This is a genomic window from Clostridium sp. (genome assembly GCF_051650885.1).
GTDB lineage: Bacteria > Bacillota > Clostridia > Clostridiales > Clostridiaceae > Clostridium.
This window is the reverse complement of record NZ_JBOFRG010000341.1, coordinates 1-57,198: the sequence shown is the minus strand read 5'-3', so window position 1 is coordinate 57,198 and position 57,198 is coordinate 1. Positions and strand designations below refer to the sequence as shown.

Here is a 57,198-nt window from a genome sequence, read left to right as displayed (position 1 = left end):
CTAAAGTACTAATTGCAACTGAGCTTCCTGATGCCATTTTTGCTATTTCAACTGATTGTCTAGCAGTATTTGCTGCATTTCTCATAATAAGTTCATTTGTCTTATCATCAAGTTGCTTTATTGATTTTGCTTGAATTTCCTGTCTCTTTAAGATTACTGCTTGTGCTAAACATTGCTTAAATATTGGAAGTGTTACTATAAATGATGAGTTTATTTTTCTCATTAAGTTAAAGTTAGACATTTGTATAGTTTGTATCATTGGTGCTGCTTGTATTGCAACATTCTCCGCTATTTGTAAGTCGTAAACTCTTTGAGATAACATTTCTTTACTTATTTCAAGCTTTTGAATCATCATATGCTTTTGCTCTTCATTCATAGTCATATCATTTCCAATTTGACCTATATACATATCAATTTCTTCTAATGCAATTTCTCCTGCAACTATATACTTTTCTAATAATTGATAGTAATGTATATTCCCATCATATAGCTTCTTTAGATGTGCATTAGATTGTCTTATATCAGTTTCATACTTCTTTAAAAGAACATATATCTTTTCAACTTCCATTCCCATTCTGTCATACTTTTGGAATAGCTTAGCTACACTATTTCCTACATTTTTCATAAACTTTGAAAGCATAGATGGTTTTTCTGGATTTTCAATTTCTTTTATATCAAACTTGTCCATTATTTTAGTTAAATTAACAAGCATTTCTCCTGCTTCTTCTGCTTTTACAGACTTCATAGAATTTAATAATTCATCTGAAATTTTTGAGATATTTTCACTAGCTCCTTGACCAAACATTATTATAGAGTTTGGATTTTGAACCTCAACTTCACCTGTAAGTCTTTGAACTTCAACTGAACTTCTAAGAGCTTTTTTGTACTCTGTAATTTCTCCCATATCCATTCCTTGCATTTGACCATTGTTTGCATTCATATCAGTTCCCATGCTAAAGTCATTATTCATCATCTGAGTTTGTCCATAGCTTTGTTGCATACCATTCATATTAGAATACATAGTGTTATTCCCTTGCATTCCACCATTTTGCATTTGATTTCCCATTCCATAATTATTATTCATTTGCATTCCGTTATTCGGAGCATTGTTATACATTCCATTGTTCATCTGCATACCATTGTTTTGACCATTATTCATCTGCATTCCATTATTTCCACCATTGTTATACATGCCATTGTTCATCTGCATCCCATTATTCATTTGCATTCCATTGTTGTACATACCATTATCCATTTGCATTTCGCTATTTTCATTTAATTCCCCATTAAAATTCTCATTGAACATATCATTACCATTCATCACATTCTCCCCCTACATTACTTTAATAGCCTTGAAAAAAAGCCTTCTTTTACACTCATTATAGTTCTATACATGGTGTCATATTTCATAATTTCTAATCTTTCTGAAATTACAATTTTTTCTTGCAGTACATTATTTAAATTAAATAATCCTGATGGATTAAAAATGATTATATCAAAACCTATTATGTGAAGATATCCAAGTATTAATTGTATTTCTTCAGAAAGGTTTTTCTCTCTTTCTATAAATATTACAACCTTTGGCACATTTCCTGTAAAATCAAAATTATCTATAAGCCTTAAAACATTATTATTTAATTCTAATACCAAAACTAATAGCCTTAAAATTTGCTTTTCCTTAAACTCTTTTACATAAACATCTTTTCTAGTTATCGCTTCATTAAACTTCTTTAATAAAAAGTTCTGTGTTTCTGTACTGTATTTAGAAAATCTGTATCTTTTAAGCTTCTTTATCCCTTCAATATCAAACTCACCATTACTTAACTGATGGAACATAACACCATACATATCCTCAGATATAGCATTATTATTTGATAATTGTCTTCCATTTAAAAATAAAACATTCTCTCCTGTAGTACAGAATTTAATTAACTTTTGATATTTAAATATGTCATCATACTGACCATCTATCTTAAAGAACATACATGGAACCTTTACTGTATCTTTCTCTACTTCAAATCCTACACGAAGCTTTGCAGGCTCATTGAAGTATGTATATATGTCCTCTAATATTGAATCTATAACTACTGCTTTTGTATATCCACCTCTAAACTGCCAAGGCTTATACATTCCAGTCTTTACATTAAAAAGCTCTCCCTCAATTTCTCTTTGAAGAACCTTAGTATTGGTTTCAATCGCCTCTATAACCTTTCCATTCTTTGCTCTATCCTTAAAGGTTTCTATACTCAGAATCCCCATATTTTCTATAAGTTCACTTTCAGTATTAACCTCTTTAAACAAAGTTTCCTTCAATGGATTTATATATACTATATCAAATCCCATTTTATTCATTAACATCAAAAAGTATATCTCGTGCTTTCCAATCTCCCCATAGTAAATCCCCTTAGGAATTATATCTCCCTCAAAATCAATTTCTCTCAAATGAACATAAACCCAAACTATAAGCTTAGTAATAAAATTATTTCTAACACTATCATTAAAGAAATTTTCCTTTTGAATTGCTAAGGGTATAACATAATCTAATCCTTCTAAAAATTTTAAATTTATATCTCTATCATTAAAAATAGTAATATCTTGATACTTCATATTAAAAATATCCATTGTCCCAAGTTCATTATATATATACTGTATAAGCTCCATTTCTCCACTCATCTCAATACTTCCATCAAACAAAATACAAGACTTTTCATATTCCTTCATACGAGTTTCAATAGTCTTCAACAAATTATCATAATCATTACCATCTTCAACACCTATAAATCTATAGAAACAACTTTTAAAACTTGGATTATCATAATCTCTCTCATACTTTTTTCTAAATATTGAATTTATAATATTTATAAGTTTCATTCCCTTACCCCTTTAATACGTATTCATTTTATTTATATTATTTAATTACCATAAAATTACTTTGTATACTTTTAATTTTACTTTATTTTACCTTTTTTGTTAAGTTTTTTCTTTAATTAAAAAGGAGTTATCCACTAATTTTTAGTAGACAACTCCCTTTTTAATTATTTACTGATTTTTTTAGAATTTTGATAAAACTTTTTAGTTATATAAACAATTCTGATTTCTATTTCTTATCATTAAGATAAAACACTCTTTTTAAACCTCAAATAGCCACCCTCTATTAACTTTACATTCCTTATAGTTAAGATAAAACAACTATCATACATAGAATAATGACCTTGTGTATCTTGCTTTACATTCCTTATAGTTAAGATAAAACTCACACCATACAGTCCATTTACCTCTTTGCCTTCTAGCCTTTACATTCCTTATAGTTAAGATAAAACAGGAACATTTTAGAATGATAAATCCAATATCTTTTTACTTTACATTCCTTATAGTTAAGATAAAACGTATGTGGAGTGCTACAGATTTATCTTCTAATATGAGCTTTACATTCCTTATAGTTAAGATAAAACTCAATCTGCTCTTGTATATCAATACAAGTTATTCCGCTTTACATTCCTTATAGTTAAGATAAAACCTTTTTCATATACAAACGATGGTAATATTATTTTAAACTTTACATTCCTTATAGTTAAGATAAAACGGTACATTAAAAAGAAAAAAGGACGGTGTATAGAGTACTTTACATTCCTTATAGTTAAGATAAAACCTGGTATTCTTTCAGCGGGATGCAATGTTATAGATGCCTTTACATTCCTTATAGTTAAGATAAAACTTATTATATGGAGGGTTTTTATGAATATATTAGTTATCTTTACATTCCTTATAGTTAAGATAAAACTCGCTGCCGATTATGATTGTGACGGAATTTGTTCGGCTTTACATTCCTTATAGTTAAGATAAAACGTCTATAATTGTGATTTAAATGCAACTTATAATATCTTTACATTCCTTATAGTTAAGATAAAACCAGCAGTATTCGCAGGATTGGTATATGGAATTCAAAGCTTTACATTCCTTATAGTTAAGATAAAACGCAATTAAAAAATTTACCTGTATGTCTATTTTAGACCTTTACATTCCTTATAGTTAAGATAAAACATGTCTTTGATGAAATAAAAGGTAGTTGCAAACCACTCTTTACATTCCTTATAGTTAAGATAAAACCTCCAACACTCGGTACAATATCCCAGTAATCAAAAAACTTTACATTCCTTATAGTTAAGATAAAACTGAATATTATTTTTCAACTAAGGATGAACATAATCAACTTTACATTCCTTATAGTTAAGATAAAACATGCAATATTCCTCGTAAAGATATTTACAAGCTAGTCCTTTACATTCCTTATAGTTAAGATAAAACTAGTAACATTTGTGTTCTCCAATCCTCATAATATAGCTTTACATTCCTTATAGTTAAGATAAAACCAATTAGAGATATGATAAGTGAAAAGTTAAATAGTTACTTTACATTCCTTATAGTTAAGATAAAACGCTGCTCTTCTTCTGCCATCCCTTGAGCCTATCCAGCCTTTACATTCCTTATAGTTAAGATAAAACTGAAAGATTTAGATATAGCTCCAAATGTTATTTTTGTCTTTACATTCCTTATAGTTAAGATAAAACAGCTTTAATAGTATCATATAAATCAATCATTCCTACCTTTACATTCCTTATAGTTAAGATAAAACTACCTGTATATATGCTCTTAGATGAATTCGCAAATTGCTTTACATTCCTTATAGTTAAGATAAAACCTTCTTCTCATTTTGAAGAACTTTTCTTCTGAAATCTTTACATTCCTTATAGTTAAGATAAAACCTGATAATAGGAGCATACCTTCCGTAAAGCCTTCAAACTTTACATTCCTTATAGTTAAGATAAAACAAAACAAATAAATGATTTAAATGTAGAGATTAAAAACTTTACATTCCTTATAGTTAAGATAAAACTTCAACCACACCGATATGAGGGTCGGCATTTTATTTCTTTACATTCCTTATAGTTAAGATAAAACATAAAAAAGTTAAAGAGATTAGAAGTAAAAAGGAAACTTTACATTCCTTATAGTTAAGATAAAACAAAAATGTGTTGATTGCTTAAATCGTTATGTATCGCACTTTACATTCCTTATAGTTAAGATAAAACTTTGAATTTTTCCTTCCACATAATCATACTTTTTCCTCTTTACATTCCTTATAGTTAAGATAAAACCTCCAAATCTTTTAATCCTTAAGAACTCTTTGTTATACTTTACATTCCTTATAGTTAAGATAAAACGTGGTATCTGTGTCTAATAAATTCAATGTTTTATCTCTTTACATTCCTTATAGTTAAGATAAAACTGTATGTTTTATTTTACATAATTTCATAATTTTGTGTCTTTACATTCCTTATAGTTAAGATAAAACCAAACTTATACTTATGCCACCACCTATATTTATCTTTACTTTACATTCCTTATAGTTAAGATAAAACGGTATAACAATGGTTAAAGAATTATTAGTAGATATAATCTTTACATTCCTTATAGTTAAGATAAAACGATATAGAAAAATAAATTTTAGAGCGTATGTAACTTACTTTACATTCCTTATAGTTAAGATAAAACTTTAATTTTTTATAGTTATAAACAATTAGAACTCCTTCTTTACATTCCTTATAGTTAAGATAAAACTTGCATAAAAGATAGAAGAGTTGAAGATTTAACTTTCTTTACATTCCTTATAGTTAAGATAAAACTAGGAATTTAGATAAGTTACACAAGTCTGAAACACACTTTACATTCCTTATAGTTAAGATAAAACCACCAGTAGGTGAACAAAAAATACAGTCTGATTGCTCCTTTACATTCCTTATAGTTAAGATAAAACATATTCCCCATTACAACTTGTGTTGAATTATAATTTACTTTACATTCCTTATAGTTAAGATAAAACTTATAATTTAGAAGAGGTTCTTCGTTTACCTTTTATCTTTACATTCCTTATAGTTAAGATAAAACCAATTAACCAAGTTTGGTGATATGGGTTCTGCATTCTTTACATTCCTTATAGTTAAGATAAAACAAAGGCTTAAAAATAGAGGATATAGTCTTTCAGTAGACTTTACATTCCTTATAGTTAAGATAAAACAGGTATAGTCCGTACCATTAGAAATAATGGATTAATACTTTACATTCCTTATAGTTAAGATAAAACAAGATTTACACTAAACTTCTATACATTAACTGAATACTTTACATTCCTTATAGTTAAGATAAAACCCACGTACATTTACTAATTGATTGTAACCCAAGATTCTTTACATTCCTTATAGTTAAGATAAAACTTCCCTATATCTATAAGCTATTGTTGCACTTGTCATCTTTACATTCCTTATAGTTAAGATAAAACGAACCTTCTGCTATTCCAGTTCCTATTACTGCACCCCACTTTACATTCCTTATAGTTAAGATAAAACTGTTTATATATGATGTTATAGATATACAAGAATTTTTCTTTACATTCCTTATAGTTAAGATAAAACGAGATTCTGTCTTAACATCAGTAATGTTTTATAGACCTTTACATTCCTTATAGTTAAGATAAAACTTTTAGCGAATTTTGTATTACAATAAAAAAGAAGATTCTTTACATTCCTTATAGTTAAGATAAAACGCACCATTATTTTCCTGCGTAATATCAGCACTAATATCTTTACATTCCTTATAGTTAAGATAAAACTTTCGGGTAGAGTAATTGAAGTTTATCAATATCAAAACTTTACATTCCTTATAGTTAAGATAAAACCAAGAGCCTCAACCATTCCACCATCAGCAAGAGCAAACTTTACATTCCTTATAGTTAAGATAAAACAGATAATATAAAGTTTACACAACAAAATTCAGATGACTTTACATTCCTTATAGTTAAGATAAAACATGAACATTAAATATTAAAAAAAAGAGGTAGAAAAAACTTTACATTCCTTATAGTTAAGATAAAACCATAGAAGAAGGTAAAAAGCCGTATTTCTTGGAAATTCTTTACATTCCTTATAGTTAAGATAAAACTGATGTTTACTATGTAGGGGGGATAAAATGAAATATCTTTACATTCCTTATAGTTAAGATAAAACGAGACACGAACTGAAATTAGCATTAGTGAACACAGAACTTTACATTCCTTATAGTTAAGATAAAACAATATTTAGCTTATATCCTATTGTTTCTTTTGTATTACTTTACATTCCTTATAGTTAAGATAAAACCTTATAAGTTCTTTTTTTATAATGTTTTTTACTACACTTTACATTCCTTATAGTTAAGATAAAACAATTAGTTTCCTTTAAATTAATTGTTCCTTGTGTTACTTTACATTCCTTATAGTTAAGATAAAACTTTATGGTTGATAATATTTGGTATCTGGTTAGCTTGCTTTACATTCCTTATAGTTAAGATAAAACCTCAATAGATACGGATAGTACAGATGATAAAAATCTACTTTACATTCCTTATAGTTAAGATAAAACTTTAGACTATAAAAGAGTTTATTATCTTAATTTCATAACTTTACATTCCTTATAGTTAAGATAAAACTTTGCAAAAATAATATTTTAGAAATAATAGTAGTATCTTTACATTCCTTATAGTTAAGATAAAACAGTAAAATTTCATAGTAATTATAGGGCAATTCAAAGCTTTACATTCCTTATAGTTAAGATAAAACTTGAAAGAGTTAAAAAGGATGTATTGGAAGTGCCAACTTTACATTCCTTATAGTTAAGATAAAACAATGATTAATGGGGCTGGTTCTTGGCTTGGGTATTTCTTTACATTCCTTATAGTTAAGATAAAACCCCGTTTTTATTTAAAATTTGACGACTATTTTATGCCATTTCCAAAGAGTTTTTTAAATATTTTTTTATTTATTTGCAGTAGACCCTCAGTGATATTTTTATTTTTTCTTTTCAACCTACTCCAAAGGCTTATATTTAAAAGGTTTGAAGCTATTTCTTTCAATTTTCGATCTACTGCAAATTTAAATTTCGCTCTTTTTAGTACTATAAATTCTCTTCTCCTTTACAACTATAACAATAGCTATTTCTTATTTCATTTAATTTTTCTATCTATATGATAAATTATTATTAAAACTTTGTCTATTGACCTTTTCAATACCATACTACTTTAAATAATTTGATTTTCAGAAAATCCCCCATACTCCTTTTTGCATTCCAATCCCATGTTAAAGCTATATTTACATGGAATTATATATATTTTTTCATAATTATTTAATTCCTCTTCTCTAATAACTCCTCCTTTTCTCCTTATCATTTCTAAATTTTGAAGTGGAATTGCGATTGTTTTTTGCATTATTTTCTCTTTCAACTTTATTTTTTTTGTTTTGCTTATTTTTTGAGTAATCATTTTTATTATTTCATCGAAAGCTTCTTTCTCATTATTGTATATCTCTTCTGGAATAATATTCACTGATTCTATCTCCCTTAATCTTTCATCGTTTTTCCCCAATTCATATGGTAATATATTTTTAGCATCTCTTATAGCTCTAACAATTTCATTAAAATATTCTGAATCTCTTAAATTTTCAACGCTATATGTATCCTTTACCATATTCATTTTTTCTTCTTCATCTAATTTCTTATTTTTATACTTTAATATACATTTTCTTGATACATCAAATATAGTATAATCTATTATACCTTTCTTTTTTGATACTCCCGATGGTAACATATTCTCCATTCCCACAAAGACATTAATATTTGCTTCTTCTGTATCTAGCTCTCTATTTCTATATGCTCTTCCCATCCTTTGTAATAATCCTGATAAATCTGAAAGTTCTGTATATAACACGTCAAAATCTATATCTAAACTCGCTTCAACTACTTGTGTCGTAATCCAAATTCCTTCAAATATATTTTCTATCTGCCCATTTTCAAATATTTCCTTTTCTTTTTTTCCTCTATCTTCTTTTGTAAATCTTGCATGAAACATATGCACATTTTTTGCCTTATCTTTCAATTCATTATATATCTCTTGTGCTTTTTTCACCGTATTAACAATAATCAATTTTTTCTTTCTATTATCTTTTAATATCACATTAATATTTTTTTCAATTAAACTTTCATATACTTTAATTTTATGTCTCAACATTATCTTCCCATTTATTTCTTTTAAAAATGGTTTTTTTGCTTTTATATAGTCAGTATTTAAATTTAATCCTACTTCACTCATTAAATTTTCAAATATGGGAGGAAATGTTGCTGTAACTATTGCAAATTTCCCACCTACCATCGTTACCTCTTTTAATGCCCATATTAAATACCCTAATAGTCTTGGTGCATATGTTTGAATTTCATCTATTATTATTTTTGAATAACTTAATGTAGCTTGTTTTAATTCAAATCCCTCATATTTAAATATAAAATTTATTAATTGATCTACAGTACAAACTGTTATTGGCATGCATAATTGTTTTGTGGAATTTAAATACGGTTCATCTATTTCATTTTTAACATCTCTTTTCATATATTCTGATGTTGTATCTGAATGCAATAATGCTACTTTCTTTTTATTTGCACCTATTTTTTCTTTACTAATTATCCTATCATAAATTGAATTTATAGATACCTTCAATGGTAGTGTAAAAAAGCCTTTTTCTTTACCTATCCAAACTAATGCTCCTTCTGTTTTTCCAATTCCTGTTGATGCTATTATTACTAAACTCTTGTCTGAATTTTGTAGCATATAATTTTGTAATTTATTTAAATCATACTCTTTCAAAGAATTTTTCACAAGTCTTACCATATCTTCTGGTTCTTCTTCAATATTCGTTTCACTACTTGCTGCAAAATCTATTTTATTTAGTAACCCTTTAAAAATCACATATGTTCTCTTTATATTTTCACAAACTGCATCATCTCTTAAAATTCTATTACTTAATCCATAAATATAATCACTATTAAGCTTTTCATTAATTTTCACCTCGAAAAAATCAAGATTTCTATAATATTTTTCTATATCTTCATCAATAATAGTTGCTAGCTCTCGCATTCTTATCATATTTAACTTTTCTCTATTATGGTGATATGAAATGGCTTCAATTAGTACCCTTATTTCTTCTGCTTGAAATTCCTTCTCTAATTCTTCAATCGGCAAAAATGCTGGACTTATGTATCCATGTGGTATTTCTTCAATATTTTCTAATATATCTTCTAATGGCTCGTATTGATTTCCATCTTCATTTAATTTTTTCATAATTTTATTCTGGAATTTCGTATTCATCTTTCCTAAATCATGATACAAACATGCCAAATATAATAACTTCCAATTCACATTAACTAATGGATATATTTTTTTTAGCAAATATAAATTTTCTAATAGCTTTCTTGTATGTTCTATAATAGTTTCTTCTTTATAGGTTTTAGCTAAAAATTTATTCATTCTACCTCCTAAGAGGATGAACAATATACAATTTTATTCTCCATCCTCTTTTCCAATCAAAAACATAATATTATCTTCATTATCTACAGTAATATTCTTTAGTAAAACCTTATCTAATCTACTTCCACTTACATATGCAGCTTTTACTTTAGACCAATTTCTAATTATTACATCCTTTTTTACTTCCTTTTTTTCATATATATTATTTAACTCATAAATAGTAGCTCTTAAGTTATTTATTTTATATTTTTTAATTGGTATATAATAATTCATTTTTTCATCAAATTTTATATTCCAGTTAAAACTTTCTTCTTCTCTAATCTCTACAATTTTCACTTCATCTATTCTTACTATATCTTCTCTTCTTCCTAAAGATATATATTCAGATGGATTTTTGAATGCCTTATAAATTTTTTCTATATTCTCGTCATCTTCTGGCATTATATAAATACATAACTCTGTATCTACTAATAACTCTGATGTAGCAACACCTTTAGTAACTCCATACACTTTCTTATCATTACTACTTTCTAATCTTAATTGATGCCTCTCCTTCTCATAAGATGCTCCTGAAAATTCATATCTAGTATATAGATCATATATTTTAGATTCATACTTTCCCGAAATGGCTACTTTCATTTCATTATATTCTGTAAATCTACAAGCGTAATGGACCATTCCAGTCACCGTTGAAGGTGCAGGTATAGGATAACTTTCTTTAAGTTGAAAACTTGTAGGCTTCTTATAGTTTACTAAATTTTGATAAAGTCTTAATTTCACTGCCTTTTTCCCCATACCTACACCTACTTTTCACTATAATAACTCTCTATTTCTTTTTCTATTTTTTCAAAGAATTCTCCTATTTCAATTGAATTTAATTTCTCTTCTATTTCTTTATTATTTATAAATAAATTATCTATTTTTCCTATTATAGTATTTCCCCTTATTTCTTTATCTAATTTTAGAACTGATTCAATCACTTCAACATTTAATCGATTATTGAATACCTTTATTCTATTCTCAAAAAAAGGATTTTTAATACTATATACTCCACCAATTGCAAATACTGGAGATAAATTTTCTCTTCGTCCTTTTATATCTCTATATAAAAATTTTATTGCTTTTAGTAACCTTTTTATTCTATTTTCTTTTTCACTATTAGAAATTTCAATTTTATCATTAATATCAATTCCTACTTTATCTAAATCAATAGTTATTGTATAGGTATAATAGGACTTATGAATTTCGCTTTGTGCTATATTTCCACCCTCCTTCTTCTTACTAGACACTTCATTATATCTATCTAACAGTCCTTTATTTGTTAAAAAATCTAAATCTGAATTAAATGTCTCAAGAGCTACTGCATTTGATAATCTTACTACTGCTGCTCTAGTTTTTACTGGTTTCTTAGTCTTCATATATCCAAATAAATCAATTTCTGCATACTCATCAATTTTAGCATCTGGATGAAATTGTAAGACATCTCCATCTAAAGCTAATGTTGTTATATCTTCTTTCATTTGTTTTATTATGTTAAATCTAAGTGCCTGTCTAGACACATATGAATAGGACCTTCCTCCATCTCTACTTATTCTTTTTAATGTTGTTACATTTCCTATTCCTTCTCCATAGTTAAGACTCTCTCCTTCCACAATCATCGATATTGTTAATCCTTTATTTTCCATTTCCATTTCCCTCCACTTCTTTTACTTCCCCCTGAAGTCCAATTAAAAATGAATATCCAGCATTTTGAAATTCATCACTATATCCTAGTATTGCTATTAAATCTGTTGGTATTGCCTTTTTCACATACATATATGCATTTACTAAACTTTCCATAAATTTTGAACTATTATCAGTTTTTAATGCATTCAACATTCTATATGATATTCCTACCAACTTTGATTCTGAATTCTTTAATAAATAACTTCTTTTTAATTCATTCCCATAATCTCTAAATTTTTCTCTTTCACATTTTTTCACTACTTCCCCTCCTCGAATAGAATTATTTATTGCTAAAATTTTATCTATTATTGATATCTTTTTAATAATTCCACATAAATATAAAGTCATTAATTGCTCAAGTAAATCATACAATACACAATTATTTACCAACCGTCTTAAAACTTCCTGATATAAATTTAATGTATATTTTTCAGTAATTTTTATTCTTACTTTAATCAAACTATTTAAAATTCCTCTATTTTTATAGAGCACATACAGTACTCTTTTAGATAACATATTAAATGTATATTTTCTATTACCATAACCATCAAATTTTATAACTTGAATATTATCCAATTCATATTCTATTTTTTCTATCTTTTCTTGTTCGACTAAGTTTATTATATTTAAATATGCTTCATTTTCTATATTTTCAAAATTTTCTTTATCGATACTCCCCTGTATAATATTAGTCTGATTTAATGTTTTAATGGAAATGTTGTTATTTATAAATATCCCTCTTCCATTAATAAAATTAAATCCTGCTGGTATACATGAATAAACTAAATTACATACTGGACATATATATGCATCGCTGCATAAATTCCAAAAATGCGATGATTTTTTCTCCATATCAACCCCAATATTATTAATCCATGTCATATTAAATACATTTTGCTTATCTTTATTTAACTTTAAAATTTTATTACTACATGTAAAACAACTAAACTCATATTCCTCTTTATTAACACTTGTGTATTTAATTATCGGTTGTATGAACTCCTCTCTATATAAAGAAAACATATTTTCTTCACTTTTTTGGGAATGTAAAAAGCTAATCCCCCCCCAAAAATGCTGTATAACATCATATATTACATTTTTAGCAGCTATTACTTTAAAAAGTTGTTCTTCTTCTAATATATTTATAATTTTTGCTAGTTCCTTTAAATTGTTTTTTATTTCTAATATTGTTGCTAACTCTAACGGTTCTTTACCCTTTGATGATATTTTTACTTTTTTAAAGTTTTTTACTTCTTCTTCTAATTTTACATATTCATCAGATATTAAATATCTATTCAAATATTCCTTTGAACTTAATTTTTTCTTAACATCTTTAATAAATTCAATAATTATTTCTACATTCTCTTTAGTTATATCTTCCTTACAAACTAACTCCTCATCAAATTTCACTTTAGAGCTAATACTATTCTTTATTTCATCTCTTAATTCCAATTTAAATTTTTTCGTTTCTTCTAATTTTTTGATAACTTCATTTATTTTCTGCAAACTTAAATTTATATTTTCTATCTTCGTTACTGAAATTTCATCCTTTATTTCTTTTTTAGTAATTCTAATTTCCTTTATATTTTTTGCGTCATCTGTAATACTTAACTCCTTTCTTATTAAGAAATATGCACTTAAATAACTTTTAGATATAAGCTTTTCTTTTGTTAACTTAATCATTCTTTCCACTTCTTTTGCATCATCTTTAGTTAAATTTGTTTTATCTAATAAAGCTTTTACTCTTCGCTTATATCCAATTATTCTTACAATAGATATTTGATTTTTATACTTATATATCATATATTCAAAATATTTTTCTTCAAAATTTTCTAACAATTCTTCTTCAAATTCTATGTAATCGTTTTTTACAACTATAGAATTTAAATTATTTTGACTATGCTCTAATATTTTAATTAGCCCTATAATTCCAGTATTTTTTAACCAATCACCAATTTGAATTCTAATTTTCCCCAAATGCTCACCTCCTATTTTATTATGTCAAAAACTCCATATCCTTGTGATCTTCTAAATCCAATTCCTGATTTTAAAAGTAAATCTAAATCCTCTTTATTTCCTTCTAAATTAAATAAACCTGAATAAGCATTCACATAAAAATATTTTTTACCAGTTGTCTCTTTAAATCCTTCAATCGCTTCCTTTATTACTTGCTTTTTCATTTTGATATTTATGAACTTTATAGGCTGCTGTAATCCATACCCTCTATATGTCTTTAAATAAACATTACAAATATAATTTAACTTTTCCTGAAACATAAAATCATCCACTGCTATTGGTTTATTATTTTCGTCTTTAATACAAATTGGAGATAATGTCTTACACTTAATATATTCTTCTTCAACTTTTTCTTCTAAAACTAAGCTTATATCTTTTACTGCTATTTTATAAGTTTTATATTTGTATTCTTTAAATTCTAAAAATGCATTATATATTGCAACTCCTAAATTATAATCTGGAGTTGTTATTGTTATTTCAATTCCACTTTCTATCTCTATCTCATCCTCATTAAATTTATATCCATTTAAATATACTGCAAATCCCAATGATTTTATCATTTTATTTTTACTTTCACCATAATGATATAGTTTTTCATACAAACTTTTATTACTTTTACTTAATGCATATTTTATAAGACTTATCACCATATAATTTTTAGCTATAGGTATTTTTTTCGTTTCACACTTTATTTTTAATCTCATATTTTTATTTAGCACCTTCCTCTTGCTAAATTACACCTCCCTCTTCTTTAATTATATTTTATCATTTAATAGTGACATTTTAGCGTCCTATTTTTTATATTCTGAAAAATTTTTATAAATTTTTTTCATTTCTTCTTTTAATTCTTTAGGTTCTAATATTTCTACTTTATCAAGCATACTTCCAATCCACGATTTTAATTCAGGTCCATCCTTCATTTTTGCTGAAAAAATTATCTCTCCTTTCTTTAAATTTTCAATTGTATAATCTTCCACCCAAACTCTCTCTTTTACTATATTAGCCATGGGAGGCTTTATTTTTAACTTTAGTGAAAGTATTTCTCCTGAAAAAATTCCAATATTATTTTTTTTATAATCTTTTATAATTTTTTCAATATCTAAAACTTTATTAAATTTTTTAGTTTTTATAAAATGTCTTTTTATTCTTCTAACCTTAAAAAATCTAATGCCCTTTCTTTTTAAACAGTTCGCTGCTAAATAGCTTTCACCTTTATATATTAAAATTTTATATGGTTCAACATCTCTTTCTGTTATTTGCCCATAATTATCTTCATATTCTATTCTAACCTCATACGAATCTAAAATAGCCCTTAAAATTTCAATTCTTCTATTACTTAATTCTTCATTAAAAGGTTTAATTTGAGAATATGGTATTAAATCCACCTCAAAACTGGTGCTTCGCTTACTAATATAATTCTTCATATTATCTAAAATCTCAATTATCTTACTATCTTCTAAATTTCCTATTGCTCTTAAATTAAACTTCAAAAGTTCTATATCATCTTCTGATAATATTTCTTTTATAGGTATACTATTATCTATTAATCTATATCCTCCGTTTGCTCCTTGAACACTTTCTATAATGAAAATTTCTTCTAATATTTTTTTATACCTTGTAATTTGTCTTATATCACAATTCAATTTTTCTGCTAAATATTTTCTGCTAACTATCTCTTTATTATTCAATATTGCTAACATCTTTATACAATTTCCTAAACTACTCACTTTATAACTCCTTATTATATGCTTTTCATTAATTTTAATATCACTCTATCATCTATTTTATATTCATTAACTCATTTTGTAATTTTCATACAATTTTATCTAAACTTTATCAAGATAATACGTTCCATAATATACCTCTTTATAGAAAAAAGCAAACCAATTAAGGTTTGCTCTTTTAGAAAAATTTTGTTGTTTATTTTTAGATATTCTTTTTAAAATTATTTTTCTGCTGTTTTGAATATTGCTTTTCTTATCATATCAACTGGAATTACTGTTAATGCTAATAAGATTACTACTACCCAGTGTTTTGGTTCAATTGGTGTACAGCTAAATAAGCTTCCTCCAACTATTGTCATTATTACTTGAACAACAACTATTATTGCCATAACTTTTATAAAGCCTGGGTTTTCTTTTATGTTTTCAAATATATTCACGCTTGCACTTCTTACGTTGAATCCGTTAAATACTGCTGCAAGTACGAACATTGAGAAGTAAGCTGTTAAATGCTCTCCTTCTGTAGCGAACATATTTTTAAAGAATGGTGCCATTAAGAAAATAAAGCTTAGTATAGCAACCCATGCCCCAACTACTAGAACTTGTTCCATCATATTTTTTGAAACAATACTTTGAGTTCTTGATTTTGGTTTTTCTTGCATGTATTTTCTAAGTGCTGGCTCTGAACCAAGTGCTAATGCTCCAAGTCCATCCATTATAAGGTTTATCCAAAGGATTTGTGTTATTTGAAGTGGTTGTGGTAATCCTAAGAATGGTGCTATTGCACATACTGCAACGGCTGCAACGTTTATTGTTAATTGGAATTTTATAAACTTTAAGATGTTGTTATAAATTGTTCTACCATAAAGTAATGCACTTTCAATAGATTTAAAGTTATCATCTAAAATTACTATATCTCCAACTTCTTTTGCTAAGTCTGTTCCTGAACCCATTGCAAATCCTACGTCAGCTCTCTTAAGTGCCGGTGCATCATTTACTCCGTCTCCAGTCATTCCACAAACTAAGTTTAATTCTTGTGAAATCTTAACCATTCTTGATTTATCTGTTGGAAGAGCTCTTGCTATAACTCTAAGATTTGGTAAAATCTTTTTAATTTCATCATCAGTCATGTTATTTAACTCTTCTGATGTTAATGCAATATGCTCATCACTTGTTATAAGTCCACAATCTTTTGCTATTGCAAAGGCTGTTTCTTTTCTGTCTCCAGTTATCATAACAACTTGAACTCCAGCATTTTGAACCTCTTTTATAGCCTCTCTTGCCTCTGGTCTTACATCATCTCTAATTCCTACAAATCCTACAATTACTAAATCATCTGGAAGTGTATCTTCAACTAAAGCTTTTTCACTATAAGCAAATGATAATACTCTCATCTCTTTGCTTGCAAGTGCATCAATTTTAGCATTTATTATATCTTTATTTACTTCTTTTATATTTCCATTTTCATCAATATACTTTGTAGCTTTACCTAATAATCTTTCTGGTGCTCCCTTGTATACTGTTTTCCCTTCAATCTCTGCAGCTGAATATTTGTTAGCTGAGTTAAAGGCTTGTAATTTTTCAATTTTAATATCTGAAAGCTTTTCCATACCTTCTTTTGTTAAATAGTTTAATAATGCTTTATCAGTAGCATTACCACCAATAACATGTCCATCTCCATCAAACATAGCTCCTGTATTTTTACCAATACACATAGCCATAAGCTCTTTTATTTTAAAGCTATCATTATAAGAATTTTTTATTTCTCCATCAAAGAATTCTACAACTTCAAGCTGACCTTTTGTTATAGTTCCTGTTTTATCAGAGAATAAAATATTTAATGAACCTGCTGTTTCTATTCCAATTGGTTTTCTAACTAATACATTTTTTTGTAGCATTTTTGATGTATTTCTCATTAAAACTATTGCAATCATAAGAGGTAAACCTTCTGGTACTGCCATGATTATGATAACAACTGCAAGCATAAGTGCTGCTAATATTTCTTTGAAAATATCTATTCCACTTGTCATTGCTAAGTATTGTGAGAATCCACCAGCACTCATTACATTTTCAAGCATTAAAGCTATCCCAATAACAACTGCTCCAATATATCCAAATTTAGATATTTTCCCTGCAAGTTCTGTAAGCTTAACTTTTAATGGACTATCAACATCGTCATCAGCCATATCTTCAGCCATACTTCCCATAACAGTTTTCATACCAACTCTTTGAACCTTCATAACTCCAGTTCCACTAACTGTTACTGCACCTCTAAATAAAGAATGTTTATCAACAAAAACATCTCCTGTTAATCTAAACTCCCCATCAGCTGCTACCTCAAGCTCATGCTCTAACATAGCAATCTTTGAACATTCTTCTGATTCTCCATTTAATGATGAGTTATCTACTTTTATATCTCCATCTATTAAAATACCATCTGCAGGAATCTTATCCCCTGATTGAAGAATAATATAATCTCCTACAACTAAGTCATCTATTTCAATTTCAATAGCTTGACCATCTCTATAAACTTTACATCTTTCCTTAGATGCATTTTCCTTAAGCTTTCTATACTCATTATCAGAGGCAACCTCAGTTTTAGCAGAAATTATAGTTACTAATAATATTGAAATAACAATACCAATAATCTCTCCCCACTCTGCATAATGGAAAACAGCCATAATAGCCATAATTATTGCTATACCAAGCAATAGTTTAATCATAGGGTCCTCAAAAGCCCCCTTAAACTTATCCCAAAACGTTTCTGGCTTAGCTTCATGAATAACATTATCCCCATAAAGCCTTCTTTGTTCTTCTACCTGTTCCTTATTAAGACCCTTCATCAAAATCTCCTTCATCAATTCATATTTATGTAGTTAAGAGTTAAGAGTTAATAATTCTTAATTAATAATTATTAATTAAGAATTAAGGAAAAAACTCGCTTAGGCGAGTTTTAGAAATACTCTCTTTCCTGCGATAAAATTTATCGCTAGATAAATTTTGAGCCTTTCCAAAGAATCGCTTGCGATTCCCCCTAATTCTTAATTTTAAATTTTAAATTCTAAATTCCCTCAAAGTCTTACTTCTAACCTATTAACTCTTCACTCCAAAGAATCGCTTGCGATTCCCCCTAATTCTTAACTTTTAATTTTTAATTCTTAACTAAATAGCGCAAGCACTCCATTTAAATCAGCAATCTTTCCTTCTCCAGTAGCTTTAAACTGCCACTCTCCTCTATCACGGATTAGTTCTGCAAATATTACTGATGTTGCTGTTGAACCATCTTCTTTTAAATTAAATCTACATAATTCTTTATGACCATTTGCTGTGTCTAAAAGTCTTACATATGAATTATTAACCATTCCAAATGTTTGTCTTCTTTCCATTGCCATACTTATTGTAACTACGAATACAATTTTCATTATTTCAGGGCTTATTTGTGATAAGTTTATGTCTATTGTTTCATCATCACCATCTCCAGCTCCTGTTCTATTATCTCCACTCAATGTAATTCCTTGTCCCATTTTGTTGTTAAAGAATATTACATTTGATACATTATTAAATTTATTGTTTGCATCTAATAAAAATGCTGCTATGTCTAAATCAAAGTCTTGCCCATTTTGTGATAAATCCCATCCAGCTCCAAGCTGAACATTTGTAAGTCCTGGGTTTCTTTTTGTTAAGTCTAATATATCATTTTTTTGTAGGTTTAAAGTTACACCTTGTGGTGCACTGTTTCCCATATTGTTTCCTAGGTTTTCAAATCCTGATCCTAAATTTATCGCCATATTTATTCACTCCTATCTTTTTTGGTACATCCCAACTAATGTTTTTAATGTTCCTTTTAATAATTCCCCTTTTGCTTTAAAATGCCATCCTTCTGAATCCTTTTGAAGTTCTGCAAAAAGAATTGCTGTATTGTCTCCACCATCCTCTGAAAGGTTGTATCTACAGATTTCTTCTCCACCTTTATCTTCATTTAAAAGTCTTACATAAGCATTTTTAACTTTTGAGAAGCTTTGATTTCTGGCTTCTCCTTGATATATAATTACTGAGAATAAAACTTTTTTACAGTCTGCTGGTAAGTTGTTTAATTCAACTGAGATTTTTTCATCATCCCCAGCACCTTCTCCTGTTAAGTTATCTCCATGTAATCTTATTCCTTGACCTCTTTGCTCTCCAAAGTAAATTACACCTTTATGAATTAAGTTATCATTTCCATCTAATAGTAATGCACTTAAATCTAAGTCAAAGTCTTTTGCTCCAAAGCTAAAGAAACCTTTCTTTTCTACTACATCCCATCCTGCTCCAAGCATTATTTTGCTTAAACTTGGGTCTTTTTTAGTTAAGTTTAATATATCATTTTTTTGTAAATTAAGTATTCCCATATCGTCCTCCTACATGTATAAACTTAAAATTCCATTTAAATCTGCTATTTTCCCTTCTCCTACAGCTTTAAAGTTCCATTCTCCTGCATCTTTATAAAGTTCTGAGAATATTACTGCTGTTGATGTTGAACCACTTTCTTTTAAGTTAAAGATACATAATTCTTTGTCTTCATGTCTTGCATCTAAAAGTCTTACATATGAATTATCAACCATTCCAAATGTTTGTCTTTTGTTTTGTCCTTCAAAAATAGTAACAATAAACACTATTTTTTCCACATATGCTGGTAATGCTTTTAAGTTAATGTGGATTACTTCATCATCCCCATCTCCTGCACCTGTTCTATTATCTCCTAAAAGTTCTATTCCTTGTGCTTTCATGTTGTTAAAGAATATTATATCTTGTGGCACATTTTGAACCTTTCCATTTCCGTTTAATAAGAATGCTGCTATGTCTAAATCAAAGTCTTGCCCATTATGTGCAACATCCCATCCTGCTCCTAATAAAACTTCTTCTAAACCTGGCGCTTTTTTTGTTAAATTTAATACGTCATTCTTTTTTAAGTTTAATGAAGGTACACTATTTCCTCCATTTATTCCATTACTCATTCCATCCATCATTCCATTTAAATTAATTGCCATTTTTATTTCCTCCTAAAGTTTATTTATATGCCTAAAGTTTATCTATATATATTTTTAGTTAGGTATATTCTTTTTCATTTTGTATTTTATTTCTTCTAGTCTCTTAGAGTTTTCTATTCTCTCTGCCTTGTTTTGTTCTTGAATAGCTCTTGTGTCTTCTATTCCCTTCATAATTGTTTCATATGATTTTTCTAATGTTGTTATTTGAATTGAACTTCCTGATGACATTTTTGCTATTTCAACTGATTGTCTTGCAGTTGCACTTGCATTTCTCATAATAAGTTCATTTGTTTTATCATCTAGTTGTTTTATTGATTTAGCTTGAATCTCTTGTCTTTTTAAGATAATTGCTTGTGCTAAACACTGCTTGAATATTGGTAATGTTATGATAAATGATGAATTTATCTTTCTCATTAAGTTAAAGTTTGACATTTGTATTGTTTGTATCATTGGTGCAGCTTGTATTGCTACATTTTCTGCAGTTTGTAAGTCATACACTCTTTGAGATAACATATCTTTTGCCACTTCAAGCTTTCTAGTCATCATTTGTTTTTGCTCATCATTTATAGTCATATTCCCTTGAATTTGTCCTATATATGCATCAACTTCTTCTATTGCCATTTCTCCTGCAACTATATATTTTTCTAATAACTTATAAAAATGTAAGTTTGCATCATATAATTTTTTAAGATTGGCATTTGCTTCTTTTATTTCACTTTCGTATCTTTTTAGAAGTACATATATTTTTTCTACTTCCATTCCCATAGTATCATATTTTTGGAATAATTTTGCTAAACTATCTCCCATTCCTTTCATAATCTTTGAAAGAAATCCTTGCTTTTCACTTCCATCAAGCTCTTTTACATCAAACTTATCCATTAATTTAGTTAAGTTAGATAGCATTTCACTTGCTTCTTCGGCTTTTATAGCTTTCATTGAGTTTAAAAGCTGGTCTGATACCTTTGATATATTTTCACTTGCACCTTGACCAAAAAGTACTATTGAGTTTGGATTATCTATATTTACTTCACTTGTAAGGTTTTGAACTTCTCTATCAGCTCTTAATGCCTTTTTATATTCTGTCATTTCAGTAAAATCTACTTGGTTTCCTGGATTTTGCTGTGGCATTCCAAAGTTTTCTTGCTGCATTCCATAATTGTTATAATCCATTGTATTATTGTAATTATTCATTCCCATATTAGGATTGTTCATTCCTTGCATTTGAGGATTCATATTGTTTCCTTGCATATTATAATTCATGCCATTTCCTTGCATACCATTATTATATTGCATATTATTTCCCTGCATGTTGTTCATACCGTTATTATAGCCTTGCATATTCATTCCATTATTATCATAACCTTGCATGTTATTCATTTGACCATTATGGTTCATGCCATTTGGCATCATATTGTTTCCATTATTCATGCCATTACTATAATTTGCATTAGGGTCATAATTCATATTTCCACTTTGTATTTGTTCATTATATCCATTTTCTTCTTTATTCATACTTTCAAAAGGATTTTGGTTATTTAAATTTTCATTCATTTGTTTATCTCCTCTTCCTACATTCCTAAAAATCTTGAAAACATTCCTTGTTTTTGCTTTTGCTTTATATTCATTAATTTTAAGTACTCAACATCATATTTCATATTTTCTAATCGTTCTATACCAATTATTTCTTTCTTTAATATATAGTTTATATTAAATAGTCCTGATGGATTAAAGATAACAATATCCATTCCTACTAAGTGTAAATATCCTAGTATTAATTGAAGTTGTACTGATATAGAATCTTCTTTATCTATAAATACAACTACCTTTGGAATTTGACCTGTATAATCAAAATTATCTATCATTCTTATTACTTCATCTGATAGACCTAAAACCAGTACTAAAAATTGTAGTACTTCCTCCTTAGTAAAATCATTATTGAATACTTCATTACTAAGTATTGCCTCATTAAATTTTTTTAGTATAAAATTTTGAACTTCATTACTATATTTTGAAAATTTATAAAAAGGCAATTTTTTAAGTTCTTCAATATCAAAGGTTCCATCACTTAATTGACAAAACATAACTGAATATATGTCAGCTTGTGCATTAATATCATTTATGATTTCCCTATTATTTATAATTACAATATTGTTTGATTGGACACATTTTTTTACTAATCTTTGATATTCATAAATATCATTATATACTCCATCAATTTTGAAAAATATTGTTGGTACACTGACCACGTCACCATTAACCTTAAAGCCTGAACGTAGCTTTGCTGGTTCATCAAAGTATACATAAATATCTTCTAGAATCGTATCTAACCTTAAGCTTTTAGTGTAACCATCTCTAAACTGCCATGGCTTATACATTCCTGTTCCTGTGAAAAGTTCATTTTGAACTTCTCTTTGTAGCATCTTAGTTAAGGTTTCATTATTTTCTATCACATTTCCTCTTTTGCATCTTTCTTCAAAAGACTCTATGCTTAATAATCCATTTTCTTGAACTAATACACTTTCTTCTTCAATCCCTTCAAAGCCTTCTTCTTTTAATGGATTTATATATATTGTGTCAAACCCCATCTTATTTACAAGCATTAAGAAATATATTTCATGTCTATCTATATTTCCATAATAAATGCACTTTGGAATTTGATCACCATTAAGTTCCATATCTTTTATATAACTAAATACCCATACAATAAGCTTTGTAATAAAATTATTCCTTACACTATTATTAAAGAACTTTTCTTTTTCTACTGCTATTTTAATAACATAATCTAAAGCACTTAGAAATTTAAAGTTATCTTCAAAGTTATTAAATATAGTAATGTCTTGTGAAACCATATTAAAGATATCCATATTATTAAGCTCATTATAGATATACTGTATTAGCTCCATTTCACCTGTTAAAGGTATACTTCCGTCAAATATAATTCCTTCATTTTTAATTTCATCACATTTACTCTGTATTGTTTTTAAGATATTATCATAGTCATTTAAATTATCAACGCCTATAAATCTATAAAAATAAGGTTTAAAGCTTGGATTATCAGTATCTCTCTCATACCTTTTTCTAAACATATATCCTATAATATCTTTTAACTTCATCTTCCTTACTCCCTAATCTGTCTGTATTTTTGAATAAAAACTCTTTTTTTGTAAAAATTTATCTAAAATACATTTTAATTATAACAAATTTTTCAGAAAAATTTTATAATTTTTTCTTTTTTTTATAAATTTTATACTTCTCTTCTTATAAGGTATTATACACCTTTTTTAACGCTATGTAATACTTTTATAGAAAAAACCTAGCTTAAAATTTTAAGCTAGGTTCTTTTTACTCTTCATATCTTTTTTGTCTGTTTCTTTGTATGTTCTTTTTTATTGCTATGTCTGCAGTTGATACTATTCCAACCACACCTAAAGTTCCTGCTACACAAATGCTAGCACTTACTCCTACTGATAATCCAGCAGCTACTCCAACCATTCCTATAGTTGAATAAACAATTGGTTTAGTCATTTTAGTTAATCCTTTTCCAACCTTTTTAACTGCTTTAGGTAATTTCATATTTACTTTCTTAGTTTTTTTATCCATATTAATCCCCTTTAGATTTCTCTTCCCTTTTATAATATGGATATTAGAATATTTTGTTACTATATTTCGCTATTTTGTTTTTTCCTTTTTATCGTTCCCCATTCAATCTTTTTATTTTTATATGCAAATAATGCTTTTAATCTAATCATTGAGGTAACTTGTCTGTATCCTAAGCTTTCTAATATACTGAAAATTATTAATTTTGCTATTAACTTTCCATCTAGTATTCTTTTTAAAAAGTAGGTTTCTAGTATGATACATGAGCAAGATAAAATAAGATTGTATAGAAAATACATTAATATAAAAACTAAAAAGAATTTTAAGTTTATATATCCTGTCCAATAGGAAAAAATGATTAGTATAACTCCAAAGAATTCTATTATTGGTGATATCATTTCATATACAAAATAATATGGATATGAAAATAATCCTATTACACCATATCTAAAATTAAAAGCTATATACTTATGACTTAAAAGACTTTGCATAAGTCCTAAATGCCATCTTCTTCTTTGCCCCTTTAAATCTTTTAATCTTTCTGGAACCTGTGACCAACAGATTGCTTCTGTTGCGTATTCTATCCTATATTTTAATTTATTTTTTCTATGAAAAGAATGTAACCTCATAACAAGCTCCATATCTTCTCCAATGCTTCCTGTTTCATAACCCCCTACATTTACTACTGCTTTTTTGCTAAACATTCCAAAAGCTCCTGATATAATTAGATTTCCATTAAAACTATTGAATAATATTCTTGTTGCTAAGAACACTCTATAATACTCTATTAACTGCATTAAAACTAACCACTTATTTGTTCCTACAGTTTCTTTTACCTTTCCATTTTCTAAAAGTATAGAATTAGATATTTGAATGTTTCCTCCAACTGCTATCATTGTATGATTTTCTAAAAATGGTCTAATCATTTTTTCTATTGAATCTTTTTGTAATACTGAATCTGCATCTAAGGAAACAAATAGCGGGTATTTTGAGGCATTAATCCCCATATTTAAAGCATCTGCTTTTCCACCATTTTTCTTATTTATTAAGGTTATTTTTACTTTATCTCCACCTTCATAAACACTCTCTTCTTCCTCAGATTTTACAAGTCTTCTTATAGGTTTATATACCTTCTTTAAATTAAATGCTTCTATTACTTTACTTCCAGTTTCATCTTTAGAACCATCATTTACAATGATTATTTCATACTTAGGGTAATCTAAATCTACCATAGACTTCATACAATCTACTATAGTTTCTTCTTCATTATAGGCTGGTACTAATATTGATACTGGAATATAGTTACTATTGTTTTTCATCATATAATTATTCTTATATTTATTTCTTAATACAACTTTATTTATATTTATCCCTGAATACATTGTTGCTATAAAAAACAATATAGAATAAATAAATATGTAATACATAAAAAAATTATTTAATGCTTTTATCCAAATCTCTACCATTTTTAGATAACCTCTTTTTTGTTCTCATTATATTTTTCATAAGAAATTTTATTTTCTGATAACAATTCATAATAAATTATATCTTTAGCATATTTATCTTCATGTTCATTTGCTATACATTCCATTTCAGAAACGCTACATTTTTTTAACAATGTTGTTGCAGAGTTTAATCTAACATTAAAGTTTCTATCACCTAATGTATAGACTAATTTCCCCTTTACAACTTCGTCAAAGTAAGTGCCTAAGGTAGTTGCGCTTAAAGCTCTTATTTCCCAAATTTCATCTTTTAAAAGCTCTATTAACGTGTCCTTTACTTTGTCATATCTAACTTTTTCAAAGTATCTTATAATACTTAGCTTTATCTCTAAGCTTTCTTCATTCTTTAACATTTCAAAGAATGTTTCCTTATATTTTTCAGCCCTTGTATTTTCAAAATAATTTATTATTATTACTTTGAAATTTTCATCACTTTCATTAAATATCTTATATATTTCTTTATTTAATATTTTTTTATCTCCTGTAAAGCTATCTAATATATCAACAAATATCTTCTTATTGATATAAATATTTTTTCTTCTAACTTCCTCTAATGCTTTTAAAAACAACCCAGCCTCTCCAATTCTTGCTGTTGCTGAAATTGCTTTATAACTTAATTCTCCCTTAGATTTTCTTATTCCCTCTAAAAGATACTTCTCTATTTCTTTTGTATAGACTCCATATTCCCCTAAACAAAAAGAAAGATAATTTCTTTTTATAGGGTTTTTATATTTCTTCATCTTTTTATTTATTTCTGGTAAAAAGTATTTAATCCACTCTCTTATATCTACCTTATATTCTTCTTTCATTTCAATAATTACATCATTAAAGCTTATAAAAAACAGTTCATTTTCAAATTCTTTTTTATACCTTCTAATTAGACCTTTATCTATTTTTTGTGTTCTTCTACATTCTAAAATTTCTTTTCTTATATCATCTTCTAGCTTTACATTTTTTTCTTTAAATCTGCTATCTGCCTTATTTCTGTAAATCATATAAGCAGTTGCACAAAATATCATGTATATAAAAAACTTTAATGCTGTGTAAATATATATTACAAATGACATTTTTAGTTTCCTCCAACCTCATTAAAATATTTCTTCAATATAAAGTAAGAGGGTTTTAACTTTTCATAGTACTCTGGCATTATCCATTGATTTAACTTATAAGTCATACCTTCTATAATAGAATTGCTCTCACTCTTCTCTATTACTGTACCTATTCTTATGCTTCCTATTGCTTTAGGTGAAATATTAAAGCTTTGATAAAAATCATCTTCTATTTTCCCTGTAGATGGGTCCATAAAATTTAGTAATGCCCATGGTATTTTTACTTCCACATAATTTTCTCCATAAGTATAATCTGCTAAGCTATTATAATTTTTTGAATTTGGAAATATATCTCCTTCTTCTAGCTTACCTATATTAATGTCTTTCTTTTCATTCTCACTACTAACAGTCATTTTCTCTTGCATAAAATCATCAGTATCTTTATCCTTAAACATTAAATCTGGTCTAATTTTATTTTCAAATTCATTATTTAAAAATTCATTCGTATTATAATACCTTGATACTAATATTTGTCCACTTTCTTTACTTAATTCAATCATAAAGTTATATTTATCTTTAAAGTTTATTCCATCAAATTCATTTCCTCCAAAGCTATTATCTACACTTATTGGAATAATAATTTTTTTATCCTTTAAATCAATATTATTTTTTCCATCTATTCTTATATATAAGTAACCTGGATTAGAACTTGCAGATACCTTCATATCTTCATTAGACCCAATCTCATCTTTTGCACTTAAAGGCTCTCCTGTATTTAAAGGTGAATTTTCTGTGCCTGGTATAAAAGAAAGTAAGCCATAGTTTTCTGCATAGTTTTCGGCATTATACCAATATTGGTTTTTGCCATCCACTACCCTCTTTTGCATTTCACTACTACTTCTAAACCATCCATCACACCATTCATATATAAAGCCTCCACTTATATTATTCTTTAAAAGGCTTTTATACATGCTTACTAATTCATTACCTTGCTCTTCTTCTGTTATTCCATTTTCTAAGTTTCCTCTTCCTGATGGAATTCCAATTTCAGACGCAATAATTGGATGATTGTTAAAATCTTTTAATTCCTTTAATAAATTGTTGTAGCTACCATTTGTTTTTTGAGTTAATAAATTATAGGAAACAAACATACCTGCCTTTACTTTATAAGTTGACTTTATCTTGTTTCCATCAATATATGGTTGTATATTCTCATTTCCTATATTATTGTAATTTTTATTTATCTCATTATATTGATTTATCTCATTTTTAATATTAGTGTCACCTACAAAGGTTATTAACTTCTGGTCTCCATATACTTCTTGCTCTTGCTCTTCTATATAGTTTGCCATTTCTGCTATAAATGCATCAAAGGAAGTTGAATCCTTCTCTGTATAAAAATATTTTCCTTTAAAGCTTTTTGTATTACTCATAATTTCTGAATATATTATATCTCCTGGAGACCATGGGTTTCCTATAGTGTATCCCATAACATATTTGCTTACATCTACCCTATATTTTTCTAAGAATTTTCCACTTATATTGCTATTTCCATGAATAGCATCTACAACTTCTTTTTCTTCATTTTTAAAATATTCTATAGCCTCTTTACTTGTTGGATTTCCCCCATCTTTTAAATAGGTTTCATCAAAATAAATACCTTGAAGCAAATATATGGTGTTTTTATGACTCTTGTTGTATTCATCTAATGCCTCATAAAATTTCGGTGGCATTAAAGAATTTACTCTTATAACATTGATACCCATCTCTCCAATTTGATTTATCCATTTAAGAAAGTTTTCTTCAGATAAGGTTTCTTGTGCAGGAGTATTTCCTGGCGTTGCTGCTGTTAAATTCATTCCTTTTATTAAAAAAGGTTCCCATTTTCCATTATTATTTATCATAATATTCTTATCTTCTGTTTTAAATTTATAATTAGTGTCTCCACTATTGAATATTCTTCCTAAAAAGCCAAATTGAATAAATAATATTCCTATAAATACTGCTAAACTAACTATTAAAAACTTCTTCATTTCTTCCTCCTTAGTTTGCAAATTTATATATAGATTCTATATTTGCATCCATCCAGGCACCTCTTTGTTTTATATAATTTTTTAATGCCTTTATTTCACCGTCATAAGTATCTGGCTTTCCTGTTGTTGGAACTAACATATATGGATGACTTTTCATATATGCCTCTAATTCTTTTGTATTTTTTTCATAAGGTACTATTGAACTTCCTTCATTGTCAAACATAGTTGCTTGATTACATAAGAATATTGGCCATCTTTCAAAATTATTTTGGATAGCTGGTCCTAAATATTTAACTTGCTCATCTATTAAATTATCAAGATACCCATCACTTAAATAAGTTTTCCTAAGCTCCCTATATCTAGCGATTACCTTTGCATCAAAGCTTTTACTCATTAATAATCTATTATAGATAGACTTTGTTTGCATAAAAAATCCTGTCGGGTCATAATAAGTTCCATTATAATAATTATTCCCCATTGATATATTAAAGTCCCATATTGGTCCTGCATACATTTTTCCTTTATAGTTTTTATAAAAATAAGTACTATATCTCCCTGCATCTACATTATTGAAAAATTCATTTATTATATAGTAATTTACAAAGGAATCTACATTAATATACTTTGCATATCCTGTCTTTGGATTCTCAAAATCATTTGAATATAATGCTCTCTCAAATGTACTGAAATACTCATTAATATAGTTAACTTGTGGTTTCGTTATACCATTCTTAGGATAAATATTTATGATATCACTCTTGTATTCACCTGTATTTTTTCCATAGGTATCAAAATCTACTTCACCATCTTCTGCTTTATATCTATCCTTTTCTATAATAAAGCTTGTTTCAGCAGAATTCTTTTGGCTTTTATCTATATTAACCATATCCTTGCTTCTTTTTATTTTTTGTATCATTAAATAAACACCTTCATACTCTTCCTTTGTCACATTGTTTTTTCCATTTTGAATAAGAAAAACTTGGCAAAACTTTGCCTTAGGTGAGTACTGCATTATATGTCCACCGATATCATAGGCTATGTAATTTCTTAAAAGTGATACATCTGCAAAAGGTGCATTTAATGCAAAATGGCTTCCTTCTGGTAATCCAAGAACTGATTCATTTACCTCTTTATTTTTTTCATCTACAAACTGAACACTATACTGCTTTTTAGGATATTGCATTGATGAATTCCCTCTCCACTTTAGAGTTGCATCATAAACTTGTGTTGGCTTGTCTGTTAAGTAATTTTCTTTGTTCTCATAAAAGTACATAGTACTTTTTGTTCTTTCTTTATCACCAATCTCTTCACCATGGGTATCTATTACTATTACAGGAGTATTGAAAGATTTTTCTTTCAAGCTTTTTGAAACATTAAGCTTTTCATAGGGCTTTGTACTTACAACGCTATCTCCTGCACTTTTATCTAAACTAAATAGTAAAACTCCAATTAAAATAATTATTGATAATATAAATAATATTACTCTTTTCATTATCCTATTGTTTCTCCATTTTGAGCTACTATATTTACTGTTGTTATTCCTTCTATATCATATAATTTCTTTATTATATCTTTATCATCATTACCTTTTAACTTTATTTGATATATAATTTCTAAAGTCTTTTTATTAGAGTTTTTTGCTCTTAGTTGTCCATTTTTGAAATCTGCAAAGACACATTTCATAATATCTTCTTCTCTATCAATTCCACCTCTTATAATTAAAAGGTATCTATTATCATCACCAATTTTTCCTACGCTAAATGCTCCCATTACAATACAAATTACAATAGAACCTGCAGCTGCAATCATATAACTTTGTGTTCCTACACATAATCCAACTACTATTGCCCAAAATATGTATGCTGTATCTCTAGGGTCTTTTATTGCTGTTCTAAAACGAACAATTGATAATGCCCCTACCATCCCTAATGACAATGCTACATTATTTCCTATAACTATCATAATCATTGTAGTTATAAGAGTTAACATAACAAGTGACACATTAAATTTTCTATTATACATTACTCCACTAAAAGTTATTTTATAGGTCATGAAAATAACTATAGCTAGTACAAGTGCTACTCCCATTATTTCAAGAGCTTTAAAAATTGTTATGTTTGCGCTGCTATAATTCGTTAAATATTTATATAATGCTTCTTTCACGTCTAATCTCCTTATGCTAGATAATTGTCAAAAAACTCTCTTGAATTGGAGTATTTGCTAATAGACTCGTATATACAATCGTTTCCTTTTAATAGATCTGTAATCCATTTAAACAATTCACCATCAAACTTTACTTCTAATACAGCATCATACTGATTAAAAGTTGGTGCTAAATATACATCTTCATCAAATAAATCAAACTCAAATTCACTTTTTCTAATTTCACTATCTAATGTAATTCTAATTCTATTTTCAGTATGAATATAAGCTCGTCTCTTATATTCCACCAATACTTTTGGTCTATATCCTCCAATAGTCATTATGTTATATATTGTTCTTGCTGTTTTTTCCTCATATTTTAAAAGAACACTATAATCTAAATCTATAAGTGCCTTAGCATCTTCTCTTGTTATAGTTATAGTTTCCTTTGTTTGATTAACACCAATCTTCTTTTTCAATTCTAACTTTACTTTTTCATCCTTTGGATTATATACTCTTAATCTTATTTTTTTTCTTACTTCAATTCCATCCATTTTTGCATAATAATCATCATTATTATATCCATCAAAGTAAAGACTCCTTACATTGTATCCTACCTCCCCATTGCTTTTATCCGGTGTCAGTAGAACACTTAGTAAATTTACATATTTAAAATATTCTACATCACTTATTGCATACTTTAGTTCTTTTCTAGTTACTATTAATGCCATATTTTATCACCTGCCTTATTGATATTATCATATAACACTTTTAGATATTTGCTTTTTTTGAATTATTCAACAATTATTTACACTTTCTTACAAAACTTTTTCTCAATAATTATTCTTTTAGCAAAAAAAGAACTATCATCTAGATAGTTCCTCTAATCTAATTCAATTTTCTTAATAATTCTTCAACTTCTTTTAATGCTTCTGGATACATTTCTTTTGCTCTTTTAGATTTTAATATATCATTTAATCCATCATTTACTCTATCTGCTTGTACTATTTTTAATAATGCGTTTACTCTAGTTCTTGTTCCTGTTATGTATTTATCATTACTATTTTGGAAAATATCTTCTATTATCTTTCTTTTTTCATCTCTATCTTCAAGCCTTGCTCTATTTTCTAGAAAGAATTTTATATGTTCGCATATAAAACCTACCCCCGCTGATTGATATGCTCTCTTAAATTGATCTTCTGTTATTCTCAAAATGTTTCCCCCCACTCTTCATTCATTTTCTTATTACCATTTTATCATATTTTTCATTAAAATTTAAAATATTTCTCGAAATTTGTAGTATTTTTTTATAGAAGAGTTATATTTATTTTAAAATTTTAGTAAATTTGAAGAATTAACTTTAAATTCCTTTATTTTAAAATATGTTTTTTTTAATACATAGTATATACTTTATAAGGTAATAATAATAAGTTTACATATAATACTCTTGAGGAGTATATCGGAGGACGTAGGATGAAAAAAAATAAAAATAGTTTAGTACCTTTTCTTATTGCACTTCCAAGTGTAGGACTTGGACTTGCTTGGAATATGAATAGTACATTAGTTCCTTTATTAGTTAAAGGAGTTACGCCATCTGCACAAAAGTTATCTATATTAATTGCAATGGCATCTGTTGCAGGAATTATTTTTCCTTATATTGCTGGAGTTATTAGTGATAGAACTAATTTAAAACTTGGTAAAAGAAAGCCTTGGGTTTTAATCGGTGGATTAATTGGTACCATTGCTCTTTTCTTACTAGGATTTTCAACAAGCTACATAGCTATGTTTATTCTAGCTTTCACAATTTACGCTTCACTTAACTTTTATCAAGGTGCCTATTATTCATGGATGCCTGAAGCTGTTGAGGACAAGCAAATTGGTCTTGTTAATGGACTTGGAAAATTATTTTATTCTTTAGGTGGAATACTTGTTTTCCTTTTTGGGGTTAGATTTTTTAATATCTCTAAACCATTACCATTTGTAATTGTTGCTATAGTAGTTATACTACCTATCTTACTTGTAACTTTCTTTGTTAAAGAAGATACATCTAAGTTTACTAAACCTTCTAAATTAAGTTTAGATGTATTTAAGAATAAGAGTGCAATGAAATTATTTATGTGTGGATTTTTCTTTTATGTTGGATATGGATTAATAATGCCATTTTGGATTCCATATTACACTCAAGCAAATGGATTTACTGATTCACAAATCAGTCTTGCTTTATGTGGATTCCCAATAATCGGACTTATTCTTTCTATATTTGTTGGAATGTTATGTGATAAATTTAATAAGCAAATAATTATTTTAGTATCTTGCATTATATTTGGTGCTTCATTCTTTATAGGATGGTCTGTAGGATCGTTAACTGGATTATGGGCTTTCACAATCGTTTATGGTATTGGTTTCTCAATAATGAACGTTGTATTTTATGCTTTAATTCCAGTAGTTGCACCTAAAGAAAAATTAGGTGAGTATATGGGAATAAACAATATATTCTTATGTATTCCTCAAATAATAGGAAACTTAGTTGGTGGATATTTATTAACAAGTGGACATGGTGAATTATTATTCCCAATTTCAATTGGTGCTTTAGTAATTGCTTGTTTAATAATTGGTATAGGTAAATTAAAGCCTATGAATCCAGAACTTTCTGTTTAAAAACTGCTTTTATAGCAGTTTTTTTTTTTATATAATCACACCCTTATTTCACTTTCTCCATAATATGTATAGATAAATATATTATGGATGTGATTATTATGTTTGATATAAATGAATTCTTAAAATCTATTTGCCAGTTTAATTTTCAAACTTTAATTTCTAAATCTAATGTTGTAGGGCTTTGTCCTAGCACAAAGATTATAAATGAAGTTGATACTGGAATTCCTTGTTTAACAGTTCTTGTTAATCAAAAAATTCCTTCTTCTGCTATAAATATCTTAAATTTTATTCCTCCTGTCTATTGTGGTGTTCCTACTGATGTAATTGAAGTCGGTGATTTTAAGCCCTTTGGCTTAACCTCTAAGGTTAGACCATTTAAAGGAGGCTACAGTATTGGTACTGTTTATTCAACAATCTTTACTAGTACTGGAACTGGAGGATGTGTCGTTCGTGACAGTTCTAATTATTATATTCTTACAAATCACCATGTTGTTTCTTATGGTGTTTCTAACCCACTTGGTATGGCAGTTTACCAACCTAGTATTTCAGATGGTGGAAGTCGTACTAATGATATTATTGGAACTGTTTCTAAATATATTCCTAGGAAATACTCAACACTTTTTTCTTCTCAAACTAATTTAATTGATGCAGCTTTAATAAAAATTTCTCCAAGTAATGCTTCAAATATAATCGCTAATATTGGTGCTATTTCTGGAGTTAATCCAAATCCTACTGTTGGTATGTATCTACAGAAATCTGGGAGAACTTCTGGTTTAACTACTGGTGTTGTTAAAGCCTTAAATGCAACCGTTAGCTTTTATGATAATGGTCAACGTTTAGTTTTCACTAATCAAATTTTAACTACACCATTTATGCAAAACGGTGATTCTGGCTCCGTTGCTTTAGATACCTCAAATAAAATTGTTGGGCTTTGCTTCTCAGGTTCAGATTCAATGAGTGTTATTAATCCAATAACAACTGTATTTAACTTATTAAATGTTACCCTACCTTAATTTATAAGCTTTATAGATATTTAAAATTAAAACCCAAGTAGATAAGTTTGCTTCTACTTGGGTTGTTTAGCTTTTTCTTAAAGCTATTATCTACTTTTTTAACCGCCAAATCTATTGCTTAGACAGGACTTCATTTCTAAGTTTTGAGCCTATAGTACCCTCAATTATTTTATCTATTATCTGTGCCTTAGTATCCTTTGATTTTATATATATATTTTTTTCTTTTGCAATTTTCTTTAAATCATCTTTCTTTAAATTTTTATCTGACAATAAGGCTAATGCCTCTTCTCTGCTAGTTACTTTTTCAAATTCATTGTTTTTAGGAGCCTCTGCTTTCTTTTTAGCTTCTGCCTTCTTAGGCTTGTCTACTTTTTTAATTTCTCTACTCTTTTCTCCTATCCCTTCTTCAATTTCCTTTAAAGCTTCCTTCTCTTTTTCAGCTACCTTTACTTTTTCAATTTTTAATATAGCTTTTTCTTCTAAAAATTCTTGTATAGTTTCATCATCTAAATTTAAAACATAATTAAAAACTTTTTCTGTAATTTTTAATATCTCCTTTTTTTCCATATATTCTTCCCCCTTAAATTAAAGTTAATAATTCTTCTACTACATCATAAAAATCTTTTTCTACATCTAAAACATTCTTTCTATTTAGATTTTCTAATACCATTGGTACACCATTGTTATTGTCTATATCTCCATCTTTGCTTCTAATACTAGAATCAAAAACCTTTATACTATTTCTTTCAATTTCAGACTTATACTGCTTATGCAAATCCTTTATAATCTCTTTTCTCTTTTTCACCATAGATGGAACTACACCTAGTAATTTCACCTTATTCTTTTTATGTCTTCCTACTTTGCTTGTCCATTCTTTCAACTTATTCACATGTCCAACTAAAGTTTGAACTCCAACTGTGGATAAATAATCAAGCTTTGTTGGGATAATATAATAATCACTTGCATAGATTGCACTTTGAGTTATTAAATCAAAGCTTGGTTGGCAATCAATTATTATATAATCATATTCATCTAGCTTTTTTAAACCTAAATGTAATTTTGATATAACGTTTAACATTTCATCTTCTTCACTTCTTAAAAGCCTTGCACTACTTCTTTTTGCAAGTTCAATTTGAGTTTTATATAAATTTATATCTGACGGGATTAATTCAACTTCCTTTTTTCCTGCACCCCTTAATATTTCATTACATTTCAAATCTTTTACTACATAATCCTTCATAGCTTTTACATTTCTGTTTTTTAAGGTATTTTCATACCATACCTTTATTGTTTTCTTGTCCTTATAATTTTTTTCCCATACCTCTACTGGCATATATGAAAAAGTTAAACTTGCCTGTGGGTCTAAATCTACAATTAAAACCTTTTTATCCTTCATTGCAAGAATACTGCTCATATTTGAAACTAATGTACTTTTCCCTACTCCACCTTTATAATTTACAACTGAAATAATCTTCAAAACTTCCTCCTTAAATATCGCTCTCTATTATTACTATATATACTTCTACTTTTAATTAGTTATTCCACTATATTTAGCCTTTTTACGTAAAAATATAGAGGCTATTAAGGTAGCCCCTATATTTTATAATACTCTTACTTTAAAGGTTATTGTTGCCTTGCTATAACCTTGAACTGAGCCAATATTTAAATTACCAAGTCCTCCTGGCTTTTGTACTCCATTTACAGTTAATGAATTATTTATATACTCTGTTCCAACTGGAACTGTGTCATTAAATATAACATTGTCTGCCTTTGTGTTTCCCTTATTTTCTATGATTATTTGATAAAAAATCTCTTCACCTCTTGTAACATAATTTTTATCAACATTTTTACTAATTACAAGCTTTACAAATCTTACAGGAACAGTTACTAAATTACTTCTCTTTTCTTCTGCTACTATTCCTATATTAGGATTATTTATATAGCTATATTTTAATAAAATATCATTTTCTATATAGGTTGATGTAGGAACTGAAACTACTAACAATTGAAACGTTGCTGTTTGTACAGTATTTGGCTCCATTGGATTTAATAAAAGCCCTGGAATTACGCCTATGTTACCAGCTGGACTTTGAACTCCATTTACAGTTGCAGAGCCTGTTACAAAGCTTGTTCCTTCTGGTATTGTGTCATAAATATATACTCCATTTACTATTGTTGTACCTGTATTTTTTACAACTACTGAATAAGTTATAGTTTGTCCCGGCTCTGTTACTACTACATTCTTATCCTTTGTTACACTCATTTCTGGCTCATAAATAAATGTATTTACTGTATTTGTTTTTAAATTTAATATACTATTTGCAGATATTAAATTTGTATATGCAGTATTATCCACCTTGTAAAAGCTTGTATTATTATCTAATTTTACTTTAAATACAACTGTTACTGTTTCTCCTGGCATTATATTTGGGAGAGTTATTGGTGTTCCTAAATTCTCATTTGATGGTGCATTATTTATACTTAATGAATTTTGAACGAAGGTTGTATTGCTTGGGATAGTATCTATAAAAATCAAATTCTCTCCTACCATATTCCCTGCATTAGGGATGGTTACTGTATATGTTATTACATCTCCTCTCCTTGCATATGCCTTATCTACTGACTTGCTAGATTTTATATCTACATATATTACTGGTAATGTTACTAAATTACTTTGAAGCTCTCCATTTACTCTTCCAACGCTTGGATTGTTTACATAAGTATATTTTAAATTTGCATCATTTAAAATCATATTCCCTGTTGGTATACTTTCTATTTTTACTTGGAATGTTACTGTTTTAGTTTCCTTTGCATTCATTGAAGGTATGGATAACCCTGGAATACTTCCTATATTTATATTTGGTTTTGTTACTAAATCAACAGTTATTGAGTTATCTATAAATGTGGTTCCACTTGGAATAGTATCAAAGATAACTAAATTATTTACTATTGTTGTTCCTGTGTTTTTTAAAATTAAGGTATAAGTAACAGTGTCCCCTAAAGCTCCTTTTACTTTGTCCTCCATTTTTTCAATGCTTACTTCTGGTTCATAAATATGGGTAGTTACAGTATTACTTTTTAATGCTCCCTTATTTCCTCCAATTGTATAATTACAATAGCTTGTATTTATAACCTTATCAAAGCTTGTATCTGAATTTACCTTTACATTAAACTTTATTGTAATTGCACTATTTATATCTAAATCTGGTAAAGTTATTGGATTTACTAAACCTCCTGTAACTGTTGTTCCATCAACAGTTAGAGAATCCTGCACAAAGGTTGTATTGTCTGGTAATGTATCTATAAATGTAACATTAGTTCCCTTTGCAAAGGTAGTATTTTTTAAAACTACAGTATAAGTTAAAATATCATTTCTTTTTCCATAAGTTTTATCTACTGATTTATTTATAGTTACTGTTCCTGGAATATATAATCCTATGGTAAATAATTGAGTTGCATTATTCATGCTTCCAAAAACTAGATTTCTTGCCCCTTGTGAAGATATTATTGGCGATGTTGCTCCTTGTGCAAATCCTGTTTGCTTATAAAAGCTTGTATTTAATCCTGATATTTGTGGGTCACCTTGGCTTGCACCTGTTGGACATATTCCTTCATACACCCAAGCTCCACCATCAGTTTGCATTTGCCAATACTCTCCACTTACTGTTGTTTCAGCATCTGCTGTTAAAATTTTATAATCAGTTATAGCTGCTCCACCATTTGAAACAACATTTATATTATTTATCTCAATAGTTATGCTATTTGCATCATCCCTTGTAGACCCAAAACTCAAAGCCCCTCCAAGGCTTGTATACGGTCCACTAATTTTACCTGGTCCTGAATTTTGAGTAGTACCTATGGGTCCTCTGTTAACTAATGTAAAACTAATAGTTCCAACCCCTGGAATGCTTGAACTCAAATTATAACTTTGCCCTATAGAAAGCCCTGGAACCTGAGAGAAATCCACCCATCCAACTTGATTTCCATAGGGTCCTGTACTGTTTACTCCACCATAAACTAAATTGGCCAAAACCTTTTCACCTCTTAAAAATTTATATCCTTATAGATTATTCAACCACACTTGTATTGCTACCTTTTACAAATAACCTTTTTTCATTTAAAATAAAAAACCCTAGCCAAAGAAACTTGTAAGCTTCTCTCTTTGACTAGAGTTTTTATTTTTCTGATTTATAATAGTAATTCCATTAAATCATATTGTTCTTTTTTATTTTCTCTTTTTATATTTACATCATTTATATCTACATTAATAATTTCATTATCTCTAATACCAACAGCTTTTCCTGAAACACCTTCTTTTAAAAGCTCAACTGCAGATATTCCCATTCTTGCTGCTAAAATTCTGTCTAAGGCTGATGGATTTCCACCTCTTTGAATAAATCCAAGTACAGTGTTTCTAACTCCAGTATTTAATCTTTCTTCAAGATAACATTGAACCTTTTCAATATCATACATTCTTTCAGTTATTATGATTATGCTATCCTTTTTGCCTTTTTCTATGTTCTTTTTAAGCTTTACTGCAATTTCTTCAAGGCTTAACTTCTTTTCTGGTGTTGAAATTATATCTCCACCACCTGCAATTGCTGAATATAAAGCTAAATCTCCACAGTATCTTCCCATAACTTCAACAATTGTTGCTTTTTCATGAGAGGCATCTGTATCCTTTATCTTTCTTATACAATCTAATACAGTATTTAAAGTTGTATCAAAGCCTATACAGTAATCTGTATACTCTAAATCATTATCAATAGTTCCTGGAATCCCAATTACCTTTATTCCCATTTCATGAAGCTTGTTTGCTCCTTGGAATGAACCATCTCCACCAATAACAACAACTGCATCAATCTCATGCTTCTTTAAATTTTCTATTCCCTTTTGTCTTCCTTCTTCTGTTGTAAATTCAGGGCATCTAGAAGTTTTTAAAATAGTTCCTCCTATTTCTGAAATATAATCAACATCTGCTACAGATAATTTTTTTATTTCATCATTTAAAAGGCCTGTATACCCTCTTTTTATACCAAAGCATTCAATATTGTAGTTTGTAGAAACCTTCACGACTGCTCTTATAACAGCATTCATTCCTGGTGCATCCCCACCACTAGTTAAAATTCCTATCTTCATATTTTTCTCTCCTTAGTTAATCCTATACTTCATTTTATTTAAGAAAACGTTTTAATGAACCTCTTCTTTTTCTTTAATATTGTCCCTTTTATGATACCACTTTTTTTTATAAGCGTTAAGAGATTAAAGGTTAACAAAGAAAAAAAGTGGTTTTTGCCACTTTTTATCTTTTTCTTATTAATAAAGTACTTATCATTCCTATAATCGCCATTATTATCATAAATAAAAATACATATTTATAACTTCCAAAGGCATCTCTTAGCATTCCTGAGGCTGTAACTCCAAGGACTGCTCCAACTCCATACGCTGTGAAAACTACTCCATAGTTTTTACTCTTATTTTTTTCTCCGAAAAGACTTCCCGTTGCTGTTGGTGCTATTGAAAGCCAACTTCCAAGAGTCATCCAAATTATTGCAAAGGCTATGAAAAATAATAGCTTGTCTCCTTGTTTTCCATTAAACATCATAATCCCTGCAATTATTATCATTATATATGATATGTTTGCAGCTTTAACTACCTTTAATTTGTCTGTTATATATCCAAAGATAGGTCTTCCTACTCCATTAAAGATAGCTAAAATTGATACTATAGTTGCAGCTTCAAAGCTTGTTAATCCAATCATTTCAACTCCTACTGCACTGGTCATTCCAACACTCATAAGTCCAATTAATGAACCAATTACATAGCATATCCATAATCCATGAAATCTTCTATCCTTAAGCATTTCTTTTGTTTCTAAACCTTCTAAAGCTTCTTCATCCTTTTCCTTTTTAGGAAATTCAAAAGGTATTATTAAAGGTAATATAATTACTAAAAAGGCTATTCCTATTATTCTAAAGCTTGTTAAAACTCCAAAGCTTTCGATTAAATGCCTTGCTATTGGTGCACTTATTAAAGGTGATAATCCAAAGCCTGAAAGAATTAATCCAACTGCAAGTCCCTTTTTCTCCTTAAATATACTAGAAACTACTGCTACAGGAACACCATAAATTATCCCAACTCCACTTCCTCCAATAACTCCATAAGTTAAACTTACCATTGTTATATTCTTTGAAAATGAGGCTAAAAACCAACCTAACCCTACAAGAATAGTTCCTAAAAACATTATCTTTTTAGGGCTATATTTATCTATAAAGTATCCTGTAATCATCATAAAAACTGCATAAAAAGCTAAGAACATTGTATAAGGAACACCACTACCTGTTGAACCTATATTAAACAATTTTTCAAGTGGACCTCTAAACACACTCCATGAGTATACTGTTCCTAAACAAATAAACATTATAATACTAAAAGGAATAATAATAAGCTTCTTTTTCTCCATCTAATCCCCTCTTTTCAAAAGATATTTAAGCAATTATTTCATATTGAAGAATTATTTTCAATATCTATTTTTTTACATTTTTATTAACATTTTTTTCTAAATGAAATTAATATTTTTATTAGCATTTTTTTGAAATTAAAATAGTATATGTATTACATCTATATTTATGAGGAGGCTTTTGTATGTTCGATAATTTTAATGAATCTTGCACTGTTGTTGGAGGATTCGACTTAAAAACTTTTAAACCAGGAACAATTTCTAAACAAAAACAAAATCTAAAACTTTCTTTTGATACCACTAATTTTGATTTCAAAACTACTGATATCAAAGATGTAAAAGAATGTGGTGAATTATCTTTTAGGACTCTTATCAGAAAAGGTGAATTCTCTGCTGATGGATACTTAGAATCTCTTCTTTATGATACTTATTATGATGAAGGAATGGATGGTGCATCATTTAATTCTTCCTTCCTTATCTTCACTTTAGAGGATAACCTTACTTTTATAATCAGAACTTCTGGCTCAACTAAAATTCTAAAAAAATTAGGTTTTTGGAAATATGAACCCTTTGAAGAACCCACTTACACTAAAGCACAAAATGACTTCTTAGAGGCTGAATCTGATAAGATAACTCATGCTAAATATGCTTTATCTGGTATGTATCTTGGAGGGACAACTCTTTTTCAAGCACGCCAAGAGCATTTAATTTATCTAACTGAAGATGAAGTTGTAGTAAATAGACAACAATTCCTTAAACAATCTTATGGTGAAGAAACTTTCCTAGACATTCCATATAAAAGTATTACAGCTATAGAGGTTGTTAGCTTTGAAACTCTTATTCCTGATGCAAAGGTAGGGATTAATGGATATTTTGGATTACTTGAGATTATAGGAAGAATGGATATAGCTAAAAATCCTAATGCTTATAAGGAAAGAGAAGCTTTAAAAATAACTTATACTCTTAATGATGTAGAGGAAACTTATCTTCTTGAAACAAATAGAATTGGAAAAGAAGAAATTCAATTTTTAAAATCTGTACTATCTAAATAAAAAATGAGCAACCTTTTTAGCTTAGGTTGCTCATTTTCATTTTACTCTTCCATAGTTTCAGCTTGCTTTTTTTCATTTTTTAATAAAAGTGCTAATGAAAATGCAAAGCCACCCCATAATACTACTGCTCCTATTAAAAAGAATACTATTGATGTTCCTGTCATATTTTCACCCTCTTTATTTTTCTTCTATCTGAATCTCTTCATTTTCATCATAATCTTCTATCTTTGTATTTTTCCAAGGCTTTTTAGCTAGGATTAAGGCTATTATTATTCCTGCTCCTATTACTGACCAACCATAGGCAAAGATATTTGATAAATCATATCCACCATAAGGTGAATTTATTTCTGTAAGAATGTTTTGAACTGTCATATATATTAATATTGCTGGTGTAACAAATTTTATCGTTACATCCCACCAGCTTCCAATCTTTATATAAGATATGCTATTTGCATGTTCTCTTAATCCCTTAGGTTTAATTATCCATCCAATTAAGATTACTTCTAACAATCCTACCATAACTATTCCATAATTATTTATAAATGCATCTACAATATCTAAAATGTATAACCCTGCATTAGTTGCAAATAAACTACTCATAAATGCCCCTGTTAAACACATAACTGTAACAACTCTTTTTCTGCTCCAACCAAACTTTTCTTTAAATGGTGCAGACACAGCCTCTGTTAGAGAAACTGATGATGTAATTCCTGCAAAGATTAAGCATAGGAAGAATAATGGCCCTAAGAATCCTCCTATTGGTCCCATAGTGTGGAAGATTTGTGGAAATGCTACAAAGGCAAGTCCTACTCCACTTGAAACAACTTCTGAAACTCCAACACCTTGTGCTGTTGCCATGTATCCTAAAATTCCAAATACAGCTAAAGCTGATAAAAATTCAAATCCACAGTTTGCAAAAGCTGTTACAAATGCACTATTATTTATATCTGTTTTTCTTGGCAGATAACTTGAATATGTCATCATAATTCCAATTGCAATACTTAAAGAATAGAAAACTTGTCCATATGCTGCAATCCATACTTTAGGTTCAAAAACCATATCCCAATCTGGTGTTAATAATGTATTTAAACCAGCTGCTGCTCCATCTAAAGTAACTGCTCTTATTGCAATTATTATCATTATTATTACTAATGTTGGTAAAAGAATTTTATTTATCTTTTCAATTCCTTTTTTAACTCCCTTAAAGCAAACAACCCAGTTTATAAGCCAAATTGCCCCAACACCTAATAAAATATAAGGTACTACTCCACCAATCTCAAAGGGTGAACTACTTAACTGTAAAAATTCATTATGGAAAAATCCATTAGCATCACTGCCCCATCCATCCTTAAAGCTAAGTACAAAGTAATTCATAGCCCAACTTATAATAACTGAATAATATGCAACTATAAATGCAGATGTAATAGTTGGCCACCATCCCATCCACTCCCACTTCTTCTTTGCTCTAGCTACTGCAAGTGGTGTTGTTCCTCTATATTTATGTCCCATAGAATACTCTAAAATAAGTAATGGTATTCCAGCTGTAAAAATTGCAAAGAAATATGGTATTAAAAACGCTCCCCCTCCATTTTCATATGCAACATAAGGAAACCTCCAAATGTTTCCAAGACCTACTGCCGAACCAACTGCTGCTAAAATAAAACCAACCTTTGAGCCCCACTCTTCTCTATTTTCCATACTAACGCCCCCTTTTGTATGTGTTTAATAATAAAACTTCTATTTTTTTATTACTTTTCTTTATTATTCCTTTTTTCTTTGATAATATAATTAACATTTTATTATATTTTTACTTATTTGTCATTTATTTCCTTTATAGTGTACATATGTGTATTTTTGTTTTTATGTAAACATTTTCCAAACAAAAAAAAAGCTACTTCCTCTTACTAAAGCAGTAGCTAATTAATTTTTATTCAATATTTTTTAATCTCTCCTAATCTCTATCTCTTCTACACTCTTTTCCTCTTTCTCAATTTTGCAATAAATACTGCACCCTATTAAGGCTATAACTCCTGTTACATATGCAAATTCTATTGAGATGTTTTTTTTTTATTTAATTTTCAAAATTTCACAAAGATATGTTGCATTCTTTTTATTTGGAATAAGATATTTAAATCTAACAAAAGCCTCTACGCTTCTTTCCATACCTGATATTTCTCCTATTATTCCCTCTATCTCCTCTTCTGTTCCACACCATTCTGTAGTTAAATATCCATTTTCTCTAGTCTCTATAACATACTCTAAAACACTCTTCTTTAAAAACTTTTCTAACTCTTTTTTATACTTTATATATAATATCCCTTCTTCATATATAGGCTTTCCATTTATATTACTATAATGAATATAATAGGCATCAATTAGTCCTGAATCATCAAAAACATATCTAAAATCCCTTTCCTTTTCTTCTCCTGATATATTCTTTATATCCACACCAATAAAGGTTATCTTTTCATCAAACTCCTCTATAACAAGCTTCTCCTCAAAGCTTGATATAGAATTTAACATCTCCTCATTTTCCTTCAATCTTTTCTTTATTCCTTTAAGCTCCCTCATCTTCTCATCAATTATCTTCTTCTGCTTCTTCATAAGCTTTCTATACTCTTCTACATCCTCACTATCTAAAACCCTCTTTATCTCCTTTACAGAAATATCAAGCCTTCTAGCCTCTATCACCAAAGACAATCTATCCAAATCATCAATCGTATAATATCTATATCCATTCTCACTATCCACCTCAGGAACCACAATCCCCTCCTTGTGATAATACCTTAAAGTATCCATACTCACATTATACAACTTGCTCGCTTGTCCAATAGTTAACCTCATCTCCATCCACTCCCTTTCCTTTTAAACCAAAAGTGGACAACAATAATTGCCCACTTTTTTATGTGTATTACTAATTGTCAAAAATCTATTGTAAAGATTCTACAATAATATCTAATCAGCTACTATCTCTTCAACCTCTTCTACACTTATCTCACATTCCTTAGCTATTTCGTCTATGCTTTTTCCACTATTCAAAAGTTTAAATATCTTTTTTGTTAATTTTATTCCTTCTTCCTTACCTTCTTCTTTTAATTCTTTTAACATAAATGCATTATTTGCCACCATACTTAAAACCTCCTTATTCTTATGTTCTAGCATCTCTGTTGCTGTTTTTGCTAGTCTTTCTTCTGTTGTATTTTTTATCCAATGCTTTATTGCTTTTAATTCTTCTTCACTTAATCCATCAAAAAATAATGCTATATCTTTTATTCTATTCATGAATTCCATTGCAGTTATCTTTTGATCTAATAAAAATATTGCTGATGTAACATTCTTATGCTCTAATAATTCTTCTTTTGTAAAACCATTATTTACATCAAATATATCATATGTGAAGTTTAAAACGCCACTATGAAATTTTCTTTATTATTTATAATTTTGCTTATATTATACCAGTTTTCCTGTCTTTTAAATCTCTTCTCACTTATTCTATTTGTTCTTCCACTCACCACTTACCTCTCCATCTCCGATCCTTCCTTTTAAACCAAAAGTGGACAACAATAATTGCCCACTTTTCCCTAGATATTGCTACTACTTATTTAAACTCTTACTACTTATAAAGTGTTAATCTCTACGCACCTCAATGCACTTCGATATATCCAACTACAATTTTTATATCTTTGAGTTTTTACCTTTAAATATATTTTCTAACTATACTTTCACTTAAATTTAATTATAAGATAATAATTTTATAAATCTATTCTTATAATTTCTGTTTCAAATTCATCCATATAAGTATTTCCCTCTTTAATAGAGAATTTAAATTCTATGTTCTCAACTTCTTCTATATCATTTTCTTCTAATTCATGATACATTAATATAATTTTATCATTAGCTTTTTTTCCTGCTTCTATATTTGAATTAAAAATTCCATTTATCATAAAATCATTTACTGATAAATCCTCTACATTTACTAAAATTTTTCTATCTGTCTTATTTTCTATAAGAACCTTCACCCCTAGTCCAAGAAATTCTTCCTCTTTTATACCTTTAAATATCACCTTAATCCCATTTCCCTCATATATGACATTATTCATTTAATACTCTCCTTTTATTCCATTTTATTTATATATTACTTAATAATAGTATATCTTAATCAAAATGCCTATACAATCTTCTTATTATATCTAATAGAGCTTATACCATACTTTATTATAATAACAATTAAATTATTGCCCATTACTTATTATCTATTAACTTAACTCACAAAATCGCTTGCGATTCCCCCTAATTTTTAACTTTTAATTCTTAATTAATCCCTTTACCTCTTAACTCCTCACCCTCTCCTACGATAAAATTTGTCGCCAGACAAATTTTGAGTTCCCTTCACAAGAATCGCTTGCGATTTCCCCCAATTCTAAATTTTTAATTTTTAATTATAAATTAACCCACGCTCTTCTTCACTAAGCTCTCTATAACTTCCAAGTTCTAAACTCTCGTCTAATCTTAAGTTTCCTATCTTCACTCTTTTTAAGTAAACTACATATCCACCTATTGCTCTTATCATTCTTTTTACTTGATGTTTTTTTCCTTCTGTTATTGTAAGTTCTCCTAGGAAAACTTCTTCTTCTTCATAAACATCTGCATTTATTTCTTTTTTAAATTCTTTGTATTTTCCTTTTTTTAAAAGCTTGAATTCTGCCTTTTCTGTTATTTTTTCTTCTTTTTGTCCTATGGATACGCCTTCTTCTAATAGCTTTATTTTTTCTTCATCTATTTTTCCTAATGCTAGCAATAAGTAGGTCTTTTTTATTTCTTTGTTTGGGTGCATTATTTTATGTTCAAATTCTCCATCGTTTGTGAATAGAAGGAGTCCTTCTGTATCTTTGTCTAATCTTCCTACATGGAAAAGCCCCTTTTTTTCTTCTTCTTTGAAAATCTTAAATACTGTCTCTTCTTTATCATCACTTTTTGCTGTTATATATCCCTTAGGTTTATTTAACATATAATATTTGTTTTCCTCTTTTTCTATTCTTTTTCCTTTGTATAATATGATATCTTTTTCTTCATCTATTTCTATTGCTGGGATATCTATTATTTTCTCATTTACCGTTACTTCCCCAGCCTGTATGTATTCTCTAGCCTCTTTTCTTTTTCCTATTCCAGCCATTGCTAGAAATTTATCTAATCGCATATTTTTTCTCCTTAAAAAATCTATAAGGCTTTACCCCCATAGATTTACTTTACTTTTATTATATAATTTTTGAATTTTCTTTTCATTAATTTCTCTCATCTTTTCACTTTTCCAAGTGTCATTGAAAGGTCTTGCATAGAATAATGTGTTTTCATATTTTTTAGTTAATTCAAAATATCTGTCTAGTATTTCTTCATCCTTTAATTCCTTTGTATACCCAAATTCTAAGTAACTATCATGACTTTCTATAAAGTGTATTATCTTATTATTTTCAATTTCATTATTTTCTGTTAATACATAACCATATTTACTGTATTCATTTATCAGTTCCTCATTTGAAAATATTACTTCTATATAATTGAATAAATCTGCCTTGTCTAAGTTATCAAAAACTCTTATGAAAAAATCACTTCCTTCTTTAGGTAATGCTATATGTTTTCCTGCATCTATTCTAAAGCCATCTGCACCTAAAGAAATTAACTCATTTAAAAATTTTATTATAATATCTTGTAATTCATAATTATCTAATCTTAAGGACGGTAGTCCAATGGAGTTGTTTATTACTTCACTTCTGTCTTCCCAGTTTCTTACTACTTCCCTATCTTTAAAGAAGTATTCATTTTCTTGAATAACCTTATTTACTTTTTCATGTGGCTCTATTTCTCCTGTATTTTTTCCTGCTACATGATTTAAAACAACATCTATAATTATTTTTATTCCAAGCTCTTTTCCTTTATTAAATAATTCTTTAAGCTCCTCATAACCATAATAATAATTTCCTACCTTAAAATCTGTTGGTTGATATAAAAGATACCAAGGAACCTGTCCTTCTTCTTTTAAGGGTTGAAGAGGTCCTATCTGAATTCCATCAAAGCCTTGTTTTTTTACTTCATCTAAATTTATATCTTTTATATTATAGTTAAATAAATGTAATATCCTAATTTAAAATCACTCCTAAATCTTACTCTATCTAGGAGCATCTCCACATTTCACAAAATTAATACCTTTTATCTAAATTCTTCATTTTTTGTTAAACATCTTTTTATCTTAATATTTTGTTTTTGCATTATATTGAGATAATTCATCTTATTTTTGCACAAAATATAATCACTATCACATTTTTTCTCTTATTTAATTGCCTATTAAACATTTCTCATTTTTTAACAAGTTGTTATTATATAAATCTTTCTATATAATACTTTAAGTAATTTTAATTTAATATGAATGGAGTTTTTTACAAATGAAAAAATTAATCGCAGAATTTATTGGTACTTTTGTACTTGTTCTTATTGGAACTGGGACAGCTGTACTTGGTGGAGGAATTAAAGGAATTGGAATTCTTGGAATCGCTACTGCCTTTGGTGTAGCTATAATGGCAATGGTTTATACAATTGGAAGTATTTCTGGTTGTCACATAAATCCAGCTGTTTCAATTGCTATGTTTATTAATAAAAGATTAAAGGGAAAAGATTTAATTGGATATATTATTGCTCAAGTTTTAGGTGCAATATTTGCCTCATTTATCTTAATGTTATTCCTTAAATCAGATAAGATGCCTCTTACTAACTTTGGTCAAGATGGTGTTAACAACCTAACTATTGGTGGTGCTTTGTTAGTTGAAATAGTCTTAACTTTTATTTTTGTTTTAGTTATTATGTCTGTTACAGGTAAAAAAGGTAATCCACAATTTGCTGGAGTTGCTATTGGTATAGCATTACTTGCAGTGCATTTAGTTGGTATTCCTTTAACAGGAACTTCAGTTAACCCTGCAAGAAGTATTGGACCTGCATTATTTGCTGGTGGAGCAGCTTTATCTCAATTATGGATATTTATAGTTGCACCTATTATTGGTGGAATTATAGCTGCACTTGTAGCTAAATACGTTCTTGGAAGTGAAGAAGAAGCTTAAAAATGCTCTTACTTAAAGTATGGGTATAAAAAAATAAGTATACAACAAAAGGGCATTTTCGGATGCCCTTTTCTAATATACTAATTATTCTATTTCTCCAAGATAAGAAAGAACCAATTTAATTCTACTTGGGTTATTTTATATCTAAAAAACTGTATTTCATCTTTTAAAATACAGTAAGTAAATTTCTTTAATTTATTTTTTCTATAATTATTTTATGTGATACAAGTTCCATCTCTTTTATTGTAGCTTTTATCATTTTTCTTTGGCTATATATATTTTCCATTACTATCCCTTTTTCACTTGGGATTAATCTATCTACACGCTCTAAAAATAGTTCTTCTTTTCCTTCTTTATCTCTTAAATATACATTTGCTTCACACATAATTTTCTCCTCCACTCGCTTTAACTATTTCAATAACATTACGAATGTAATGTGGCAGTGGTTTATTTTCCATTCCTGCAACTATCACATTATATCTATTCAAAGGTATTAAAACCTTTTTTGCATTCGTTTCTGATATAGCCTTTGCCATATTAGGTGTTAGCTCCCCTAAGAATGCATTTGCACATATTATTCCTATGGGACCTATTATCATATCAACCTTATCTATATTATAAATTATTGCATTTTCTCCAGATGCACCTTCATTAGCTCCTGCACGAAGCATTACTCCAGTTGCATTTGAATTTGTTCCTAATGCAAGAATTTCTATTTTCTCTTCAAATTCATTTCTTAATTTTTCTACTATAGCCTTTCCAATTCCTCCACCTTGACCATCAACAACTGCTATCCTCATATTTAAAACTCTCCTAATTATAATAATGTATGTAGAAGAAACTCCCTTTCTCTTCTACATACATTCTGCAAGCTTGCTCTTTCTTTATTTATCCCTATTTATTTCTTCAATATATAAATTCTAATCTTATTTTAAAGGCTTCTATTATAAAGTTCCCAGGCTTTATAAGCCTTCCTTATTTAATATCCGTCATGGGTATCTTTTAGATTCTTCATGAATCCATTTATATAAATATATTCTCTCCCTCTTTTTTTATTACATTTATTTTTCTATTTTGGTTTAATTTACATTATTTATTTTTGCATATTAATCTTTAATCTGCACATAATATAATCTTCTTCTTTTTCAATTTCAGAATTGAAAGAAATTAATATTTTCAACGTTAATCCTTCAATTCTGAAATTTCATTTTTTTATTTTTCAGAATTAAAGCCCTTCATAACCTTTTTTCGGTATTGATTTTTTCTTTTTTTCATTTAAATCAACCACATTATTTAAAATTTCATTCATTCTTATTTCATCTTTTTTCGCCTTATTAATAATGTCATTTATACGCTTTTCGCTATTAAAAGTATTTGCTAATTCTCCAAAAGCGAAAGCATCTTCTTCTTTTGTTAATCTAAACATATCATTTAATGAATTATTTGGTGATTGACTTTCAAAAACAAAATTCGTATAACTTTCTAAAGATAATTCATAACTTTCTTTTAAAGTATTATATTTTTTTTCAATTACCTTATAGTTATTTTGAGCTATTTCTTTTTCTTCAACTAAACTATTTATTATTTTTCTTAGTTTTATAAATAATTTATCGGGATATTTATGGTATCTATCTATAAGAGCCATTACATCTAAAACATCTGAACTAAATTCCTCACCAAGAAATTTTTGTCCCTTTTCATTACGAAGTTTAATCTGTGCCTTTCCGTAATTATCATCACCTTTATAAGTTCCAGCCCAAAAGTCCTTTGAATATAAAGTAAATGGCTTTCTTAAGTAATTTAAATACTCATTACTGTTTGATAACCTCTCATTATACTTTTGAACTCCCGATTGTGAAACTTTACTTTTAATTCCTTTTAAAATTTCTTTTTCATATAAATCTAAAATTTCATTTACTTCTTTTTCATCATATTTAGTTCGTTCCTTAGCCATTAATTATTATCCTCTCTTTCACTTATATTTTTAAGGATTCTTGAAACTTCTTCTTGTGGTAATATTTCATCTATTTCAGTTAATAATCTATAATCTTCACTATATCTGTCAAGCAACTCATATGTAAGATGTGTTATAGCCTTTGAATTAGATTTTAACCTTAATGAAGTGCTTTTTATTAACTTATTTATTTCCATATCTAATTCAAGTGTGTCAGTTGAATAATCTAACCCTATTCTTTCTAATAAACCTCTCATAAATTCAATATCTTCTGTTAATTTATTTTCTCTTTTATTTAATTCTTTCTGCTTTATTTTAGATAATTTTTTATAATTATCTTCCGTTGGTTCACACCACCATTTAGAACATTTTTCACAATTATTACTATCCTCACAAGGGTCTTCTACTGAATTATAATATCCTGTACATAATCCTATTTCTATATCGTCTTCCCCAAAAACTGTACCGAAACAATGTTCAATTGAAATAGGACATTTCTTCGGCATTTGCTCGAACAATTCTTGTAAACTTCTACTATCATTTGTTTTAAACGTTATAGACTGTCGCACCAAACTTAAAGTTTGTAATCCAACATAAACACTTGGAGTATCTGTGTAATGATTTGAAGACATTAAACTTTGGTGTCCGCCCATTATTGCTATCTCAATAGGAGAATATCCTTGTAATTTTAAATTAGTAAAAGCTATGTGTCTTGTATCGCCACACTTTAATTTTTCTAATTCTCTACTTTCATTATACATTTTCTGTACAATATTTTTATAAAAATTTTTAATTAATTCATTCATAATTGCTGACGTAAATTCTTTGTATCTACGTACTCCATGCTTACACATACTTTTATAAGCTAAGTAAGATATTAACGTAGTAGATTCGCCATATTCGTTAGTTTTTTCTATATATTGATTTATCAATTCATACGTTTCCTTATTTATTGTAAGTTCTTTTAATATAGGTAATGTTTTTCTCTGATTTGCCTTTTTCTTAACTCTATCAATCCTTAAATAATAAATTCCATCCTTTTCAAAAACTGCATTTCTTGGAATTTTCCTTGCAAATTCACTCGGTCTAATAGGAATAATACTCGTTATTTTCCACCATAAAACGACTGGCATATATTGTAATTTAATTTTCTCATTAATGCTCTCATCATTTAAAAATTTATCTATATAACAGCTAAATATAACTATATCCATTGCATTAGGCAATTCTCTTGTTTTCCCAACTTTAAGTCCTTTAGCATATGGAATCATTCTATTTATATATTTAATTGCAATCTTATTTTCTTCCGTTGTAAAATATTGAATACTAAAATTTAAAAACTCTAATATTTTTTTAAATTTATCTTTTTTATAACTATCACTTCCATTTATCTGTTGATAATACCTATCTATTTTATCTCCATTAATATTATCTAAAAAATTCTCTTTGAGAAAATTCGTTTCTTTCAAAAACTTCATTATAGCTTTAAATTTTTGTACTATGTTCCCACTTTTAGCTCCACCCAACTCACCGTCTTCACATCTATTTAAAATCTCACCTAATAAGAATAATTTAACTATATCTACATATCTTTTTTGTGAACTTATTAAACTATATTTTTTAGATATTAGTTCATTAAAGTCAATACAATTATAACTTTGATATAATTCATTTTTTAATAGCCAACAATTATCTTCATACTTCCCATTAGACTTCTTATTTTTATACCATCTATTATTTAGTTCTTCTTTATGTAATATTTCTAAAGAATATACTTCCTTTAGAATATCTTCTTTATCATTTTTAATATCTTGAAGTATTAACGATAACTCTTCATTTTCTGTTATACCACTTCTTTTTTCTCTAACTGCTTCTTTCATTTATAATTCTCCTTGTAGTAATTCTTTAGGATTCTCAATCATATTAAATAGTTCTATAAACTCTTCTCTCTTGATTCCAAGATGATTATATACATATTCACTACCAAATTGCCTTATTGCAGACATAAGCAGTTGTACTTTTTTGTGAATATTACTTGATAGTTTCACTTTTTTACCTAAAAATTTAGTCTTACTATATTCTACAAGTTCTTTTTTTAACTCTTTGCAACAAGATTCCAATATATATATATTTGGAATCGAATATTTACAACCAATACACTTATTTTCATTATTATCAAAAGGATATTTACAACCTTGTTGTGAGTAAAGACATTGTATTCCTATCTTCTCTGAAGGCATAAGTTCACAATAAATTGAATTTAGATATTCTCTTGCTTTCTCAAATTTATATTGCATTATTTCATTTTCACTAATATTTATTCCTTTGGGGATTACCATTTCATTTATTTCATCAATAACAGTTTTTTCTGTATTCCCAAAATAATTTAACATTCCCGTAAGTGCTTCTACTTTTGAATAATCACCAAAGAATTTATTAACTAATTGTATTTCTTTAGTTCTTTCGATAGATTTTTCAGGCTTATTTTTAGAAACTATATCTATAAATGTATCTACAACAACACCAAATTCTTTTCTTCTGAACAATTCTCCACTTAAAAAACTTATCTGTTCTTCTGAAAATTTTATATATTGAATTGTACTCATACTTTCTATATGTTCTCTTAATTTTTTAGATAATCCAAATGAAATGTAATCACTAATATTCATTGCTTTGGACATAGAATACATAAAAGTTAAAACACTTCTATTCATCTTCCTTGAGCCAAACGTAAAACCTTTAGATTCGAGTCCAACTAAAGGTAATTTAAGCATACTCGCAGTAGGCCTATTATATTTAGTATTAAACTTTAATAAATCACCTTCAACACCTCCATCTAAAATACTTTCAAATTCCCAATAACAAGACATCATCATAATAGACGTAGCAATACTTTCTTTTAAATTGTCAGAACAAATGAATTCTGTTTCAACACCCGTTTTTTGTACTAAAAAAGAATGTTTATAAATTCTATCTATAACTCTAACATATTGATTTGTGGTTAATTTATTTTTTCTAAACCACTCGATATTAGAAATCCCAAAGTCATAAAGCAAGTCCTTAAAGTTAATTCGTGGAAATCGTGAAACATCTCCATTTCTCCAAGCTAAATTAAGATGAAGCAATTCATATATCCAAGTAGAAAGATAGATATATTCCTTATCTATGTCTTTTGATTTTTTATTTTCTTTATCTTTTTGTTTAAAAAATCTATCAATATGTAAATCTATTTTAATTAAATGATTATATACCTTGATATATTCCTCATAGTTATAAATATCATCATCACTAAAAGTTTTTTTCGATGATGACCTTGCATTACCATTTACAAACCTTGTCCCTATAAAAGTCCTATTTCTTTTATCTCCTAAATCTTTTTTAAGTGCTAAATATCTCACAAAATCAAATAATAACTTACTATCTCTTTGAGTTTTTGCTGTTTTTATGAAAAAATTAATTTCCGTACTTGAAAATTCAAATAATTCTTTACCATTTAAAAAACTTTCTAATTTTATACTCACAACTAAACTGTCTTTAATACAATCTTCTCTATATATTTTTGATTTATTATCTTTATCCAAATAATTTTTCAGAAAATTTAACCATTCTGAATATGTTCGCCTTATATCCTTTAAATTATGTACCTCTGTTAACTCTTCAAAGTTTGAAATAAACGTTTCATAGTCTGTCTTCCCACTAATAGTTTTCATATTTTTATTAACTTTTCTTTTTAGTATTTTTCCCGCATCATTTAAGCTTTCATTTATACTGTTTTCTATATCAATTCTATTGTATAAATTCATTGATGAAAATAAATATGTACCCTCAACACTTTTTATATTTTTTAATAACCTCTCTACTTCATCTTCCCGTAGTTTATAATTTTCAATTATTAATTTTCTATTTAAAAGCGATTTTCCAATTTCTTTTTTCATATCAACAAAATATTGAATGTCTTCTTTATTGTAATATGTACAGCTTTTTTTCGAATAATTGATTAATTCTGCTAAGTTCAATTTTCTTATTCTTTCATCTTTTTGAAATTTTCTTCTTTTTCCTATCTCCCGAAATCCTAACATATCTATGGCTTCTTCTTGTGTGATGTATTTTTTTTCATCTATTTTCTTATAGAATTCTAATAGTAAATCACTTTCTTTTTTCTTATAAGCCTGTTTCTTTTTGAAACTTGCATATATGGTTGGTACTTGAACTTCTATATATTTTTTTAAATTTAAGTTTCTTATTTCTTTTATTTCTGCACCACAGTAATATTCTCCCCAAAATTCATCATATCTTTTTTTAAAATTTTTAATATATTCTTTTTCAAAAAAATATCTTGATTCATATTCATTCAACTTAATAATTTCTTGATTTTCAAGTTCACATACTTTCAGTATATATTTCAAATTGTAACCGCTTTTTTTCAAGCCTATTTCTATTAAAGCTTCTTCTATCGAAAAATATTTATCTTTATTTTTATCTATAAAATTTATATCCACTTCTTTATATTTATTCATTATAATTAAATTTCTCCATTTTTTCATTTATTAAAATTACATCTTTTCCAATTTGATTGAATACTTTATATATTAATCCTATTTTTAAAAACTCATCTATATAAGCCTTTGAACTATTTTCATTACTATCTCCTCTAAGATTCTTTAATTCGTGTGGTGTTTTAGCCAACTGATATGTTAGGCATAAATTAGTAAAAATACCTCGTCCAATGTGTGAACCCCACTTCATTTCTAATTGCCTTAGATACTCTTTATAGACCTTTTCTTTTAAAATATTAAGGTATATCCTCTTTATCTTAGTCCATTGCTTAGAAAATTCTTTACCACTCATAGGGTTACCATTTTTATCAACAAATAGAGCAGGGGTTGTCTTTTTATTCTTTTTTAATATTGTTGCCCTTTCTTCTAAATGTATTTCGTAATATTCATAAAGTTTAGTATTAAAATTAAATACCATTTGCTTTCGAGCCTTTTTTACTTGGCAGAATGTCAAATCTACTTTCATTTCTTTAAACAGCTCGTCCGCTCTATATTCAATATTTAAATTCAAAATGCTTGTATCTTTGTATACTGCTCTTTTTTCTTCTACATCATTAGTAATGAGATTAACTACCTCACCTTGCCTTAATCCTCCAAACATTTGCAAAGCAATTCCAAATACTATATTAGGTGCTTTTTTTTCTGCTATTCGTAAAAATAATTGCCAATATTCGCTTTCCATATTAATCAATTTTTTGGATTTAACATTAACTTTTTTAGGATAAGGAACAATATAAGGATATGCTTTAAAAGGATTTATACGCCTTACTTCTTTATATTTTTTCCCTTTTACTTCATAGGCTTCTTTTTCAATAACTACGTCCTCGTTTAATAATTCAAGTTGTATTAAAAAATCATATATCTGTAATAATCTATTCTCATATTGCTTTATTGTTTTATAATTTAGTTTTTTTACTTCTATACAATAGATTAAAAACTGTTGAATATGATAAAAGTTAAGTCCATATATTCCTTGTTCTTTTAATTTTGTATACTCATAATCGTCTTCTTTTGAAACTTTATCAGAAGTAAAATTTAAAAAAGTCACAAATGTTGTAGCATAATTTTTAGTTATTGTAATTGATTTATTCCTCCAAATTTCAAATAATTTATTATAAGCACTTGGAATTGAAATCAATAACTCCCCATTAGAAGATATTATATTTTCATATATCACAATTCTTTTTGTTTTTATAGTAATTTC

Annotated in this window: 45 protein-coding genes and 1 CRISPR repeat array; of the genes, 4 read left to right on the top strand and 41 right to left on the bottom strand. The window is 27.8% G+C overall.

The annotated features are described in order from the left end of the window. The 23 genes from ACRC28_RS17290 to ACRC28_RS17180 form a co-directional block, all read right to left on the bottom strand. A partial coding sequence (locus ACRC28_RS17290) for a toxic anion resistance protein (protein ID WP_438544695.1) occupies positions 1-1,321 on the bottom strand: 1,321 nt, incomplete at its 3' end. A 17-nt stretch (positions 1,322-1,338) separates the two neighbouring features. Then, positions 1,339-2,871, bottom strand: coding sequence for a YceG family protein (locus ACRC28_RS17285; protein WP_438544694.1), 1,533 nt, complete (start codon positions 2,869-2,871; stop codon positions 1,339-1,341). Positions 2,872-3,158: 287 nt separating this feature from the next. Continuing rightward, positions 3,159-7,781: direct repeats of the CRISPR family, unit length 29 nt; unit sequence CTTTACATTCCTTATAGTTAAGATAAAAC. 25 nt (positions 7,782-7,806) lie between these two features. Next, the gene (locus ACRC28_RS17280; protein ID WP_438544693.1) at positions 7,807-7,944 is read right to left on the bottom strand and encodes a hypothetical protein; all 138 of its coding nucleotides are present in this window, start codon (positions 7,942-7,944) and stop codon (positions 7,807-7,809) included. Between the two features lie 165 nt (positions 7,945-8,109). Further along, positions 8,110-10,383 carry a CRISPR-associated helicase Cas3' gene (gene cas3 / locus ACRC28_RS17275; RefSeq protein ID WP_438544692.1) on the bottom strand — a complete coding sequence of 758 codons (2,274 nt, stop codon included), beginning with the start codon at positions 10,381-10,383 and terminating at the stop codon, positions 8,110-8,112. A 33-nt stretch (positions 10,384-10,416) separates the two neighbouring features. Further along, positions 10,417-11,178, bottom strand: a complete 762-nt coding sequence (cas5b, locus tag ACRC28_RS17270) for a type I-B CRISPR-associated protein Cas5b (RefSeq protein ID WP_438544691.1) — start codon at positions 11,176-11,178, stop codon at positions 10,417-10,419. 8 nt (positions 11,179-11,186) lie between these two features. Then, complete coding sequence (gene cas7i, locus ACRC28_RS17265) at positions 11,187-12,068, bottom strand: type I-B CRISPR-associated protein Cas7/Cst2/DevR (protein WP_438544690.1); 882 nt, start codon at positions 12,066-12,068, stop codon at positions 11,187-11,189. Beyond that, positions 12,058-14,085, bottom strand: a complete 2,028-nt coding sequence (gene cas8a1 / locus ACRC28_RS17260; protein WP_438544689.1) for a type I-B CRISPR-associated protein Cas8b1/Cst1 — start codon at positions 14,083-14,085, stop codon at positions 12,058-12,060. The genes cas7i and cas8a1 overlap by 11 nt, the downstream gene beginning before the upstream one ends. An 11-nt stretch (positions 14,086-14,096) precedes the next feature. After that, positions 14,097-14,828 carry a CRISPR-associated endoribonuclease Cas6 gene (cas6, locus tag ACRC28_RS17255; RefSeq protein WP_438544688.1) on the bottom strand — a complete coding sequence of 244 codons (732 nt, stop codon included), beginning with the start codon at positions 14,826-14,828 and terminating at the stop codon, positions 14,097-14,099. 87 nt (positions 14,829-14,915) lie between these two features. Continuing rightward, a complete protein-coding gene (locus ACRC28_RS17250) occupies positions 14,916-15,851 on the bottom strand; it encodes a helix-turn-helix transcriptional regulator (protein ID WP_438544687.1) in 936 nt (311 codons plus the stop codon). Positions 15,852-16,069: 218 nt separating this feature from the next. Continuing rightward, positions 16,070-18,688 carry a calcium-translocating P-type ATPase, PMCA-type gene (locus ACRC28_RS17245; protein ID WP_438544686.1) on the bottom strand — a complete coding sequence of 873 codons (2,619 nt, stop codon included), beginning with the start codon at positions 18,686-18,688 and terminating at the stop codon, positions 16,070-16,072. 315 nt (positions 18,689-19,003) lie between these two features. Further along, positions 19,004-19,633, bottom strand: coding sequence for a TerD family protein (locus tag ACRC28_RS17240; RefSeq protein WP_438544685.1), 630 nt, complete (start codon positions 19,631-19,633; stop codon positions 19,004-19,006). 12 nt (positions 19,634-19,645) lie between these two features. Then, positions 19,646-20,233 carry a TerD family protein gene (locus ACRC28_RS17235; RefSeq protein WP_438544684.1) on the bottom strand — a complete coding sequence of 196 codons (588 nt, stop codon included), beginning with the start codon at positions 20,231-20,233 and terminating at the stop codon, positions 19,646-19,648. 9 nt (positions 20,234-20,242) lie between these two features. Then, positions 20,243-20,872, bottom strand: coding sequence for a TerD family protein (locus tag ACRC28_RS17230; RefSeq protein ID WP_438544683.1), 630 nt, complete (start codon positions 20,870-20,872; stop codon positions 20,243-20,245). Positions 20,873-20,926: 54 nt separating this feature from the next. Further along, entirely contained in the window at positions 20,927-22,423 is a 1,497-nt protein-coding gene (locus tag ACRC28_RS17225) for a toxic anion resistance protein (RefSeq protein WP_438544682.1), read from the bottom strand. A 17-nt stretch (positions 22,424-22,440) separates the two neighbouring features. After that, on the bottom strand, positions 22,441-23,985 hold the full coding sequence (locus tag ACRC28_RS17220; protein WP_438544681.1) for a YceG family protein: 1,545 nt from the start codon (positions 23,983-23,985) through the stop codon (positions 22,441-22,443). Positions 23,986-24,214: 229 nt separating this feature from the next. Then, positions 24,215-24,472: a hypothetical protein gene (locus ACRC28_RS17215; protein WP_438544680.1), complete on the bottom strand. Its 258-nt coding sequence runs from the start codon at positions 24,470-24,472 to the stop codon at positions 24,215-24,217. Between the two features lie 59 nt (positions 24,473-24,531). Further along, the gene (locus ACRC28_RS17210; RefSeq protein ID WP_438544679.1) at positions 24,532-25,935 is read right to left on the bottom strand and encodes a glycosyltransferase family 2 protein; all 1,404 of its coding nucleotides are present in this window, start codon (positions 25,933-25,935) and stop codon (positions 24,532-24,534) included. Between the two features lie 2 nt (positions 25,936-25,937). After that, on the bottom strand, positions 25,938-27,038 hold the full coding sequence (locus ACRC28_RS17205) for a HEAT repeat domain-containing protein (RefSeq protein ID WP_438544678.1): 1,101 nt from the start codon (positions 27,036-27,038) through the stop codon (positions 25,938-25,940). 2 nt (positions 27,039-27,040) lie between these two features. Then, complete coding sequence (locus ACRC28_RS17200) at positions 27,041-29,053, bottom strand: hypothetical protein (protein WP_438544677.1); 2,013 nt, start codon at positions 29,051-29,053, stop codon at positions 27,041-27,043. 10 nt (positions 29,054-29,063) lie between these two features. After that, positions 29,064-30,545, bottom strand: coding sequence for a CotH kinase family protein (locus tag ACRC28_RS17195; RefSeq protein ID WP_438544676.1), 1,482 nt, complete (start codon positions 30,543-30,545; stop codon positions 29,064-29,066). After that, positions 30,545-31,216: a DUF4956 domain-containing protein gene (locus tag ACRC28_RS17190; RefSeq protein WP_438544675.1), complete on the bottom strand. Its 672-nt coding sequence runs from the start codon at positions 31,214-31,216 to the stop codon at positions 30,545-30,547. Before ACRC28_RS17190 ends, ACRC28_RS17195 begins: the two co-directional genes overlap by 1 nt. Positions 31,217-31,227: 11 nt before the next feature. Further along, positions 31,228-31,926: a polyphosphate polymerase domain-containing protein gene (locus ACRC28_RS17185; protein ID WP_438544674.1), complete on the bottom strand. Its 699-nt coding sequence runs from the start codon at positions 31,924-31,926 to the stop codon at positions 31,228-31,230. A 157-nt stretch (positions 31,927-32,083) separates the two neighbouring features. Further along, positions 32,084-32,407 (bottom strand): hypothetical protein, encoded by a 324-nt coding sequence (locus ACRC28_RS17180; protein WP_438544673.1) that lies wholly within the window; start codon positions 32,405-32,407, stop codon positions 32,084-32,086. Between the two features lie 261 nt (positions 32,408-32,668). Between ACRC28_RS17180 and ACRC28_RS17175 the strand changes: the two genes are divergently transcribed. Together ACRC28_RS17175 and ACRC28_RS17170 are read left to right on the top strand one after the other, a co-directional pair. Then, complete coding sequence (locus ACRC28_RS17175; RefSeq protein WP_438544672.1) at positions 32,669-33,853, top strand: MFS transporter; 1,185 nt, start codon at positions 32,669-32,671, stop codon at positions 33,851-33,853. An 83-nt stretch (positions 33,854-33,936) separates the two neighbouring features. Further along, complete coding sequence (locus tag ACRC28_RS17170) at positions 33,937-34,866, top strand: trypsin-like peptidase domain-containing protein (protein WP_438544671.1); 930 nt, start codon at positions 33,937-33,939, stop codon at positions 34,864-34,866. Positions 34,867-34,977: 111 nt separating this feature from the next. Here the strand turns inward: ACRC28_RS17170 and ACRC28_RS17165 are convergent, their stop codons facing one another. The 5 genes from ACRC28_RS17165 to ACRC28_RS17145 all read right to left on the bottom strand — a co-directional run bounded on the left by ACRC28_RS17165 (position 34,978) and on the right by ACRC28_RS17145 (position 41,329). Continuing rightward, a complete protein-coding gene (locus ACRC28_RS17165) occupies positions 34,978-35,433 on the bottom strand; it encodes a hypothetical protein (protein ID WP_438544670.1) in 456 nt (151 codons plus the stop codon). 13 nt (positions 35,434-35,446) lie between these two features. Next, positions 35,447-36,343, bottom strand: coding sequence for a ParA family protein (locus ACRC28_RS17160; RefSeq protein WP_438544669.1), 897 nt, complete (start codon positions 36,341-36,343; stop codon positions 35,447-35,449). Positions 36,344-36,466: 123 nt separating this feature from the next. After that, positions 36,467-38,896: a CshA/CshB family fibrillar adhesin-related protein gene (locus ACRC28_RS17155; protein ID WP_438544668.1), complete on the bottom strand. Its 2,430-nt coding sequence runs from the start codon at positions 38,894-38,896 to the stop codon at positions 36,467-36,469. 158 nt (positions 38,897-39,054) lie between these two features. Then, positions 39,055-40,005: a 6-phosphofructokinase gene (gene pfkA / locus ACRC28_RS17150; RefSeq protein ID WP_438544667.1), complete on the bottom strand. Its 951-nt coding sequence runs from the start codon at positions 40,003-40,005 to the stop codon at positions 39,055-39,057. A gap of 163 nt (positions 40,006-40,168) precedes the next feature. Continuing rightward, positions 40,169-41,329, bottom strand: a complete 1,161-nt coding sequence (locus tag ACRC28_RS17145; RefSeq protein WP_438544666.1) for an L-lactate MFS transporter — start codon at positions 41,327-41,329, stop codon at positions 40,169-40,171. A gap of 182 nt (positions 41,330-41,511) precedes the next feature. Between ACRC28_RS17145 and ACRC28_RS17140 the strand changes: the two genes are divergently transcribed. After that, positions 41,512-42,378, top strand: a complete 867-nt coding sequence (locus tag ACRC28_RS17140) for a hypothetical protein (RefSeq protein ID WP_438544665.1) — start codon at positions 41,512-41,514, stop codon at positions 42,376-42,378. A gap of 41 nt (positions 42,379-42,419) precedes the next feature. On the opposite strand, the gene ACRC28_RS17135 is transcribed toward ACRC28_RS17140, so the two are convergent. From ACRC28_RS17135 to ACRC28_RS17105, 7 genes are all read right to left on the bottom strand, one after another. Continuing rightward, positions 42,420-42,542 (bottom strand): MetS family NSS transporter small subunit, encoded by a 123-nt coding sequence (locus ACRC28_RS17135; protein WP_438544664.1) that lies wholly within the window; start codon positions 42,540-42,542, stop codon positions 42,420-42,422. Between the two features lie 13 nt (positions 42,543-42,555). Next, entirely contained in the window at positions 42,556-44,076 is a 1,521-nt protein-coding gene (locus tag ACRC28_RS17130) for a sodium-dependent transporter (protein WP_438544663.1), read from the bottom strand. Between the two features lie 369 nt (positions 44,077-44,445). Continuing rightward, entirely contained in the window at positions 44,446-45,222 is a 777-nt protein-coding gene (locus ACRC28_RS17125; protein ID WP_438544662.1) for a MerR family transcriptional regulator, read from the bottom strand. A 111-nt stretch (positions 45,223-45,333) separates the two neighbouring features. Further along, positions 45,334-45,660: a hypothetical protein gene (locus tag ACRC28_RS17120; RefSeq protein WP_438544661.1), complete on the bottom strand. Its 327-nt coding sequence runs from the start codon at positions 45,658-45,660 to the stop codon at positions 45,334-45,336. Positions 45,661-46,130: 470 nt separating this feature from the next. Continuing rightward, a complete protein-coding gene (locus tag ACRC28_RS17115) occupies positions 46,131-46,478 on the bottom strand; it encodes a hypothetical protein (protein ID WP_438544660.1) in 348 nt (115 codons plus the stop codon). A 335-nt stretch (positions 46,479-46,813) separates the two neighbouring features. After that, the gene (locus tag ACRC28_RS17110) at positions 46,814-47,575 is read right to left on the bottom strand and encodes a pseudouridine synthase (RefSeq protein WP_438544659.1); all 762 of its coding nucleotides are present in this window, start codon (positions 47,573-47,575) and stop codon (positions 46,814-46,816) included. A gap of 30 nt (positions 47,576-47,605) precedes the next feature. Next, positions 47,606-48,478 (bottom strand): alpha-amylase family glycosyl hydrolase, encoded by an 873-nt coding sequence (locus ACRC28_RS17105; protein ID WP_438544696.1) that lies wholly within the window; start codon positions 48,476-48,478, stop codon positions 47,606-47,608. Between the two features lie 337 nt (positions 48,479-48,815). Here ACRC28_RS17105 and ACRC28_RS17100 point away from each other — a divergent pair, with 337 nt between their 5' ends. Further along, complete coding sequence (locus ACRC28_RS17100; protein ID WP_438544658.1) at positions 48,816-49,484, top strand: MIP/aquaporin family protein; 669 nt, start codon at positions 48,816-48,818, stop codon at positions 49,482-49,484. A gap of 190 nt (positions 49,485-49,674) precedes the next feature. Here ACRC28_RS17100 and ACRC28_RS17095 read toward each other — a convergent pair whose 3' ends face one another. The 6 genes from ACRC28_RS17095 to ACRC28_RS17070 all read right to left on the bottom strand — a co-directional run. Further along, positions 49,675-49,869 carry a CooT family nickel-binding protein gene (locus ACRC28_RS17095; RefSeq protein ID WP_438544657.1) on the bottom strand — a complete coding sequence of 65 codons (195 nt, stop codon included), beginning with the start codon at positions 49,867-49,869 and terminating at the stop codon, positions 49,675-49,677. Continuing rightward, positions 49,862-50,284 (bottom strand): DUF3842 family protein, encoded by a 423-nt coding sequence (locus ACRC28_RS17090; protein ID WP_438544656.1) that lies wholly within the window; start codon positions 50,282-50,284, stop codon positions 49,862-49,864. The genes ACRC28_RS17095 and ACRC28_RS17090 overlap by 8 nt, the downstream gene beginning before the upstream one ends. 425 nt (positions 50,285-50,709) lie before the next feature. Then, complete coding sequence (locus ACRC28_RS17085; RefSeq protein ID WP_438544655.1) at positions 50,710-51,438, bottom strand: hypothetical protein; 729 nt, start codon at positions 51,436-51,438, stop codon at positions 50,710-50,712. Further along, positions 51,438-53,318: a hypothetical protein gene (locus ACRC28_RS17080; protein WP_438544654.1), complete on the bottom strand. Its 1,881-nt coding sequence runs from the start codon at positions 53,316-53,318 to the stop codon at positions 51,438-51,440. The genes ACRC28_RS17085 and ACRC28_RS17080 overlap by 1 nt, the downstream gene beginning before the upstream one ends. Beyond that, the gene (locus ACRC28_RS17075; protein ID WP_438544653.1) at positions 53,319-55,955 is read right to left on the bottom strand and encodes a hypothetical protein; all 2,637 of its coding nucleotides are present in this window, start codon (positions 55,953-55,955) and stop codon (positions 53,319-53,321) included. It abuts the gene before it with no gap. After that, positions 55,948-57,198, bottom strand: a 1,251-nt coding sequence (locus ACRC28_RS17070; protein ID WP_438544652.1) for a hypothetical protein, incomplete at its 5' end; no start/stop codon positions are given. The genes ACRC28_RS17075 and ACRC28_RS17070, both read right to left, overlap by 8 nt.

Coding starts and splice junctions, on each gene's coding strand:
- ACRC28_RS17130 (WP_438544663.1), bottom strand. CDS start 44,076: ATGGAAAATAGAGAAGAGTGGGGCTCAAAGGTTGGTTTTATTTTAGCA.
- ACRC28_RS17205 (WP_438544678.1), bottom strand. CDS start 27,038: ATGTCATTTGTAATATATATTTACACAGCATTAAAGTTTTTTATATAC.
- ACRC28_RS17135 (WP_438544664.1), bottom strand. CDS start 42,542: ATGACAGGAACATCAATAGTATTCTTTTTAATAGGAGCAGTAGTATTA.
- ACRC28_RS17185 (WP_438544674.1), bottom strand. CDS start 31,926: ATGGCATTAATAGTAACTAGAAAAGAACTAAAGTATGCAATAAGTGAT.
- ACRC28_RS17215 (WP_438544680.1), bottom strand. CDS start 24,472: ATGGATAAAAAAACTAAGAAAGTAAATATGAAATTACCTAAAGCAGTT.
- ACRC28_RS17285 (WP_438544694.1), bottom strand. CDS start 2,871: ATGAAACTTATAAATATTATAAATTCAATATTTAGAAAAAAGTATGAG.
- cas3 (WP_438544692.1), bottom strand. CDS start 10,383: ATGAATAAATTTTTAGCTAAAACCTATAAAGAAGAAACTATTATAGAA.
- ACRC28_RS17085 (WP_438544655.1), bottom strand. CDS start 51,438: ATGGCTAAGGAACGAACTAAATATGATGAAAAAGAAGTAAATGAAATT.
- ACRC28_RS17195 (WP_438544676.1), bottom strand. CDS start 30,545: ATGAAAAGAGTAATATTATTTATATTATCAATAATTATTTTAATTGGA.
- ACRC28_RS17090 (WP_438544656.1), bottom strand. CDS start 50,284: ATGAGGATAGCAGTTGTTGATGGTCAAGGTGGAGGAATTGGAAAGGCT.
- ACRC28_RS17095 (WP_438544657.1), bottom strand. CDS start 49,869: ATGTGTGAAGCAAATGTATATTTAAGAGATAAAGAAGGAAAAGAAGAA.
- ACRC28_RS17080 (WP_438544654.1), bottom strand. CDS start 53,318: ATGAAAGAAGCAGTTAGAGAAAAAAGAAGTGGTATAACAGAAAATGAA.
- pfkA (WP_438544667.1), bottom strand. CDS start 40,005: ATGAAGATAGGAATTTTAACTAGTGGTGGGGATGCACCAGGAATGAAT.
- cas5b (WP_438544691.1), bottom strand. CDS start 11,178: ATGGGGAAAAAGGCAGTGAAATTAAGACTTTATCAAAATTTAGTAAAC.
- cas7i (WP_438544690.1), bottom strand. CDS start 12,068: ATGGAAAATAAAGGATTAACAATATCGATGATTGTGGAAGGAGAGAGT.
- ACRC28_RS17075 (WP_438544653.1), bottom strand. CDS start 55,955: ATGAATAAATATAAAGAAGTGGATATAAATTTTATAGATAAAAATAAA.
- ACRC28_RS17125 (WP_438544662.1), bottom strand. CDS start 45,222: ATGAGGTTAACTATTGGACAAGCGAGCAAGTTGTATAATGTGAGTATG.
- ACRC28_RS17210 (WP_438544679.1), bottom strand. CDS start 25,935: ATGGTAGAGATTTGGATAAAAGCATTAAATAATTTTTTTATGTATTAC.
- ACRC28_RS17115 (WP_438544660.1), bottom strand. CDS start 46,478: ATGAATAATGTCATATATGAGGGAAATGGGATTAAGGTGATATTTAAA.
- ACRC28_RS17200 (WP_438544677.1), bottom strand. CDS start 29,053: ATGAAGAAGTTTTTAATAGTTAGTTTAGCAGTATTTATAGGAATATTA.
- ACRC28_RS17220 (WP_438544681.1), bottom strand. CDS start 23,985: ATGAAGTTAAAAGATATTATAGGATATATGTTTAGAAAAAGGTATGAG.
- ACRC28_RS17120 (WP_438544661.1), bottom strand. CDS start 45,660: ATGAATAGAATAAAAGATATAGCATTATTTTTTGATGGATTAAGTGAA.
- ACRC28_RS17100 (WP_438544658.1), top strand. CDS start 48,816: ATGAAAAAATTAATCGCAGAATTTATTGGTACTTTTGTACTTGTTCTT.
- ACRC28_RS17225 (WP_438544682.1), bottom strand. CDS start 22,423: ATGAATGAAAATTTAAATAACCAAAATCCTTTTGAAAGTATGAATAAA.
- ACRC28_RS17145 (WP_438544666.1), bottom strand. CDS start 41,329: ATGGAGAAAAAGAAGCTTATTATTATTCCTTTTAGTATTATAATGTTT.
- ACRC28_RS17240 (WP_438544685.1), bottom strand. CDS start 19,633: ATGGCGATAAATTTAGGATCAGGATTTGAAAACCTAGGAAACAATATG.
- ACRC28_RS17175 (WP_438544672.1), top strand. CDS start 32,669: ATGAAAAAAAATAAAAATAGTTTAGTACCTTTTCTTATTGCACTTCCA.
- ACRC28_RS17110 (WP_438544659.1), bottom strand. CDS start 47,575: ATGCGATTAGATAAATTTCTAGCAATGGCTGGAATAGGAAAAAGAAAA.
- ACRC28_RS17170 (WP_438544671.1), top strand. CDS start 33,937: ATGGATGTGATTATTATGTTTGATATAAATGAATTCTTAAAATCTATT.
- ACRC28_RS17230 (WP_438544683.1), bottom strand. CDS start 20,872: ATGGCAATTAATTTAAATGGAATGATGGATGGAATGAGTAATGGAATA.
- ACRC28_RS17235 (WP_438544684.1), bottom strand. CDS start 20,233: ATGGGAATACTTAATTTACAAAAAAATGATATATTAAACTTAACTAAA.
- ACRC28_RS17140 (WP_438544665.1), top strand. CDS start 41,512: ATGTTCGATAATTTTAATGAATCTTGCACTGTTGTTGGAGGATTCGAC.
- ACRC28_RS17165 (WP_438544670.1), bottom strand. CDS start 35,433: ATGGAAAAAAAGGAGATATTAAAAATTACAGAAAAAGTTTTTAATTAT.
- ACRC28_RS17245 (WP_438544686.1), bottom strand. CDS start 18,688: ATGAAGGGTCTTAATAAGGAACAGGTAGAAGAACAAAGAAGGCTTTAT.
- cas6 (WP_438544688.1), bottom strand. CDS start 14,828: ATGAGATTAAAAATAAAGTGTGAAACGAAAAAAATACCTATAGCTAAA.